Origin of the sequence: Thiothrix fructosivorans (assembly GCF_017349355.1) — a bacterium.
Lineage (GTDB): Bacteria > Pseudomonadota > Gammaproteobacteria > Thiotrichales > Thiotrichaceae > Thiothrix > Thiothrix fructosivorans.
Genome location: NZ_JAFMPM010000006.1, coordinates 1,656,780 through 1,713,620 on the forward strand (window position 1 = coordinate 1,656,780; position 56,841 = coordinate 1,713,620).

Annotated in this window: 59 protein-coding genes and 2 pseudogenes (2 of these 61 running past the window's edge); 45 read left to right on the forward strand and 16 right to left on the reverse strand. The window is 51.5% G+C overall.

Annotated features, from left to right (window positions below; genetic code table 11):
- Positions 1-422: the start of a chromosome segregation protein SMC gene (gene smc, locus J1836_RS11440; RefSeq protein WP_207251209.1), read on the reverse strand. It extends 3,157 nt beyond the left edge of the window; the window shows 422 of its 3,579 coding nt (coding positions 1-422); it begins with the start codon at positions 420-422; its stop codon lies beyond the left edge, outside the window.
- A 194-nt stretch (positions 423-616) separates the two neighbouring features.
- Between smc and J1836_RS11445 the strand changes: the two genes are divergently transcribed.
- The 9 genes and pseudogenes from J1836_RS11445 to dcm all read left to right on the forward strand — a co-directional run bounded on the left by J1836_RS11445 (position 617) and on the right by dcm (position 10,604).
- A complete protein-coding gene (locus tag J1836_RS11445) occupies positions 617-3,763 on the forward strand; it encodes an SdrD B-like domain-containing protein (protein ID WP_207251210.1) in 3,147 nt (1,048 codons plus the stop codon).
- 12 nt (positions 3,764-3,775) lie between these two features.
- Positions 3,776-4,675, forward strand: a complete 900-nt coding sequence (locus J1836_RS11450; protein WP_207251211.1) for a DMT family transporter — start codon at positions 3,776-3,778, stop codon at positions 4,673-4,675.
- Between the two features lie 679 nt (positions 4,676-5,354).
- Positions 5,355-5,477 (forward strand): annotated as a pseudogene (locus J1836_RS22000) (SEC-C metal-binding domain-containing protein); the annotation flags it as partial.
- A 15-nt stretch (positions 5,478-5,492) separates the two neighbouring features.
- Positions 5,493-5,852 (forward strand): diacylglycerol kinase, encoded by a 360-nt coding sequence (locus J1836_RS11460; RefSeq protein ID WP_207251212.1) that lies wholly within the window; start codon positions 5,493-5,495, stop codon positions 5,850-5,852.
- A gap of 154 nt (positions 5,853-6,006) precedes the next feature.
- Positions 6,007-7,451, forward strand: a pseudogene (ccoN, locus tag J1836_RS11465) (cytochrome-c oxidase, cbb3-type subunit I).
- 17 nt (positions 7,452-7,468) lie between these two features.
- Positions 7,469-8,227, forward strand: a complete 759-nt coding sequence (ccoO, locus tag J1836_RS11470) for a cytochrome-c oxidase, cbb3-type subunit II (RefSeq protein WP_207251213.1) — start codon at positions 7,469-7,471, stop codon at positions 8,225-8,227.
- Between the two features lie 48 nt (positions 8,228-8,275).
- Positions 8,276-8,500: a cbb3-type cytochrome oxidase subunit 3 gene (locus J1836_RS11475; RefSeq protein ID WP_207251214.1), complete on the forward strand. Its 225-nt coding sequence runs from the start codon at positions 8,276-8,278 to the stop codon at positions 8,498-8,500.
- Between the two features lie 2 nt (positions 8,501-8,502).
- Positions 8,503-9,453: a cytochrome-c oxidase, cbb3-type subunit III gene (gene ccoP / locus J1836_RS11480; protein ID WP_207251215.1), complete on the forward strand. Its 951-nt coding sequence runs from the start codon at positions 8,503-8,505 to the stop codon at positions 9,451-9,453.
- 80 nt (positions 9,454-9,533) lie between these two features.
- Positions 9,534-10,604, forward strand: coding sequence for a DNA (cytosine-5-)-methyltransferase (gene dcm / locus J1836_RS11485; RefSeq protein WP_207251216.1), 1,071 nt, complete (start codon positions 9,534-9,536; stop codon positions 10,602-10,604).
- On the opposite strand, the gene J1836_RS11490 is transcribed toward dcm, so the two are convergent.
- Complete coding sequence (locus tag J1836_RS11490) at positions 10,513-11,757, reverse strand: ISL3 family transposase (protein ID WP_207249679.1); 1,245 nt, start codon at positions 11,755-11,757, stop codon at positions 10,513-10,515. The two genes, dcm and J1836_RS11490, sit on opposite strands and share 92 nt — an antisense overlap.
- Positions 11,758-11,843: 86 nt before the next feature.
- Between J1836_RS11490 and J1836_RS11495 the strand changes: the two genes are divergently transcribed.
- A complete protein-coding gene (locus J1836_RS11495; RefSeq protein ID WP_207251217.1) occupies positions 11,844-12,293 on the forward strand; it encodes a DNA cytosine methyltransferase in 450 nt (149 codons plus the stop codon).
- A 47-nt stretch (positions 12,294-12,340) separates the two neighbouring features.
- Here J1836_RS11495 and J1836_RS11500 read toward each other — a convergent pair whose 3' ends face one another.
- Positions 12,341-12,865, reverse strand: a complete 525-nt coding sequence (locus J1836_RS11500; protein ID WP_207251218.1) for an NgoBV family restriction endonuclease — start codon at positions 12,863-12,865, stop codon at positions 12,341-12,343.
- Between the two features lie 107 nt (positions 12,866-12,972).
- Here J1836_RS11500 and murB point away from each other — a divergent pair, with 107 nt between their 5' ends.
- Positions 12,973-13,980: a UDP-N-acetylmuramate dehydrogenase gene (gene murB, locus J1836_RS11505; protein ID WP_207251219.1), complete on the forward strand. Its 1,008-nt coding sequence runs from the start codon at positions 12,973-12,975 to the stop codon at positions 13,978-13,980.
- Here the strand turns inward: murB and J1836_RS11510 are convergent.
- On the reverse strand, positions 13,949-15,799 hold the full coding sequence (locus J1836_RS11510) for a response regulator (RefSeq protein WP_207251220.1): 1,851 nt from the start codon (positions 15,797-15,799) through the stop codon (positions 13,949-13,951). The genes murB and J1836_RS11510 overlap by 32 nt on opposite strands.
- Positions 15,786-16,928 carry an FIST signal transduction protein gene (locus J1836_RS11515; protein WP_207251221.1) on the reverse strand — a complete coding sequence of 381 codons (1,143 nt, stop codon included), beginning with the start codon at positions 16,926-16,928 and terminating at the stop codon, positions 15,786-15,788. Before J1836_RS11515 ends, J1836_RS11510 begins: the two co-directional genes overlap by 14 nt.
- Before the next feature lie 178 nt (positions 16,929-17,106).
- On the opposite strand from J1836_RS11515, the gene J1836_RS11520 reads away from it, so the two are divergent.
- The 7 genes from J1836_RS11520 to J1836_RS11550 all read left to right on the forward strand — a co-directional run bounded on the left by J1836_RS11520 (position 17,107) and on the right by J1836_RS11550 (position 24,072).
- Complete coding sequence (locus J1836_RS11520) at positions 17,107-18,099, forward strand: PhoH family protein (protein ID WP_372447675.1); 993 nt, start codon at positions 17,107-17,109, stop codon at positions 18,097-18,099.
- On the forward strand, positions 18,096-18,560 hold the full coding sequence (gene ybeY / locus J1836_RS11525) for an rRNA maturation RNase YbeY (protein WP_207251222.1): 465 nt from the start codon (positions 18,096-18,098) through the stop codon (positions 18,558-18,560). The genes J1836_RS11520 and ybeY overlap by 4 nt, the downstream gene beginning before the upstream one ends.
- A gap of 104 nt (positions 18,561-18,664) precedes the next feature.
- Entirely contained in the window at positions 18,665-19,441 is a 777-nt protein-coding gene (locus J1836_RS11530; RefSeq protein ID WP_242632800.1) for a transporter associated domain-containing protein, read from the forward strand.
- 35 nt (positions 19,442-19,476) lie between these two features.
- Complete coding sequence (lnt, locus tag J1836_RS11535; RefSeq protein WP_207251224.1) at positions 19,477-21,024, forward strand: apolipoprotein N-acyltransferase; 1,548 nt, start codon at positions 19,477-19,479, stop codon at positions 21,022-21,024.
- A gap of 9 nt (positions 21,025-21,033) precedes the next feature.
- The gene (locus J1836_RS11540; RefSeq protein ID WP_207251225.1) at positions 21,034-22,062 is read left to right on the forward strand and encodes an amino acid ABC transporter substrate-binding protein; all 1,029 of its coding nucleotides are present in this window, start codon (positions 21,034-21,036) and stop codon (positions 22,060-22,062) included.
- Positions 22,020-23,024, forward strand: coding sequence for an amino acid ABC transporter permease (locus tag J1836_RS11545; RefSeq protein WP_242632801.1), 1,005 nt, complete (start codon positions 22,020-22,022; stop codon positions 23,022-23,024). Before J1836_RS11540 ends, J1836_RS11545 begins: the two co-directional genes overlap by 43 nt.
- A gap of 1 nt (position 23,025) precedes the next feature.
- Positions 23,026-24,072: an amino acid ABC transporter permease gene (locus tag J1836_RS11550; RefSeq protein ID WP_207251226.1), complete on the forward strand. Its 1,047-nt coding sequence runs from the start codon at positions 23,026-23,028 to the stop codon at positions 24,070-24,072.
- A 4-nt stretch (positions 24,073-24,076) separates the two neighbouring features.
- On the opposite strand, the gene J1836_RS11555 is transcribed toward J1836_RS11550, so the two are convergent.
- The 3 genes from J1836_RS11555 to nadB all read right to left on the reverse strand — a co-directional run bounded on the left by J1836_RS11555 (position 24,077) and on the right by nadB (position 29,969).
- The gene (locus J1836_RS11555; protein WP_207251227.1) at positions 24,077-27,157 is read right to left on the reverse strand and encodes an efflux RND transporter permease subunit; all 3,081 of its coding nucleotides are present in this window, start codon (positions 27,155-27,157) and stop codon (positions 24,077-24,079) included.
- A 2-nt stretch (positions 27,158-27,159) separates the two neighbouring features.
- Complete coding sequence (locus tag J1836_RS11560; protein ID WP_207251228.1) at positions 27,160-28,278, reverse strand: efflux RND transporter periplasmic adaptor subunit; 1,119 nt, start codon at positions 28,276-28,278, stop codon at positions 27,160-27,162.
- Positions 28,279-28,370: 92 nt separating this feature from the next.
- Positions 28,371-29,969, reverse strand: coding sequence for an L-aspartate oxidase (nadB, locus tag J1836_RS11565; protein WP_207251524.1), 1,599 nt, complete (start codon positions 29,967-29,969; stop codon positions 28,371-28,373).
- A gap of 112 nt (positions 29,970-30,081) precedes the next feature.
- Between nadB and rpoE the strand changes: the two genes are divergently transcribed.
- From rpoE to J1836_RS11640, 15 genes are all read left to right on the forward strand, one after another.
- On the forward strand, positions 30,082-30,657 hold the full coding sequence (rpoE, locus tag J1836_RS11570) for an RNA polymerase sigma factor RpoE (RefSeq protein WP_207251229.1): 576 nt from the start codon (positions 30,082-30,084) through the stop codon (positions 30,655-30,657).
- A gap of 35 nt (positions 30,658-30,692) precedes the next feature.
- The gene (locus J1836_RS11575; protein WP_207251230.1) at positions 30,693-31,322 is read left to right on the forward strand and encodes a sigma-E factor negative regulatory protein; all 630 of its coding nucleotides are present in this window, start codon (positions 30,693-30,695) and stop codon (positions 31,320-31,322) included.
- Positions 31,309-32,193: a MucB/RseB C-terminal domain-containing protein gene (locus tag J1836_RS11580; protein WP_207251231.1), complete on the forward strand. Its 885-nt coding sequence runs from the start codon at positions 31,309-31,311 to the stop codon at positions 32,191-32,193. The genes J1836_RS11575 and J1836_RS11580 overlap by 14 nt, the downstream gene beginning before the upstream one ends.
- A complete protein-coding gene (locus tag J1836_RS11585; RefSeq protein WP_207251232.1) occupies positions 32,183-32,761 on the forward strand; it encodes a SoxR reducing system RseC family protein in 579 nt (192 codons plus the stop codon). The genes J1836_RS11580 and J1836_RS11585 overlap by 11 nt, the downstream gene beginning before the upstream one ends.
- A 37-nt stretch (positions 32,762-32,798) precedes the next feature.
- Positions 32,799-33,905 carry a Do family serine endopeptidase gene (locus J1836_RS11590; RefSeq protein WP_242632802.1) on the forward strand — a complete coding sequence of 369 codons (1,107 nt, stop codon included), beginning with the start codon at positions 32,799-32,801 and terminating at the stop codon, positions 33,903-33,905.
- Positions 33,892-34,149, forward strand: coding sequence for a glutaredoxin family protein (locus J1836_RS11595; RefSeq protein WP_207251233.1), 258 nt, complete (start codon positions 33,892-33,894; stop codon positions 34,147-34,149). The genes J1836_RS11590 and J1836_RS11595 overlap by 14 nt, the downstream gene beginning before the upstream one ends.
- Positions 34,142-35,947: a translation elongation factor 4 gene (gene lepA, locus J1836_RS11600; RefSeq protein WP_207251234.1), complete on the forward strand. Its 1,806-nt coding sequence runs from the start codon at positions 34,142-34,144 to the stop codon at positions 35,945-35,947. Before J1836_RS11595 ends, lepA begins: the two co-directional genes overlap by 8 nt.
- Before the next feature lie 19 nt (positions 35,948-35,966).
- The gene (lepB, locus tag J1836_RS11605) at positions 35,967-36,725 is read left to right on the forward strand and encodes a signal peptidase I (RefSeq protein ID WP_207251235.1); all 759 of its coding nucleotides are present in this window, start codon (positions 35,967-35,969) and stop codon (positions 36,723-36,725) included.
- 60 nt (positions 36,726-36,785) lie between these two features.
- The gene (locus tag J1836_RS11610) at positions 36,786-37,166 is read left to right on the forward strand and encodes a DUF4845 domain-containing protein (RefSeq protein ID WP_207251236.1); all 381 of its coding nucleotides are present in this window, start codon (positions 36,786-36,788) and stop codon (positions 37,164-37,166) included.
- Positions 37,163-37,828, forward strand: coding sequence for a ribonuclease III (gene rnc, locus J1836_RS11615; RefSeq protein WP_207251237.1), 666 nt, complete (start codon positions 37,163-37,165; stop codon positions 37,826-37,828). The genes J1836_RS11610 and rnc overlap by 4 nt, the downstream gene beginning before the upstream one ends.
- A complete protein-coding gene (era, locus tag J1836_RS11620; protein ID WP_207251238.1) occupies positions 37,825-38,730 on the forward strand; it encodes a GTPase Era in 906 nt (301 codons plus the stop codon). Before rnc ends, era begins: the two co-directional genes overlap by 4 nt.
- A complete protein-coding gene (recO, locus tag J1836_RS11625) occupies positions 38,682-39,419 on the forward strand; it encodes a DNA repair protein RecO (RefSeq protein WP_207251239.1) in 738 nt (245 codons plus the stop codon). The genes era and recO overlap by 49 nt, the downstream gene beginning before the upstream one ends.
- Entirely contained in the window at positions 39,412-40,146 is a 735-nt protein-coding gene (pdxJ, locus tag J1836_RS11630) for a pyridoxine 5'-phosphate synthase (RefSeq protein ID WP_207251240.1), read from the forward strand. Before recO ends, pdxJ begins: the two co-directional genes overlap by 8 nt.
- A complete protein-coding gene (acpS, locus tag J1836_RS11635; protein WP_207251241.1) occupies positions 40,143-40,523 on the forward strand; it encodes a holo-ACP synthase in 381 nt (126 codons plus the stop codon). Before pdxJ ends, acpS begins: the two co-directional genes overlap by 4 nt.
- Before the next feature lie 65 nt (positions 40,524-40,588).
- Positions 40,589-41,248 (forward strand): class I SAM-dependent methyltransferase, encoded by a 660-nt coding sequence (locus J1836_RS11640; protein ID WP_207251242.1) that lies wholly within the window; start codon positions 40,589-40,591, stop codon positions 41,246-41,248.
- Here J1836_RS11640 and J1836_RS11645 read toward each other — a convergent pair.
- A complete protein-coding gene (locus tag J1836_RS11645) occupies positions 41,225-43,048 on the reverse strand; it encodes an ATP-binding protein (protein ID WP_207251243.1) in 1,824 nt (607 codons plus the stop codon). The two genes, J1836_RS11640 and J1836_RS11645, sit on opposite strands and share 24 nt — an antisense overlap.
- A gap of 142 nt (positions 43,049-43,190) precedes the next feature.
- Here J1836_RS11645 and cysM point away from each other — a divergent pair, with 142 nt between their 5' ends.
- The gene (gene cysM, locus J1836_RS11650) at positions 43,191-44,084 is read left to right on the forward strand and encodes a cysteine synthase CysM (RefSeq protein ID WP_207251244.1); all 894 of its coding nucleotides are present in this window, start codon (positions 43,191-43,193) and stop codon (positions 44,082-44,084) included.
- Positions 44,085-44,136: 52 nt separating this feature from the next.
- Here cysM and tnpC read toward each other — a convergent pair whose 3' ends face one another.
- Positions 44,137-45,714 (reverse strand): IS66 family transposase, encoded by a 1,578-nt coding sequence (tnpC, locus tag J1836_RS11655; RefSeq protein WP_242632653.1) that lies wholly within the window; start codon positions 45,712-45,714, stop codon positions 44,137-44,139.
- Between the two features lie 61 nt (positions 45,715-45,775).
- On the opposite strand from tnpC, the gene J1836_RS11660 reads away from it, so the two are divergent.
- A complete protein-coding gene (locus J1836_RS11660) occupies positions 45,776-46,384 on the forward strand; it encodes a 2OG-Fe(II) oxygenase (protein ID WP_207251245.1) in 609 nt (202 codons plus the stop codon).
- Here the strand turns inward: J1836_RS11660 and J1836_RS11665 are convergent.
- Positions 46,377-46,694 carry a hypothetical protein gene (locus tag J1836_RS11665; protein WP_207251246.1) on the reverse strand — a complete coding sequence of 106 codons (318 nt, stop codon included), beginning with the start codon at positions 46,692-46,694 and terminating at the stop codon, positions 46,377-46,379. The two genes, J1836_RS11660 and J1836_RS11665, sit on opposite strands and share 8 nt — an antisense overlap.
- A 65-nt stretch (positions 46,695-46,759) precedes the next feature.
- Between J1836_RS11665 and J1836_RS11670 the strand changes: the two genes are divergently transcribed.
- Together J1836_RS11670 and J1836_RS11675 are read left to right on the forward strand one after the other, a co-directional pair.
- Complete coding sequence (locus J1836_RS11670) at positions 46,760-47,428, forward strand: Fe2+-dependent dioxygenase (RefSeq protein ID WP_207251247.1); 669 nt, start codon at positions 46,760-46,762, stop codon at positions 47,426-47,428.
- Between the two features lie 125 nt (positions 47,429-47,553).
- Positions 47,554-48,468, forward strand: a complete 915-nt coding sequence (locus J1836_RS11675) for a hypothetical protein (protein ID WP_207251248.1) — start codon at positions 47,554-47,556, stop codon at positions 48,466-48,468.
- A gap of 72 nt (positions 48,469-48,540) precedes the next feature.
- On the opposite strand, the gene J1836_RS11680 is transcribed toward J1836_RS11675, so the two are convergent.
- The 5 genes from J1836_RS11680 to J1836_RS11700 all read right to left on the reverse strand — a co-directional run bounded on the left by J1836_RS11680 (position 48,541) and on the right by J1836_RS11700 (position 51,069).
- On the reverse strand, positions 48,541-48,732 hold the full coding sequence (locus tag J1836_RS11680) for a hypothetical protein (protein ID WP_207251249.1): 192 nt from the start codon (positions 48,730-48,732) through the stop codon (positions 48,541-48,543).
- A gap of 88 nt (positions 48,733-48,820) precedes the next feature.
- On the reverse strand, positions 48,821-49,165 hold the full coding sequence (locus tag J1836_RS11685; protein WP_207251250.1) for a TusE/DsrC/DsvC family sulfur relay protein: 345 nt from the start codon (positions 49,163-49,165) through the stop codon (positions 48,821-48,823).
- Between the two features lie 118 nt (positions 49,166-49,283).
- Positions 49,284-49,910, reverse strand: a complete 627-nt coding sequence (locus J1836_RS11690; protein WP_242632803.1) for a type I-MYXAN CRISPR-associated protein Cas6/Cmx6 — start codon at positions 49,908-49,910, stop codon at positions 49,284-49,286.
- 68 nt (positions 49,911-49,978) lie between these two features.
- Complete coding sequence (locus J1836_RS11695; RefSeq protein ID WP_093069482.1) at positions 49,979-50,176, reverse strand: hypothetical protein; 198 nt, start codon at positions 50,174-50,176, stop codon at positions 49,979-49,981.
- A complete protein-coding gene (locus tag J1836_RS11700) occupies positions 50,164-51,069 on the reverse strand; it encodes a TauD/TfdA family dioxygenase (protein WP_207251251.1) in 906 nt (301 codons plus the stop codon). Before J1836_RS11700 ends, J1836_RS11695 begins: the two co-directional genes overlap by 13 nt.
- A 321-nt stretch (positions 51,070-51,390) precedes the next feature.
- Between J1836_RS11700 and dsrA the strand changes: the two genes are divergently transcribed.
- From dsrA to dsrK, 8 genes are all read left to right on the forward strand, one after another.
- Complete coding sequence (gene dsrA, locus J1836_RS11705) at positions 51,391-52,692, forward strand: dissimilatory-type sulfite reductase subunit alpha (RefSeq protein WP_207251252.1); 1,302 nt, start codon at positions 51,391-51,393, stop codon at positions 52,690-52,692.
- A gap of 83 nt (positions 52,693-52,775) precedes the next feature.
- Positions 52,776-53,852 (forward strand): dissimilatory-type sulfite reductase subunit beta, encoded by a 1,077-nt coding sequence (gene dsrB, locus J1836_RS11710; protein ID WP_207251253.1) that lies wholly within the window; start codon positions 52,776-52,778, stop codon positions 53,850-53,852.
- A gap of 28 nt (positions 53,853-53,880) precedes the next feature.
- Entirely contained in the window at positions 53,881-54,273 is a 393-nt protein-coding gene (gene tusD / locus J1836_RS11715; protein WP_202717958.1) for a sulfurtransferase complex subunit TusD, read from the forward strand.
- Between the two features lie 13 nt (positions 54,274-54,286).
- Positions 54,287-54,691: a sulfurtransferase complex subunit TusC gene (gene tusC / locus J1836_RS11720; protein ID WP_207251254.1), complete on the forward strand. Its 405-nt coding sequence runs from the start codon at positions 54,287-54,289 to the stop codon at positions 54,689-54,691.
- Positions 54,692-54,707: 16 nt separating this feature from the next.
- On the forward strand, positions 54,708-55,013 hold the full coding sequence (gene tusB, locus J1836_RS11725) for a sulfurtransferase complex subunit TusB (protein WP_207251255.1): 306 nt from the start codon (positions 54,708-54,710) through the stop codon (positions 55,011-55,013).
- Positions 55,014-55,044: 31 nt separating this feature from the next.
- Positions 55,045-55,380 (forward strand): TusE/DsrC/DsvC family sulfur relay protein, encoded by a 336-nt coding sequence (locus J1836_RS11730; RefSeq protein ID WP_202717955.1) that lies wholly within the window; start codon positions 55,045-55,047, stop codon positions 55,378-55,380.
- Positions 55,381-55,500: 120 nt separating this feature from the next.
- Positions 55,501-56,268 (forward strand): respiratory nitrate reductase subunit gamma, encoded by a 768-nt coding sequence (locus J1836_RS11735; RefSeq protein WP_207251256.1) that lies wholly within the window; start codon positions 55,501-55,503, stop codon positions 56,266-56,268.
- A gap of 12 nt (positions 56,269-56,280) precedes the next feature.
- Positions 56,281-56,841, forward strand: the start of a protein-coding gene (gene dsrK, locus J1836_RS11740; RefSeq protein ID WP_207251257.1) for a sulfate reduction electron transfer complex DsrMKJOP subunit DsrK. Its footprint extends 996 nt past the window's final position; only the first 561 of its 1,557 coding nucleotides appear in the window; its start codon is at positions 56,281-56,283; its stop codon lies beyond the right edge, outside the window.

The following is a 56,841-nucleotide window of genomic DNA, read 5'->3' on the forward strand; positions in this document are numbered from 1 at the left end:
TAGCTGCGCGGCCCCAAGCCTGTGCCGAGGAAAATGTCGGTAATGTCGCGGCGGCGGCATTTCGCGCCGTTGAGGAAATAGCGGGAATCGCCGTCGCGGCTGACTTGGCGTTTGACGGAGATTTCGGCGTATTGGGCATATGCGCCGCCGAGCGTGCCGTCGCTGTTGTCGAACACGAGTTCGACCGAGGCTAGCCCGATGGGTTTGCGGGAGGATGAGCCGTTGAAAATCACGTCTTCCATCGACGCGCCGCGCAGGTGTTTGGCGGAGGATTCGCCCATGACCCAGCGCACAGCATCAATGGTGTTGGACTTGCCACACCCGTTGGGACCGAGGATGCCGGTGAGGTTGCTGCGTAAATCCAGCGTCACGGGGTCGACGAAACTTTTGAATCCGGCAATGCGGATTTTACTTAGACGCACGGGGTGAGGCTTACCTGTTGCTTGGGGTAGGGGATTTTACGGGAGTGCGTGGGGTAAAGGCTAGCGGTCAATGCGTGGATTCGTGCGGGGGAGTATTTTTTGATGTTGCCATAAATATATTTGTGCTCGACATCTATTCGCGATAGAATTTACTTATTCAAATTCTTCTAAAAAATACACCAGCAGGCTTGCTCATGCAGAATAATAATAATCGCCCCATGAGGGTGAACGCCGCCTTGTGGCTTGTCGTCTGCGTACTTTTGCTTTGTTTCACACCATTGACTTACGCAGCAGGGGCGGATTTATTAGTGGTCAAGCAAGTCAGCACCACGACACCTGCCGCTGGCGAAACCTTTACTTATACCCTCCGCTACCGTTGCGCGAGTATTACCGCGTTGTATTGCGCCGCTCCCACGATTACCGACACCCTTCCTGCACCGCTAAAACTTGTCAGTTACACGCCAATGGGTGGCAGTGTGGCGGATGCCACTCTGGTCGGTAAAACCTTAACGTGGCGTTTGGCAACACCGCCGGATGGCTTGCCGGAAGGCGTTCCTGCTGACGGTTTAGCTGCCGGATCGACAGGCATTCTCAAGGTGCAGGTGAAGTTTCCGACCTGTAACAGTGCCGCCCCGCCTGTGAGTGTGAGCAATGTAGCAATTGCTGAAACGGGCGGTATTGCTAGTACCTCAACTGCGCCGGATGTCATTGTTCCCGTTGGCATTGATGCTGCGTGTCCAACGCCACCCCCTGCGCCTAGCGTTGGTTTTGCCAAAACAGGCAGCGCTGATTTCGTGCAACCAGGGGGCATGGAACGCTGGAGCGTGAGCCTACCCAGCAGCGCCACGGCCTACACGGTGATCGAACACGTTCCGGCAGGAATGCAGGTGTACGTTGCCGCCGCTACCAATACCCCGAAACTGATGAACTACCCTGAAGTGGATTGCACGGCGGATGGCGTGGATGATTTTCACCCCTTGAGTTTGCCTATCCTCAACTGGGCGGTGTCGGAACAAGCGGCGGGGCGTAGCAGTAATTTGCACGATGCCAACGGCAACCCGACAGGGTGTGTGGCAACGGCGTTGCCGTCGGGCGCAACCGTAGTGAGCATCAAGCGTTTACGCTGGGCCGTGGCAGCAAATCTTGCCAAACAAACGCTGGATTTACGTTTTGTGGTAGATGGCAATTACGTGGGTGACGGTATCCGCAACTGCACTGAGTCTTCACAGCACGGCACGAGTTGTGCGCCCATAATTCCGGTGTTAGGGCAGGGCGAACCTATTTTAAGTCTCAGCAAAATTACACCGACTGGTGGCGTGGTATCGCCGGATGCATCGACTATCGTCTATACCGTGCCTTCGTGGAAACCGTTGGTTGCGCCTGCCCCTTTCAGCAATGACCATGTATACCGCGTGTCGTTGGGGGTGGATGAGTTATCGGGAACGGGGACGCAATACCCGATCCTCGAAGATGTGTTGCCCGCTGGCTTGGATTATGTGACAGGGCAGGGTGGCAACTGGTGGCGGGTGGCTGTGCCTAGCAGCGGGGTGGCGACCGATCAGGTGGCGTGTTTGTTCCCGCGTTTTAGCCGGGTGGTGCAAGCGGATGGACGCGTGAAGTTACGTTGGGAATTTCCCGGCTGTCAGTTGCCCGTGGGCAGGTCTGACAATGGCGTGGCGGTGTATTTCAGTGCGCGGATTCGCCCCGGCATTCCCGCCACCACGCTTATTACCAATGTGGCGCAGTATGCCACGGGGGATCATCCTTTGGTGACGTGCGTGAATGGCGCGGATGCGGGAAAAACGGCGCAAGCGTTTTGCCGCTCCTCTAACGCTAATTTCAATGTGCCGGAGTTGACGACGCTCGATAGTGTGAAATGGGTCAAGGGCGCATTGGACAATGCTTTTAGCCGCACGCCAAATACGGGCAAAACCGATTTGAGCGGGGCGGGAACGTATGTGCTGGAAATCCGCAATACCGGCAATGTGACGGATACGCGGCTGGAGGTGCAGGATGTGTTGCCTGCATTGGGCGATACGGCACAGGTCACGGGCGTTGCGCGGGGTTCGCAATGGAGTGTGGAACGTAGTGGGGATATTGTTCTGCAACGCGTCGCGGCGGATGGCAGTGTGAGTGCTGTGCCTGCCAGTGAAGTGCAAGATTCAACCAATGGTGCGCAATCCTTCCAGTTCACGTGGTTGCCAGCGGGTGGCTTGTTGCCGGGGGAAAAGCTGCGGATTACTGTGCCCGTGCGGCAGTTAGCAGGTGAAGCAACGCCTGCCAATTTGAGTGTGGCGTGGAATAGCTTTACCTATACCGCCAGTTATGACGACACGACGACGCATACGACGGAAACATTGCTGACGACCGAGCCGCCAAAGGTGGGGCTGATGATGGTGGACACGGCGGCGGTGGCGGGTTTAGGGGATTACGTGTGGTTTGACCGCAATGGTGATGGGCGGCAGGATGCGAGTGAACCGCCGCTGGAAGGGGTGACGGTGCGCGTGTATGACGGCACAACCTTGGTGGCGGAAACGTTGACGGATGGGGCAGGACATTACGCTTTTTGGGGCTTGCTGCCTAACCATGCCTACAGCGTGAAACTGGATAAGCCGGATGATTATTTGGCGGGCAATCCGCTGGGTGGGATGCCGCCGCAAGGTATTGACGTTGCCTCCACGGGGGCAGCAGGAAGTTTTGCGGCGGATTATGACATGGGGTTGACGTTGCCCGCTGCTCTCGGTGATCGGGTGTGGTTGGATGCGAACGGTGACGGGGCGCAAGATGCGGATGAAGGGGGTGTTGCTGGCGTGACGGTGACGCTGAAAACGGCGGCGGGGGTGAGTGCGGCGGTAACGCAAACCAATGCAGCGGGGGCGTATGGGTTTGCTAATGTGCAGCCGGGGACATATTTCCTTGAGTTTAGCGATTTGCCAGCGGGGTATGTGCCAACGGCTCGCGGCATGACAGGTGATCGCCAAACCGATAGCGATGTGGATGCGGCTGGCAAGACGGGCCTGATGACGCTGGAGGCAGGTGTGCAGGATTTTTCGTGGGATTTGGGTCTGTCACTGCCGCGTAGTGTTGATCTGAGTATCAGCAAAAGCGTGGATAAGCCGCAGGTGAAACGTGGCGAAGCGGTGGTTTATACGCTGATGGTGAGTAATACGGGGTCGGATGATGCGTCGGGTGTGCAGGTGCACGATGTATTGCCGGGGTCGTTACAGTTTCAACGGGCAAGTCCAGTCGGTGAATATGATTCGCTGACGGGGGTGTGGAGGGTCGGCTGGTTGGCTGCTTCGGCGCAGCGGCAGTTGCAGATTACTGCGCAAGTACGGTGATATACTGCGGCGATGCAATATTCATTTCTTGACCGATTTTCCCCTTACTTGCTGCTGGTGCTGACGATTCTGTTCTGGGCAGGTAATTTTAATTTGGCGCGGGCTATCCATGTCGATGTGCCGCCGTTGGGCTTGTCGTTTTGGCGCTGGGCGGTGGCGGCGTTGATTTTGTTGCCGTTTGCGTGGTCGGCGATGCGGGGGGCGTTGCCGTTGGCACAAACGCATTGGCGATTGGTGTTGGCGTTGGCGGTGTTGGGTATCGCGGGGTTTAACAGTTTGGTGTATGTCGGTTTGCAAACCACGACGGCGACGAATGGGGTGTTGCTGCAATCGGTCACGCCGATCACGATGATTTTGCTGGCAAGTTGGGTATTGCATGAGAAAAGCCATGCTTGGCAATGGCTGGGGATCGGGGTGTCGTTGCTGGGGGTATTGGTGATTATTACGCGGGCGGATGTCAGCGTGTTACAGCAGTTGGCATTCAATCGCGGCGATGTGTGGATTGTGGCAGCAACCTTGGATTGGTCGTTGTATACGGTATTGTTGCGCAAGCTCCCAGAGGGGTTGAAGGGCTTGCCGATTTTGGGATTTACGGTGAGTCTGGGGGCGTTGGCGATTTTGCCGCTGTATGTGTATGAAAGCGTGACGTTTCAGATCATGCCGTTCACGGCGCTGAGCGTGGCGAGCATTGCGTATGTGGCGGTGTTTCCGTCGTTGTTGTCGTATATGTTTTGGAATCATGCCACGCAACGGTTGGGTGTGAGTCGCACGGGGCAGTTTAGCCATTTGATGCCGGTGTTTGGGATTTTGTTGGCGACGCTGTTGCTGGGGGAACGCTTGCAGTTTTACCATGCAATCGGGATGATATTGGTAGCTGCTGGGATTTTGCTGGCAAACAAGAAAAGGATTTGATGTGGATAAGCAACGCATTCTGAAGATTTTAGCGGTATTGGGTGAGCCAACTGATAACCGTCCGTGGCGCGATTATTCCGCTTATGGGTTGACGGCGGCGGATGCACCGACGCTGGTGGAATTGGTGGCGGATAATAGTTTTGTGGAAAGCGAGGGTGCGGATTATTGGGTGCCGCTGCATTCGTGGCGGGCATTGCTGCATTTGATGCCTGCTGGTTTACCTGAGTTGATCGGCATTTTTGACGTGGTGGCGGAAGACGATTGGGCGCACGATGAAATTCCGCTGGTGGTCGCAGCGGCGGGCGAAGCGGCACTCGATCCGCTACTGGATTATGTGCTGGATAAGCGTAACGATGAATTTGCGATTCCACTGGCGTTGCAGTGTTTGGTGGAAATCGGTAATCGGCATCGCAAGTTGCGTAAACCCGTGATTGAGCGCTTGGTATATGGCTTGAAGCATACGGCAGTGCGGGATTATGGTTTGCGCGGGTTGATTGTGGCGGAGTTGGTGTCATTGCGTGCGGTGGAAGCAATGCCTGCGATTCGAGCGGCGTTTGCAGAGGATCAAGTGGATTGGACGGTCAGCGGTGACTTGGAAGACGTGGAGCTGGGCATGGGTTTGCGTACAAAACGCGATACGCCCCGCCCTAGTTATAAAGCAGTTCAAGAGGATGCCGCTGACGAGGATGACGATAATGAGCCGCTGGTGGAACAGGTGATTCGTGCCGAACCGAAGATTGGGCGCAATGAGCCTTGCCCGTGTGGCAGTGGCAAGAAATACAAAAAATGTTGTATGCCGTAAAGGAGTTAAGTACAGATGGCATACAGCGGTAACAAAGGGCTAACGCGTCTTATTAAGGCAGGGTGCTATTCGTGGGCAGGCGCAAAAGCGGCTTACCAGAACGAGGAGGCTTTTCGGCAAGAGGTTTGGGTATTGCTACTAGCTGTGCCTCTGGCGCTGTGGTTGGGTGAGGACGGCGTAGAAAAATCGCTGTTAATCGGGAGTCTTTTGCTGTTGTTAATGGTGGAGCTGTTGAATTCCGCTATTGAGGCGGTAGTGGATCGCATCGGTACAGAACAGCATCCGTTGTCAGGGCGAGCGAAAGATATGGGATCAGCCGCCGTGACAGTGGCGGTTGTGAATGTCATTAGCGTTTGGTTATTCGTGCTTTCTTGATTTAGGTCAAAATGGGGTACGGTAAGGCGTTCGCCTCTCTTCTGCTGTGTGGTTTCACACAGTATTAACGTTTTCTTATCCGGTTTTTTACTGTATCCTTACGCCGTTTCACAGCTTCTTTTAATTTTCAATTTTGTTAACCAGAGGGCAAACGATGGCTCATAGTGCTGCACTCTCCTCGGAGCAATACAACTATGATATCGTGAAGAAATTCGCGATAGTCTCAATCATCTGGGGTATCCTTGGCATGACTGCCGGGGTTTATATCGCGTCAGAATTGGCTTGGCCATTCCTGAACTTCGATGTTGCCCAGATCACTTTCGGGCGCTTGCGTCCGCTACACACCAGTGGTGTTATCTTCGGTTTCGGTGGTAATGCTCTGTTCGCGACATCCTACTATGTAGTGCAACGTACTTGCCAAACCCGTTTGGCGGGTGGTACCTTCTGGCCTAATTTCACCTTATGGGGTTGGAACTTGTCGGTTCTGATTGCTGGTTTGCTTTATTTGCAAGGCTTCACGCAAGCGCGTGAGTATGCAGAGCCGGTTTGGTTTGTCGATCTTGCCATTACTGTTGTTTGGGTGTTTACTTCCTGATCTTCACGGTCACGCTGGTTAAACGTAATCAACCGCATATTTATGTTGCCAACTGGTTCTATATGTCGTTCATTTTGGCGACGGCGTTACTGCACATTTTCAACAACTTGGCGATGCCGATTAGTTGGAACTCACCTGTGTCATACAGCTTGTTCTCCGGTGCGCAAGATGCGATGACGCAATGGTGGTATGGTCACAACGCGGTAGGCTTCTTCCTGACAGCGGCGTTCTTGGGGATGATGTATTACTTCGTACCTAAGCAAGCGGGTCGTCCGGTTTACTCTTACCGTTTGTCTATCATCCACTTCTGGGCATTGAGCTTCATGTACATGTGGGTAGGTACTCACCATCTGCATTGGACGGCGATCCCTGACTGGACATCGACACTGGCAGCAACCTTCTCCATCATGCTGTTGATGCCATCTTGGGGTGGTATGATCAACGGTATCATGACGCTTTCTGGCGCATGGGACAAACTGCGTACTGACCCAATCATGATGTTCATGATTACCGCACTGTCATTCTACGGTATGTCCACGTTTGAAGGTCCGATGATGTCGTTGAAGAGCGTTAATGCTCTGTCACATTATACTGACTGGACGGTGGGTCACGTTCACTCCGGCGCTCTGGGCTGGGTGGCAATGATTACGTTCGCTTCCTTCTACCACATGATTCCGCGTTTGTGGAATACCACGCTGTACAGTATGCAACTGGTTTACACACATTTCTTCTTGGCAACCATCGGTACTATCTTGTACATCACAGCATTGTGGGTATCGGGTATCGGTCAAGGTTTGATGTTGCGGGCTTTCGACGAATACGGCAACTTGGCGTACACCTTCGTTGAAACGGTTGCGTTCATGCATGGTCCACTGGTGGCGCGTGCGGTTGGTGGCTTGTTCTTCTTGTCTGGCATGTTGCTCATGGCTTACAACATTTACATGACTGTTTCGCGTGCACGTCAGGAATCCAGTGTTCCGGCGACTGCTGCTGCTAAAGCGTAATCAGGGAGAGTTGAGATATGTTTAAACACGAAAGTATCGAAACCAACTCCGGGATGTTGATTGTCCTGACGTTAGTCGCGATTAGTATCGGTGGTCTGGTTGAAATTGTGCCGTTGCACTACATCAATGAAACCGTGGAAGATGTGAAAGACCCAGTAACAGGTCTGGATGCAGTACGTCCTTACACGCCGTTAGAACAACGGGGTCGTGACATTTACACGCGTGAAGGCTGCTACCTGTGTCACTCCCAAATGATTCGTCCGTTCCGTGATGAAGACTTGCGTTACGGTCACTACTCTCTGGCGGCTGAATCTAAGTACGACCACCCATTCCAATGGGGTTCTAAGCGTACTGGTCCTGATCTGGCGCGAGTGGGGGGTAAGTATTCCAACGAATGGCAAGTCCAGCATTTGATTGCACCGCGTTCGGTTGTGCCTGAGTCCATCATGCCTAACTACCCGTGGTTGAAGGAAACGGATTTGGATCTGTCTGATCTGGAAGATCGTATGGTGGCATTGAAGCGGGTAGGCGTGCCTTACTCACAAACCAAGGTCGAATACGAAGCGAACGTGAAGAAATTCGGTGAAGAGGTTGCTAAAAAGCTCGACATCAACCAAGCAGAAGTCAACTTGTTGGCGCAAGCACAAGCAGGCAACTATGACGCTAATCCAACGAACGTGAGTGAGATGGATGCGCTGGTCGCCTACCTGCAAGTGCTGGGTACGATGGTTGACTTCAAAAAGTTCGATGAAGATTACTTCATTCAATTCCGTTAATTTTCTGTGCTACTGGATAGTGGCCTGTGCTGACAAGGTGATGATCAAATGCTAACAGACTTCTGGACATGGATCCTGGATCTAGGTAACAGCAAGACGGTAGCGCTGCTGATCTTCTTCACAACGTTTATGGGCATTGTTATTTACGTTTATTCCAGCCGCAAACGTGGCGAGAGGCTTGAGTCCTATCGCTACATGCCGCTGATGGACGAAGACGAAGCCGACAAACGGGTCAAGGCAGCAGAGGCTTCCCAAGCTAAAGGTGATAAATAGTTATGGCTACTCCTGTAAAAGATCCATTGACCGGCGCAGAAACTACCGGTCACGTGTGGGATGAGACGCTGCAAGAGTTCAACAACCCGCTACCGCGTTGGTGGTTGTGGACGTTCTACGGCACTATCCTGTTTACCATTACCTACTGGATCATGTACCCATCATGGCCGATAGGTAGTTCCTACCTGAAAGGGATGTTCAACGACATCACTTATAAGACCGATGCGGGTGAAGAGAAATCAACGCACTGGAACATGCGTGCGTTATTAGCGCATGACATGCAAAACAGCGAAGAAGCACTCAAGCAACAGGAATACCTCGCTAAAGTTGGCGCGGCATCCTATGAGCAGATTGCCCAAGATGCTGATATGTCTTCTTTCGTGCGTTCTTATGGCGTTGGTATGTTTGGCGACAATTGTGCCGCTTGTCACCAAGCCGGTGGTCAAGGTGTCGTGGGTCAGTTCCCGAACTTAGTCGATGATGACTGGTTGTGGGGTGGTGATACCACTGCGATGGAAACCACTATCCGTGGTGGTCGTTTGGGTTATATGCCTGCTTACAACACGACATTTGACACAACCCAAATGAACCAAGTGGCTAACTACGTGCTGACCCTTTCCGGTGAAGCGCCTGTGGATGCTGCCGCTGCTGCTGAAGGTCAAAAAATCTTCCAAGGTGAGACAGGTGGTTGCTACATGTGCCACACCAAGGAAGGCAAAGGGATGCACGCGCAAGGTTCAGCCAACCTGACTGACAAAGTTTGGACGATTGCGAACGTATCTGCGGCAGAAACGCCTGAAGCCAAGTTGGATGCTGTTAAAGCAGTCATCACCAAGGGTGTGAAGCGTCAAATGCCTGTTTTCGGTAAAGAGGGTCGTAACCTGTCTGATACTGAAATCAAAGTACTGGTCGCTTATCTGCAACAAATGTCTGCGGGTGCTGGTGCAAAGTAACCTAACCTGTTTTCAGGTATGATGGAGGCCGGACTTGTTCCGGCCTTTTTTATTTAGTCGGTAAAAGGAAGACACTAGCCATGACATCCACAAAAACACTTCGATTCATTGACCTGTTTGCTGGCATGGGTGGGTTTCGACTAGGTTTTGAAAATGCTTGTAAAGTCTTGAATATTGGCTCGGAGTGCGTATTTACTTCTGAAATAAAACCTCATGCGATAACGGTTTATACGGATAATTTTCCTGATAGCCTCATTCATGGCGATATTACACAGATTCCAGCCGCTGATATTCCTGATTTTGACGTTATGCTGGCGGGTTTTCCTTGCCAAGCCTTTAGTTGTGCGGGCAAGCGCTATGGTTTTGCGGATACGCGCGGCACATTGTTTTTTGAAGTCGAACGTATTTTGGAAGCTAAGCGTCCTGCGGCTTTTATCTTAGAAAATGTTGAAGGTTTAGTGGGGCATGATAAAGAAAATAATACTGATGCGATTGGGCGAACACTCAGTGTTATTTTAGAAAAACTCCAATTATTGGATTATCACGTTACATGGCAAGTGTTGGATGCTAAGCATTTTGGATTAGCACAAACACGCAAACGTATTTTTATTGTTGGCACAAAAACACAAGTTGTTAATTTGACAGAGTTTCCTCAAAAAAGAGTTACTCTGAACGATGTCCTCGAAACAGACAAGCCCTGTATGGATACCAAATTGACTAAGTTATTGCTCTCACATTTCAAATTAAATGAACTACACGGAAAATCTATCAAAGATAAACGTGGCGGTAAAGAGAATATTCATAGCTGGGATATTGGTTTGAAAGGGGAAGTTAGTGCTGAACAAAAAGAATTGCTCAATTTAATCTTATTGTATCGCCGTAACAAAAAATGGGCTGAAGCCAAAGGTATTACATGGATGGATGGAATGCCCCTAACGGCTGCTGAAATCAGAACATTTTACCAACATTCGCATTTGCAAACCTTGCTAAATGATTTAGTACAAAAAAATTATGGCTCTTTGGGAATTCCCGTGGAAGCCACCAGATGTAGTGTTAGCCTCATGCTGGTTGCTTCCTTGAAAATGCCAGATCCACCTGAATGTGTTGGAAGAAACGCTTCACATCCAACAACCCATAGCAGCGGCGCTTGATGACTTTCAGCTTGTTGTTCATGCCTTCGACAAAACCGGAGGTGTTGCGATCTTCAAAGTAGTTGGTGATGCCATCCTGCCATGTTTCCAGCAAGTTGAGGAATTTGTCAAAACAGGCCAGCCCTGATGCTTTAACCTTGGCCTTCCAGTCTTGTAGTTGTTGTTGGGCTTGTGCCTTGGTTTGTTCCTGTTCAAATAGCAGGTTCAGTTCATGACGCAGTAGCCAAGCATCTTTCAACTCAGGGGCGAGTAGCAGAAATTCTTCCAGTTGCCCACGCTGTTCTGCGGTCAATGACCAGTAGTGGTGACGGAACAGCCAGAGTGTCCCCTTACAGGTAGCGTAGGTATCTGCCGAAAGTGTTTGTTTGAGTTCCTGCAAGGTCTGCTTACGGAAATTGTCCACCTCCCGGTTGTAGTATTGTGCGACATGGAAACGGTCTACCACGATAGCGACCTTGGGCAAGGTTTCCCGGACGGCATTGGCAAAACCCTCGTTCATGTCACAACATGCCCCGCACACGGTGGTTTGCAGGTGTTCAGGAATGCTGCGCAGGAAGGCAGCTACCGTTTCTTTGAGACGGTCAGGCAACACAGCCAACACCTGCGGACGGTCATGATCATCCAGTGAGCTGATAATCGCGGCATAGTGCTTATGGCCTTTTTTCAGGGCGATTTCATCAATGCCCAAGGTGCGTAATTGCTTAAAACCAGACCAATCCACTTGGGTGCTGACACGACGTTTCAGCACCCCTTCCACCTCACCATAGCTGACACCACAGCGGCGGCTGACATCCATGACGGTGGAATTGCCCAACATCTTCAACAGCCAGTCCTCAAAAGCACGGGTATGCGGGCTGCGTGGGTCATACCATTCCAGCGTCTGGGTAGTGGTCGGGTCACCTTCGCAATGGCGGCAGCGGTAACGTTTGGGGCGGATTTCAATCCAGACATCACGCCCCAGAATCGGCAAATGGCGCAAACGGATCGGTCGGTCGTAGCCATGGAATTCGGTAATCTTGTGCCCACAGCAACGACACTTCGTGAATGAAAGGCTACTTTCCACTTCCAGAATGAAATTGCCCTGTGCGTCATGGGAACTCGACTGTAAACGGACGTTGGGGAGATCAAGCGGGATTTGCAGGCTACTGTTCATGGGGGATCCTCGCTAGGGGTGCTCGGTTTTCCTCATGATACTACATGTTGTGGCTTCCACGGGAATTCCCAAAGAGCCAAAATTATTTGAAATACGAACATCCGAAAGACATTGTAACAGTGACAGACAATGGCATAACTAAGAAAGTACGTTTACCCCGCGCAGATGTTGAAAAAGGTTATAATATCGTGGCAGGTAAATTAAGCTATGAAATCAATAAAATACTTGATCCTAAAACGACCACGCCAACCTTGGTCGCGACCGATCTTGATAGAATAGTGGTGCCAGATTCACAAGGTTTACGTAAATTAACGTTAGTCGAGCAATGCCGTTTGTTTGGTTTTCCCGATTATTTCCAATTCAATGTCACCGACCCTTTAGCACATGATTTGTTTGGTAATACCGTACCTGTAGCTACCGTTGAAGCAGTTGCTGAGCGCGTTATTCTAGAAGGTATTTTGGGCAAAACAAGCACTAAGGTTATTGTGGAAGCACCCAAAAATCAGTCCTATTATCAATTAGCGCTGATAGCATAAGTCTATATTTTACAAGATGTTCCCCGTCATTTTTTGGTATCCATGCGCTATTTGATTGAACCACTGCGAGTGCGCCAATCTTTAGGACGAATATTGACGGGAACACCTTGTTTTACCTGAAGGTTGAGGATATTAACCGCAGATACTCCTGCCATTTCCCAAATTTTCTTAACCCAAAAATCCACTATCCGAACTGAATCACCCTCTAGGGCATAGCCAAATACCAAATGATCCGCATCGAGTCTTTCGGGATGTAGGAGTAAGGAGCGGGTGTAGGCATCAAAATTCGCTAAATCAAATCCGGGGTTAGCAGAAAAGTTGAAGGCTTTTACTTCTAAGTGCCCTCCATCCGCAAGGTAAAAATCAGGTGGTTCTTGTGTATTCGTCGGTTTTGAAAAGCTGATCTTATTCTGATTCATCCAATTTTCAAACCATTCTTGCAATACGCTACCCATAATGTCTTTCGACAGTACAGGAAAATCGATACCCGCTAATGTGAACTTCACTTGACCCTGACAGCCCTTGATGTTTTGTTTGTGGAGTAAGCTGATGATTTCATCCATTGCCGACATGTATTTCTTCCGTTTAATTATCAAACACTATGCTACCGCTACACTAGACATTTGCTAAGGATTAGTTTCTAGTAGGCACACTTAAATTCATCAAAACGCTGCTATTCATGAAAATCCGCGAAAACCATTCCCTCAAAGCCCTGAATACGTTTGGGCTGGATGCCAAAGCCCGTTATTTTTGCACGTTACACACACTCGGTGGGGTACGCACCCTGATGACTTGGCAGCAGGAACACCCTGATTTACCGGTATTATTTCTAGGCGGCGGCAGCAATATGTTGTTCGTCAACGATTACCCCGGACTCGTGGTGCAGGTACGGCTGGAAACCCTCGAAGTATTAGGTCAGGACGCGAACTACGATTACCTGCGTGCTGGGGCAGGCAATAACTGGCATGATTTTGTACGCTGGACGTTGGAGCAAGGTTTCGCTGGGCTAGAAAATTTATCCTTGATTCCGGGGACGGTAGGGGCAGCACCCATGCAGAATATTGGTGCTTACGGAGTTGAGCTGAAGGATCATGTCTATGAAGTACAAGCCTTGGATTGGCGTACAGCGGAACTGCGTGATTTTAGTGTGGATGAGTGCTGCTTTGCGTACCGTGATAGCTATTTTAAATCGGTCGAACCGGATCGCTGGTTGATTGTCGCGGTGGTATTTCGCTTGCCGCGTCAACCGCAGTGGAAGATTGATTACGCAGGCGTAAAAGAGCCGTTAGCAGGCAAAGACTTAAACGCCCGTATGATCAGCGATGCCATTATCAATATCCGCCAAAGTAAATTGCCCAATCCTGCCGAGATAGGTAATGCAGGCAGTTTTTTCAAGAACCCACTGATTTCGTTAGCGCAATGGGCAACACTGCAAGCGCAATTCCCCGACATGCCCGGTTGGATGCAAGCCGATCAGGTGAAAACCTCAGCAGGCTGGCTAATTGACCAATGCGGCTGGAAAGGCAAACGCGACGGTGATGCAGGCACTTACGCTAATCACGCGCTGGTATTGGTGAACCACGGCAATGCCACGGGTGCGGAATTGTGGCAATTTGCTCAAAGCATTATTGCATCGGTGCAGGACAAGTTCGGAATTACGCTTGAGCCTGAGCCACGGGTTCTTTGAGCCATTGCCCGACCAGTCGCAGTAATTCATCTTGCTTGACGGGTTTTGCCAGATAGTCATCCATCCCCATTTTTAGGCAACGTTCGCGGTCGCCTTTCAGAGCATTGGCGGTCATGGCAATGACTGGGGTGCGATGTTTTAGCACACCTTCTTTTTCCCATTTGCGCACGTAACGGGTGGCGGTATAGCCATCCATTTCTGGCATATTAATATCCATCAGCACCAGTTTGTAGGGGCGGGTGCGCATGGATTTGAGCGCCAGTTTGCCAGTAGTGACGTGATCAACCTGCATATTGAGCTTTTCTAACATGGTAATGGCAATGAGCGCGTTTACCGGATTGTCTTCCGCGAGCAAGATTGCTGGTGCTATTGCTGTTGCGGCGGGTTTTAACACCAGTTCAGGGAAGGATAACGAGGCTTTAACAGCAGCAGGTGTTGTGGTGGTCTGCGTACTGCGATGTCGCCGCAAAGTATCGGTGAGTACATCCCGTAAGGTGATGGAGCGCACGGGTTTCGTGACCGCCGCTTGTACTCCTGCTTGTTGTTGCTTTTCCTGCGAAATGCCGTAAGAGGTCAGCATGACAATGGGTGTCTGGTCGTGGCGTGCATCGCTACGGATGGTTCTTGCCAAGGTAAGCCCATCCATTTGCGGCATGAACCAGTCGAGCAGCAGCAAATCAATGGGACGTTGCTGCATGATCGACTCTTCCAGCTTATGCAGGGCATCGTGCCCATTGCTGACGATAATGGCTTCGGCATTCCATGCGTGCAGGTAGTTTTCCAGAATACGGCGGTTGGTTTCGTTGTCGTCAACTACCATAATGCGGCGACCTTCGAGGTGCTCCGTGTGGTGTGCGTGGTGTTGATGTTCGGTGATGGGGGCGGTGATTTCAAACCAGAAGGTACTGCCTTGATTGGGGGTGCTATCCAAGCCAATGCGTCCGCCCATCATTTCAGCAAATTCGCGCACGATGGTTAAACCCAGTCCCGTTCCACCGTAGCGGCGGTTGATGGAGGCATCCACTTGCACAAAGGATTCAAAGATACTTTTCTGCATGGCGGGTGGAATGCCGATGCCAGTATCACGCACTTCAAAGCGTAATACCGCTGCATCACCGCGAATTTCACGCAATTCTAACGCCGTATACACTTCGCCGCGTTCAGTAAATTTGACAGCATTGCCGACCAAATTCATGAGCATTTGGCGGAGGCGGGCGGGGTCGCCTTTGACGCGGGCAGGAATATTCTCAGGGATGTAACACTGCACTTCGAGGTTTTTTTCCTGAGCCATCGTCGACATAATGCCGCTGATGCTTTCCACCAGTTCACGCGGTGAGAATTCGATGACCTCTAATTCAATCCCGCCTGCTCTCAGTTTGGAAAAGTCGAGGATATTATTGATGACATCCAGCATGACTTCGCACGACGCGTAAGCCGTTTCCACGAAGAGTTTTTGCCGCGCATCCAAATCCGTGTCTTTGACGATTTCCAGCGAGCCGAGAATGCCGTGGATGGGGGTGCGCAATTCATGGCTCATATTCGCCATGAAGCGGGTTTTTTGTTCCGATTTGTGGAGCGCGTCGATGCGCTGCTCCGTCTCCGCTTTGAGATCGTCGTAGAGCTTGCGCATTTCTTGCGACGACACTTCCAAGGAACGCTCTAGCAAGTATTGCGCATCACTCGTGCCGTTGTAAGACAGGTCGATCTGATGCAGAAAATGCTGCCATTGGCTTAAATCATCTGGTAAGCCATGTTGAATCAGACCGCTGCGTTTGAGCTGTTTCTGCAAACGGCGATGGAGTGGTTTAACTTCCTTCATACATTACCGTCAATGTCATGGTTTCATTGTGTAAGCCGCATTGCCCACCGAATGCAATGGGTGCTAATTCCCCAAAGGAATAGAACCCGAATTGCTGGCTACCTTTGGGAAACGTGCTTAGCGTGGCTTCTAGTTCTTGATCGGCATCTTCTGACATCACCAGCTTGCGCCCAGAACAACTGATGGTAAGTGCTAATACGGGTTGATTCGGTGGTAGGGTATTGGCTAAGTTACGGGCAGCTAGTTCTGCCCCATCCAGCAGATTGTCAAAACTGCCGTACATTAATTGCGTGTGATAACCTGTCGGAATATCAGCAACAAAGCTCAGGCTGTTCGTGCTTTCATCCATGCCCACGACGGTGCGTACTACGTAATGATCTTTGGCTTCATTCCAGATGGCGAGGGGGAAATGCAGCGCCATCTTGGGGAGGTTATTGGCATGATCACCCAGATATTCTTTATAAAGTTGCAGGGCGGGGTGACCATCAATTTCGTACAGCACGTTCTTTTCCGCACGCGTGATTAAACGTTCTGGGCCAAACGGCTTGAAACCGTCTTGGGCGTGGCTCGCAAACACCAGCTTTTCGCTGTAAAATCCAATGCCTAAGGCACGGTGCGTCGTCGGTTTGCCATTGCTCCACACCCACGTATGCGCAAATTCCATCTTGTCGCTGGCTAAGCCGCCCACAATGGTGACTTTACGTTGATTGATGACGGATGCCATGCCGCGCAATAACTCGCTACCTTGCGTATTCAGCCCGTCACTCAGAATCAAAATACCTTTTAAATCCGGTGCATTCAGTTGCGTGGCGATGTGTTTTCCTGCTAACAACGAGTCTTGATCGTGACGCAATTCGGCACGCGTTAGCATTAAACGGGTGGCATGAAATTGGATAACCCCAACGACTAAAGCGTTTTCCAGTAAATGTTCGTTGAAAATACTGGCGACGGTCGAACAACCGGCGATGATGGCTTGCGGGTATTTTTGCTGTAATTCATTCAGAGCATGTTGGTAAGGCGTACTATTGGGTTCACTGAACACCAAGACCAGTGTTTGCGGTGAGTCTGTATCCGGTAGCGGTTTATGCCAACCTGTCGCTTGCGTGAAAAAGTTTAAGGTGACTTGCATTGGCTAGTGTTCCCTGTTGCATGGTTGGCAACGTTGTATGGTTTTCATTATGATTAATTTGATTAAAATAATAACATAAGGTGGCAAGGCGTTGAATACCATTGGTCGGAACGGTTGAACCTAGTTCATGCTGTAGCTATACTTTTACCATTATCTTTATACGGACACTGCCGCGTTCTTGACTACTAAACCCACTGCTGCAACGGAAAGTGACAGGCACACCGTTCAGTTTGAACTCGAACCTGCGGATACCGAGCGCTTGATGAACCTGTGCGGTCAATTCGACCAGCATCTCCGTCAAATCGAAAATCGCCTCGGCATTGAACTCAGCAATCGCGGCAACTTGTTCCAGGTTACTGGAACAGCGCTTGCCGTACCGTTAACGATCAATCTCTTACAAGATTTGTACCGCGAAACGACGGAAACGGTACTGACCCCCGAAAGCATCCACCTGTTTCTACAAGAAGCCAATCTCGACAAAGTACAAGCCAATACGGGCGATGATGTACGCATCCGCACCAAGCGCGGTTACATCAAGCCCAAAGGCTTGGTGCAAAGCCAATACATCCAAAACATTCGCACTCATGATGTCACCTTCGGTATTGGCCCTGCCGGTACGGGGAAAACGTGGCTGGCGGTGGCGTGTGCGGTGGAAGCGCTGGAGCGTGATGAAGTGCGTCGTTTAGTCTTGGTGCGCCCAGCGGTAGAAGCAGGCGAACGCCTTGGATTCTTGCCCGGTGATCTTTCCCAGAAAATCGATCCCTATTTGCGTCCGATGTATGACGCGTTGTACGAAATGATCGGCGTGGAAAAAGTCAATAAGCTGATCGAACGCAATGTCATTGAAGTTGCTCCGTTGGCTTACATGCGCGGGCGTACCTTGAATGATGCGTTTATTTTGCTGGATGAAGCACAAAATACCACCACCGAACAGATGAAAATGTTCCTGACGCGCTTAGGGTTTGGCTCATCGGCGGTGATTACGGGGGACATTACCCAGATTGACTTGCCACGCCATCAAACCTCTGGTCTGCGCCAAGCCGCTGACATTTTGGAGGGCGTGAAAGGCATTAGCTTCAATTGGTTCAGTGGACGCGATGTCGTGCGCCACAAACTGGTACAAAAGATTGTCGCTGCCTACGAAGATTATGATCGGGAGCGCTCCGTATGAGTTTGGAACTGGATATTCAAAACCCTGAAGATTACACCAGCATTCCCGCCGAAGCTGATTTGATGCGCTGGGCGCAAGCCGCTTGGCATGAAAACGCCGATGCGGGTGTGGTGGTACGCATTGTTAACGCAGCCGAAAGTCAGGAACTGAACCGCGCTTATCGGGACAAAGATTACCCGACGAACGTCTTGTCGTTTCCTTACGATGCGCCACCGATTCCGCTGGAAGAGGATGAAACTGAATACCTCGGTGATCTCGTCATCTGCTTGCCGGTGGTGGAGCGTGAAGCGGCGGAACAGGGCAAAACCGTTACCCAACATTGGGCACATTTACTGATACATGGCTTATTGCATTTGCAAGGTTACGACCATATAACGGATGCCGAAGCGGAGGAAATGGAGGGCTTAGAAACCGCCATGCTTGCAAAACTCGGCTTTCCAGACCCTTATCAATCACCCTAAGAGGAAAAATGAAAACTGACATAGGTGACTCGCGACCTCGACCGCGATGGAAACAATGGCTAATAAAACAACTCGACCTCACTTCCCATTGTACGGAAGATTTGATGGCAGATTTACAACGGGCGAATGACAATAATCTACTGCCGGGAGAAACGGTGGGGATGCTGCAAGGGGTGCTGGAATTTGGTGCGCTGCAAGTGCGTGACATTATGGTGCCCCGTTCACAAATCAACTTCATTTACCATGAAGACACGTTTACCCAAATTCTTGCCCGTATTGCCGAAACTGAGCATTCTCGCTATCCCGTGGTGGATGAGGATCGGGATGATTTGGTTGGTGTCTTGCTGGCGAAAGATTTGCTTAAATACACGGGGCATGAAGGCGATTTCCATATTGATGATATTATTCGTCCCGCTTTGATTGTTCCCGAAAGCCAGCGTTTGAACCGCTTACTCACTGAATTTCGCCGCACCCGCAATCACATGGCAGTGGTCATTGACGAATATTCGGGTATTTCTGGGTTGGTAACGTTTGAAGATGTGTTGGAACAAATCGTCGGCGAAATCGACGATGAACATGATGACGAAGAAGACGTGTCCACTAACGTTGTGCCGCAAGGCGATGGACGCTTTTTGGTGGCGGCAATGACCCCGATTGATGAATTCAATGCGATTGTGGGTACAGGTTTTGCGACGGATGAGTTCGATACCATTGCGGGTATTGTGATCAATCATTTGGGTAAAATTCCGCGTCAAGGTGAAGAAGTGACGCTTTCAGGTTGGTTATTCCGCATCGTGAACAGCGATTCGCGGCGTATTTTGCAGATGGAAGTCTTACCTGTCACGGAAAATTCCTATTCAGCGGAAGTACCTGCGTTATAATCCCGCCACATTTTGCTGTGCTGGATAGAAATATAATGCTGTCTTTTCGTGAACCTTTATCGAAATTCGATTACCTGCTGGCGTTGTTGGCAGGTGCGTCTATGGCGCTGGCGTTTGCGCCGTTGGAATGGCGCGTCTTCGCTTGGCTTGCCCCTGCGGTATTCTTTTGGCTCAACTTGAAACCCATGCCCTTGAAACAACGCTTGCGCTTGTCGTGGGTGTTTGGGGTGGGTTTGTTTGCCGGGGGGGCGCATTGGATTTACGTCAGTATCCACTTTTTTGGTGGGGCAAATGCCCTAATTGCGGCGTTAATGGTGGCTATTTTCGTAGTCATTATGGCGTTATTGCTGATGGTGTTTGGCTGGCTTGCGTCGTATACCGCATCTGTGTCCTTAGCGCTGCGCTTGCTGGCGGTATTCCCCGCTATTTGGGTGCTGACCGAATGGTTTCGCGGTTGGTTTCTGACCGGATTTCCGTGGTTGCAACTGGGCAGTACGCAGATTGATACATGGTTGGCAGCTTATGCACCTGTGACAGGGGTATTAGGCGTAAGCTGGTTAGTGGCGCTAGGGGCTGGCGCGGGAGTGTTAGTGCTGATGGGGACGTTACGTGAACGTGTCATAGCACTGGTTTTGGTGGGCGTAACCGTTGCAGGCGGTTTTGGTTTAGGGCAAATCCGTTGGACACAGCCTGCGGGTGAACCGCTGTTCGTCAGCATGTTGCAAGGTAATGTGGATCAGCTTACCAAGTGGTCACCGGAATTCCGTAACGAAAACATTCAAGCGTATTTGGATTTGATGGATGGCGACAAAAATCCCAACGTCGAATCCTCACATTTGGTGATTTGGCCAGAAACTGCGTTGGCAGACTTTTTCCCGCAAGCGCTGGATGTGATGTTGCCCTTGCAAGACTGGGCGCGTGAAGCCAAAGCCGATGTGTTGGTCGGTGGTTTTCACGTCAACCGCGATACAGAAGCGGTTTATAACGCGGTCATGGCAGTGGGGGGCGAGCGTGACGTGGAAAAGTCCATCGAAACGGGCGAAAACGTCTATGCCAAGCAGCATCTTGTGCCGTTTAGCGAATACATTCCCTTGTTGAAATATTTGGATTTTCTGAAAAGTATCATCAAGTTGCCGTATGATAATGTGACGGCGTGGGATGGCGGTACGAATTTAACCGTGGCAGGTCAGCCGATGCGGATTTCAGTCTGCTACGAAGATGCGTATGCGGAGGAAATGATAGCGGGTTTACCCGCCGCAACTATGCTCGTGAATGTGAGTAACGATGGTTGGTTTACCGGCTCGATTGAGCCAGCACAACACGCGGAAATTGCGCGGATGCGGGCGTTGGAAACGGGACGGTATTTGTTGCGAGCGACCAATAACGGGGTAAGCGCGATTATCGACGACAAGGGCAAAGTAACCGCAACGGCTGCACCGCAAATGGCGACAGTGATTAGCGGTTATGCGACACCGATGCAGGGCGAAACGCCGTACATGCGCGTCGGTAATTGGTTGGTGATTTCACTGATGCTGGTGTTATTAGGCGTGTCGCTGTTAGGGTGGCGTGGTAAATTCTTGTGAGGTGCTTTTATGTTGAACAATACACGAATTCGTCAACTGGCTGGGGTCGCTTTGTGCCTCACGGCGGTGGCATTGCCTGCGCACGCGGGTAAAACACTGGATACGATCAAATCACGCGGTGAGCTGGTTTGCGGGGTGAACGTGGCGCTGGCAGGTTTCTCTGCGGCAGATAGCGAAGGCAAGTGGAGCGGCTTGGATGTGGATTACTGCAAAGCCTTAGCCGCTGCGATTCTGAGCGATGCCAACAAGGTGAAATACGTGCCGCTGAATGCACAACAGCGTTTCACGGCGCTGCAATCGGGTGAGATCGACATTTTGTCACGCAATACGACATGGACGTTGACCCGTGATGCGTCGCTGGGGGCAAATTTCGTTGGCACGATTTATTACGATGGGCAGGGCTTTATGGTGAAGAAAGAACTGAAAATTGCCAGTGCTAAAGAACTCAATGGTGCGACAGTATGCACGCAGTCTGGCACGACCACCGAAAAGAATCTGACGGATTATGCGCGTGCTAATAAGCTCGATATTAAACCGCTGGTGTTTGAAAAAAATGAAGCCGCTACGGGCGCGTATCACAGCGGGCGTTGCGAAGCGTATACCACCGATGCGTCGGGTTTGGCGGCTGAGCGTACCATCGCGAAAAATCCTGATGAACACCTGATTTTGCCAGAAATCATTTCCAAAGAACCGTTGGGGCCGTTGGTGCGCCGTGGTGATGACGAGTTTTTTGCGATCAGCAAATGGGTGTTGAATGCGCTGATTGAGGGTGAAGAATACGGGCTTACCCAAGCCAATTTGGATGAGAAGAAAACCAGCGATGATCCGAATATCCAGCGCATTCTCGGCACGGCTGAAGACATGGGCACGTTGCTGGGGCTGGATAAGGAGTGGGCGTACCGTGCGTTGAAAGCGACGGGCAATTACGGCGAAATCTTTGAGCGCAATGTTGGTAAGAATTCTCCCCTGAAACTGGAACGCGGCTTGAATAAGCTGTGGAATCAGGGTGGGATTTTGTACGCGCCACCGATTCGTTAACGGTGCTGATGACCTTCTGGCGTAACCAAAAAATACGCGGCTGGCTATACCAGTTCGCCGCGTTATTGCTGGTGGCGTTATGCGTCGCCGTGCTGGCGGACAATACGCTGGAAAACATGCGTACCCGTGGCATTCAAAGCGGCTTCGGCTTCCTGTCGCAGCCTGCGGGCTTTGATATTAGCGAAAGCCTGTTCGGGTTTGAATCCACTCAACCTTATTGGCAAGCCTTCCTCACGGGTTTGGGCAATACCCTGAAAGTGGCGCTCATCGGCATTATCCTCACCACTATCCTCGGCGTATTGCTGGGGGTAGGGCGCTTTTCCCAGAATATTTTGATTCGTGGCTTGTGCCTGACGTATGTGGAAATCTTCCGCAATATCCCGCTGTTGCTGCAATTGCTGATGTGGTATTTGGTGTGTGTGGAATGGTTGCCGACGGCACGGGAGGCTGAACCGTTTCTGGGCATTTACTTGACCAAAGCGGGTTTGGCATTGCCGTGGTTTGGCGATGTTCCCGTGAAAGCGGGCTTTGGGATTAAGGGCGGCGTGACCTTATCGCCGGAGTTCTTTGCGTTGCTGCTGGGGCTGACGATTTACACTGCGTCATATATTGCGGAAATTGTACGTAGTGGCATTGCGTCTGTGCCGCGTGGGCAACTGGAGGCGGCGTTGTCACTGGGCTTGAGCCGTGCGCAAACCATGCGCTTGATTCAATTGCCGCAAGCCTTGCGGGTGATTATTCCACCGTTGACCAACCAATATTTGAACTTGACCAAGAATTCTTCTCTGGCGGTGGCGGTGGGCTATCCTGAACTGGTGTCGATTGCGAATACGTCGATTAATCAGACGGGTAGAGCGGTGGAGTGTATCGCGGTGATCATGGCGGTTTATCTCACGTTGTCCTTGCTCACCTCGGTATTGATGAACGCTTATAACCGCCGTGCGGCGATTAAGGAGCGTTAAAATGCTGACGTGGGTACGCGCCAATCTGTTCAATAACATTTTCAACAGTGCGTTGACCCTGCTGCTGGGAACGTTATTGCTCTACGCTTTCACCCACGCGTGGGGTTGGGGCATCAGCTACGCGGTGTGGAGTGCGGATGTTGAGCAATGTAATGCGGCGCGAGGTACGGGCGCGTGTTGGGGCGTGGTAGCGGAAAAATACCGTCCGATCATCTTCGGGCGTTACCCGTTTGCTGAGCAATGGCGACCGTTTGCGGCGACGCTGTTGTTGATGGCGTTACTGCTGGTCAGTTGCGTGCGTGTATTCTGGCAACGCTGGTTAGTGGCGTTGTGGTTGGGTGTATTAGCGGTGTTCTTCGTGCTGATGCACGGCGGCGTTTTCGGGCTGACGCAGGTGGATACCGATCAGTGGGGCGGCTTGCCGTTGACGATTGCGCTGGCATCGTTGTCGGTGGTGGGCGCATTTCCGTTAGCCGTGTTCCTCGCTTTGGGGCGTGTCTCCGCCCTGCCGGTGATTCGGACATTGAGTACGGTTTACGTGGAATTGATTCGCGGTGTGCCGCTGATTTCGGTACTGTTCATGGCATCGTTTCTGTTTCCGCTGTTCATGCCGGAAGGGATGTCGATTGATGTGCTGCTACGTGTGTTGGTGGCGATGATTCTGTTTGCGGCAGCGTATTTGGCGGAAGTGATGCGCGGTGGTTTGCAAGCCATTCCGCGTGGGCAATACGAAGCCGCCGCCTCACTAGGGCTGACGTATTGGCAGACGCAGCGCAAGATTATCCTGCCGCAAGCCTTGGCAACGGTCGTACCGGGGATCATGAATAACTTTATTTCGACCTTCAAGGACACGTCATTGGTGACGATTGTGAGCCTGTATGAACTCACGGGGTCGTTGGATATTGCGGTGAACAGTGATCCGAATTGGATGCCGTATAAGTTGGAAGGCTATCTGTTTATCGCGGCAATTTACTTCGTCTTTTGTTTCAGCCTGTCGCGCTACAGCCAGTGGGTAGAGCGACAGGTGAATCGTGGCAAAGTGCATTAAGGGTTTAGGCGTGTTTTAACTTGCCTTTGACCTTTCTGAAACCCACCAAAATATCATCAATAAACGTAAATACCGCCGGAACAACCAGCAAGCTCAGGAACGTCGAGGCAATCAAGCCACCGATTACCACAATCGCCATTGGTTGACGGAAGCTGGGGTCAGCCGCCAGACCTAATGCCGTTGGCATCATCCCCGCACCCATTGCAATCGTGGTCATCACAATCGGACGTGCCCGTTTATGGCAAGCGTCAATCAGCGCTTCAATGCGACCGCATTGATCCCGTTCCCGCGCCATGACGGCGTAATCCACCAGCAAAATCGAGTTCTTGGTCACGATCCCCATCAGCATCAGTAAGCCAATGACCGCAGGCATCGAGAAACTCATTCCCGTGATTAACAGCGCTGCAAATGCCCCGCCGACCGACAACGGCAATGCCGTTAAAATCGTAATCGGCTGCAAGAAATCGTGGAACAGCAGCACCAAGACGATATAAATCAGCAATACACCGATGAGCATTGCCCCGCCGAAGCCGCCGAACAGTTCCGCCATGCGTTCCGCATCACCCGATGCTTGCTTGATTACTCCGGGGGGCAAGGTTTGCATCGACGGTAATTTATCAACTTGCGTCGTCAATTGTCCGACGGGTAAGCCGTTCAATTCCACATCAATGCTAATATTACGCATCCGGTCATAGCGAGCAAGCTGAGAGGGGCCGCTGCCCATTTCCACCGTGGCAACAGCCGACAACGGCACTGAACCATTGCGCCCCGGAATGCGTAATTGCCGAATCGTTTCCAAGTTTTCGCGCACTGACCGTTCCAGCTCGACGCGAATCGGGATTTGGCGTTGCGGTAAATTCAGTTTTGGCAAACGTGTGGAAAAATCGCCACTAGTCGCCACACGTACCACTGCACCCAAGGCTTCCGTGGTTACACCCAGCTCGGCGGCACGGGTGAAATTCGGAGTAATGTGGATTTCAGGGCGTTGCAAACTTGCGCCAGACACCACATTGCCAATGCCTTGCAAGGTACGCAAATCGCGTTCGGCGGCTTGGGCAGCGGTCAACAGCAAGTTGCCGTCATCGCTTGCCAACACCACCTGCATCTTATCGCCCGAACCGCCCGAACCAACCGTGAATCGCACTCCCGGCAAAGGTTTTAAGCGCGTGCGGATTTCGTTTTCCACTTCAGTTTGTTTGCGGGAACGTTCTTCGCGCGTCGTCAATTGCAAGGTTAGGGTGGCTTTGCGCACATCTGCCGCACTGCTTTCCTGCATGGGGCCAGAGCTGACACCGCCGCCGCCACCGCCTGCCAGTGTGAAGACTTTTTTCACATCCGGCATCGGCGCAAGCAATTGACGCGCTTGTTCCGCGATAGCCATCGACTCTTCCAAGGTGCTGCCCGGTTGCAATTCCAGGGCAACCGATGTCAGCGCCGTATCCGCAGGCGGCACGAACCCTTTCGGCAGCAATTGCGCGAGCATCAACGAGCCAATGAACATGGCAATCGCCAAGCCGACGGTGATGAAGCGGTGTTTCAAGCACCAACCCACCGTTTTGAGGTAAGTACGCATGATCCAGCCATCACCTTGGTCGGTTTTGGCGCTAGGTTTGTGCGGCTTGAGCATATACGCCGCCATCATTGGCGTGAGTAGCCGCGCCACCAAGAGTGAAAACACCACGGATACTGCGGCGGTGATGCCGAAAGATTCAAAGAACTTCCCCGGAATGCCGCCCATAAACGCCGTCGGCAGGAAGACCGCGACTAGCGTAAACGTGGTGGCAATAACCGCCAGCCCAATTTCATCAGCGGCTTCCATCGCGGCTTGATACGGGGTTTTGCCCATGCGCAAGTGGCGTTCAATGTTTTCCACTTCCACGATGGCATCGTCGACCAAGACCCCGACCACCAAGGCGAGGGCAAGCAAAGTGAGGATATTCAGGGAAAAACCGAAGTAGTGCATCGCGGCAAACGTGGGAATAATTGCCAGCGGTAATGCCGCAGCGGATACAAACGTTGCCCGCCAGTCACGCAGAAACAGCAACACCACCAGAATGGCGAGGGCTGCGCCTTCGTACAACAAGTGCATTGAGCCAGTGTAGTTGGCTTGGATGCGTTCGACGGCATTGTAGGCTTCGTCGATGTTAACTTGCGGGTGGGCTGTACCGAAGGTTGCCAGTGCTTTACGGACTTCCTCCACGACCGCTAATTCGCTCGCGCCGCGTGTGCGGGTGATCTGGAAACCGACCACTTCCTTGCCATTAAACAGGGCATGGGTGGAACGTTCTGCAATGGTGTCTTCGATACGGGCAATTTGGTCGAGGCGCACATGCCGCCCGTTGGACAACGGGATTTCGATGCTTGCCAATTCTTCAGCGGTTTTGACACGTCCTAAGGTACGCACGGATTGGGTACTGCCGCCGACATCGCCGCGTCCACCGGGGGCATCTTGTTGCATTTGCCCTAAACGACTGGAGACATCGGCAGAGGTAACGCCCATGCCAGCCATCAACGCGGGGTCAAGCGAAATGCGTACTTCGCGGTTGACACCGCCGACTCGCGATACTTTGCCAACGCCTTTGATTGACATGAGCGTGCGGGTAATGTCGTTATCCACGAACCATGACAACGCTTCCTCGTCCATGTTCGGAGAGGCGACGGTGAACGTGACTAACGCTCCGCCAGCGGTGGTGACTTTGGAAACAATCGGGTCGTTCATCTGCTGTGGCAAATTGGCACGAATGGTATCCACGGCATTGCGCACTTCGTTGAGGGCGATTTCAGTGTCTTTGGCAATGTCGAATTCGGCAGCAATACTCGCGGAACTGTCGGTCAGCGTGGTGCGGATGTGTTTCAGACCCGCAATCGTGGCAAGTTGATTTTCGATCTTACGGGCCACTTCGCTTTCAAGCTGTTCAGGGTCAGCGCCTTCCAGCGTGGCATTGACGGTAATGGTCGGCAAGTCAATGTCGGGGAAGTTTTGGATGCCAAGGGCTTTGAAGCCTTTGACACCAAGGAAGGTCAGCAGCGCGAAGAGCAGAATCGCGGGAACGGGGTTTCGGATCGACCAAGCAGATACATTCATGGTTATGGTTTATCCCGATTGCTGGCATTCGCGGCGGCTTTATCGACGATTTGCACCGTGTCGCCGTCATTAAGGAATGCCCCACCGGTCGCTACGATGCGGGCGGCGGGGGTAATGCCCTCGAGGATTTCGACTTTGCCATCCGCTTGTCGTCCGGTTTTCACTAAACGTTGCTGGACGCGGTTGTCCGTGCCGACTTCAAAGACGTAGCGGTTGCCGTCACGCAGGATGACAGCAGCTTGCGGAACGCCCATGGCTTTGTTTGAGCCAGTGAGAATTTCACCTTCCGCAAACATGCCTGCTTTGGCGGGGCTGTCCGGTGGCAGGCTAATGTAAACCGTGGCGTTGCGAGTATTGGCATCGAGGGTGGGGGAAACCACGCGCACTTCGCCCGTTACGCTTTCGCCAGTGGGCAGGGTGAGGTGCGCTAATTGACCTTTTTGGAGGGTGGTGGCATCGCGCCCTGCGACTTCGGCACGCCATTCGATTTTGTTTTGGCGCACGAGGCGGAATAATTCTGTGCCGGTTTGCACGACTGCGCCGAGGGTGGCAGTACGGGCGGAGACGATACCATCATCGGGGGCAATAATGCGCGTTTGGCTGAGGCGGATTTTTTGCGCTTGCAACGCCGCTTCTTGCGCGGTGAGGTTGGCTTTGGCGGTGGCTTCACCCGTCAAATATTGGTCGATCTGTTGGGCAGGCAATGCGCCGGAGGATTTGAGGGTACGAGCACGTCCGGCATTGGTTTTGGCTTCGTCGAGGCTGGCTTGGGCTTGGGCAACGCGTGCTTCGGCTTGGGCAACATCGGCTTGCACGGCTTCAGGGGCGAGGATGGCGAGTGGCTGACCTTGCTTGACTTGATCGCCGATGTCGACCAGTAATTTGGCAATGCGTTGCCCGCTGATTTCGGAGGCAACAATGGCTTCTTGCCACGGGCTGAGGGTGCCGCTGGCGGTAATGCCGCTGTTCCAATCTGCCGCGCTGGGGTTGGTCACGGTGACGGCGAGCGCGGCTTTCGCAGCGGGGGCGGGTGCATCGGCGGCGTAAGCAAGATGGGTGAGGCTGGTGGCGAGCAACAGGGTAAGCCCCAAACGGGGAGCACGTGCGAAAATGTGTTTCATATAATGACTGCCGGTCAATTGATTGGGACGAATCTTAAATGACCGACAGTCAGTTGTCGAGATTCAATTAGTGGAAGTGGGGTTTGCGGTCGTTAATGCGCATGGTAAGTCGTCATTGGGTCTAAAATTGTCGGAATTCCCTCCAACTTAACATTTGTCTTCGGATAATCCAGCGTGTAATGCAAGCCACGGCTTTCGGGGCGATTCATCGCTGAGCGGATAATCAGCCACGCGACCAGCGCAAGGTTACGCAATTCGATCAGATCACTGGTAACGCGGAAGTTGGCATAGTATTCGTCGATCTCGTGCAGCAATAATTCAATACGATTCCGCGCACGTTGCAGCCGTTTGGTGGTACGCACAATGCCCACGTAGTCCCACATAAAGCGGCGAATTTCATCCCAGTTATGCGTAATCACCACACGTTCATCTGAATCCGTCACGCGGCTTTCATCCCAGTTGGGAATAGGCAAATCGAGCGCAGGTTCTTGCAAGCGCTGCATAATGTCTTGTGCTGCTGATTTGCCATACACCAAACATTCCAACAAGGAATTACTCGCTAGCCGATTCGCACCATGCAGCCCCGTGTAGGAGGCTTCACCAATGCAATATAGCGCATCTACGTCCGTATGCCCGTTGTGATCAACCATCACCCCGCCGCAGGTGTAATGTGCCGCAGGCACAACCGGCACGGGTTGTTTGCTCATGTCATAGCCAAATTGTACGCAAGTGGCATACACATTCGGAAAGTGGCTGAGGATGAATTCACGCGGTTTGTGGCTAATATCGAGGTAAACGCAATCCAGCCCCAGCCGCTTCATTTCGTGGTCAATCGCTCGCGCTACGATGTCACGCGGGGCAAGTTCAGCACGCGGGTCAAAACGGGGCATAAAACGGCTACCATCCGGCAATAATAAACGCCCACCTTCGCCGCGTACCGCTTCGGTAATCAAGCTAGATTTGGCTTGCGGGTGATACAAGCATGTTGGGTGAAATTGCATGAATTCCATATTGGCAACACGGCAACCGGCACGCCATGCCATTGCAATGCCATCACCACTCGCGCCATCGGGGTTGCTGGTGTACAGGTAAACTTTGCTTGCACCACCCGTCGCTAATACGGTGAAACGTGCTTGCAGGGTTTGAATGCGCTTGGCTTTGCGATTGAGAACATACGCGCCAATACAGCGGTTGCTACGATGCCCTAATTTGCGGGAAGTGATTAAATCGACCGCAATGTGATGCTCTAATAAGGTGATATTGCTACGTTGGCGCACTTGCCCCACGAGGGTGTGTTCAATCGCAGCACCACTGGCATCGGCGGCGTGCGCAATGCGGCGGTGGCTGTGTCCGCCTTCGCGGGTTAGGTGTAGGCGATTGGCATCATTTTCTTCACGGGTGAAGGGGACACCTGCATCCAACAGCCATTTGATCGAACTTGCGCCATTTTCCACCGTAAAACGCACGGCGGCTTCGTCGCATAAACCTGCGCCTGCGTTGAGGGTGTCTTCAATGTGCGAGTCCACGCTGTCGGTGGCATCCAATACGGCTGAAATACCGCCTTGGGCGTAGACAGTGCTGCCTTCGGTGAGGACATCCTTGCTCAACACCGCAATCTTGCAGTCGTCGGGCAGGCTGAGTGCTAGGGTCAGACCAGCCGCACCACTACCGATGATTAATACATCATACATATTCATCTCACTTATTCCTGTGCGGAATTGATCAAGTTTAACTATTCTCATATTGCTGTACGGCATGTAGCATATAGTCTCAGTAAGATAATAACCAAGGAGTAAGGCCCTGATGGGCATGAGCCTAACCGACCTCGAACTGGTGCAACGCATTCAGTCGGGGGATAAACGATCATTCGACGTACTGGTTTTGAAGTATCAGCACAAGGTTATCAGCCTTGTACTGCGCTATGTTCACGACCATGACACCGCTCAGGATGTGGCGCAAGAAGCCTTTATCAAAGCCTATAAAGGCTTGAAAAATTTTCGCGGCGAGAGCGCTTTTTATACATGGTTGTACCGCATTGCGATTAATACCGCGAAAAATTATTTAGTGTCGCAAAACCGCCGTTTGCCAGATACCGATATTGATGCACACGATGCGGAACAATTTGAGGGTGAATCTGCTCTAAAGGAATATGCCACTCCCGAACGTGAATTGTTGACAGCAGAGATTCAGACAGCAGTGGCGGGGGCGATTGATAATTTGCCTGAAGATTTGCGTACCGCAATCATGTTGCGGGAGCTGGAAGGCATGAGTTACGAAGAAATTGCAGTGACAATGGATTGTCCAATAGGTACTGTACGCTCGCGGATTTTCCGGGCGCGTGAGTCGATTGACAAAATATTGAGACCCTTACTTGGCTAAACCCCCGAGAGTAGTGTCTCAGGTGCAGGTGAAATATGAATACGATAAAAGAAGAACTCTTGTCGGCTTTCTTGGACGACGAGAGTGGTGACTTTGAGCGACGTCGTTTGCTCGATGAATTGAAAAAAGACGATGAATTAGGGCAAACGTTGTCACGTTATGCTTTTATGGGTGAGGCGATGCGTGCAGGTAAAGGTCAGTCAATGGGAACAGGCGTTTCATTGCTGTCGCGCATTCAGGCGGAACTGGAAGATGAACCCGCGTACACAGCGGATAACGTAGTGCCAATGCCCACCCGCGTAACGGCGGCAGCACCTGCGGCTAATGCAGCGAATGCTGGGGCTGTTACCAAGCTGCATTCTTACCGCTGGTTGGGGATGGGCATGGCAGCAACCGTTGCCGCAGTAGCAGTTGGCGCAATGTTGTTTGTGTCCCAACCGGAAGCCCCGACTGCGCAACTGGCAGCAGCCTTGCCAGCAACCCCCAGCAAAACCGCGACAGTCGTGGCAGATGCGGGTAATACGGATGCACGTATCCAGCAAGTGGGGCGGATTGATCCCCAAACGCGTGACATCCTCAAGCAATACGTTTCACAGCATGTTAAATACGCATCCACCACGGTGATTGCACCTTCCATTCGGGCGGTTTCTTATGCCAATGATTAAGCACAGCGTATCCGTCGCGGTATTAGCTGCCGTACTGGGATGGTCAGCGCCGAGCATGGCGAATGAAGCGGGTGATTTGCTGGCTAAAATGCGCAGTGCGGTGCATACCCTGAATTATTCCGGCACGTTGGTGTATTCGCAGGGCAATGATCTGTCCAATTACCAGATTAGCCATACCGTGGAAAATGGGGCTGAAAAAGAAAGCGTGGTGCATTTAGCACAGGGTTCAGGAATGGAGGGCGATACCGCCGAAAGTTTTTCCTTAGCGAAACTGCAACAAGTGCAACCACAGATGGAAGAGGTCTATGCGCTGGATTTGGGCGGCAAGGATTTTGTCGCCAATCGCAACTGTCAAATCGTGGTAGCACGCCCGCGTGACAAGATGCGTTATTTGCAACGTTACTGTATTGAGCCAGAAAGCGGCATGTTGCTGAAATATTCCTTGGTGGATCGTTCACACCGTTCGGTCGAGCAGTTAATGTTTACGGCGTTGGAACTGGCAGCGGTAGCACCCGCCGATCCAGCGGCTACCCCTGCTCCTGTCGTACCCGCCGTCGCCGCGATGCCGCCTAGCACCGATTGGGTGTTTTCGACGTTGCCTGCGGGTTTCCAACAAGTGCAAGATTTGCAGCAAGCCGGTGTCAATGGGCAAGCTCCCGTGCGGCAAATTATTTTATCGGATGGCATGACTTCGGTATCGGTTTTCATTGCACCCCCCGGTGCACCCGGCATTTTGGAAAGCATTGGCTTATCGGCAGGCGCAATGAAAATTTACGCAACTGAAGTGGCACAGCACCAAGTGACTTTGGTGGGGGAAGTACCCGTAGCAACGTTACAAAGCATCGGTGCTGGATTGCAATATGTCCATTGAGCAAGAATCCGACTTGATTAAGTTTCGGGCAAGCCCACATCATTATACTGTGCATAAAACAGCAGATAATGAGGGCAAACAGATGATCGAGCAAACAGCAACGGTTGTCAGCGTTGAATCGGGTTACGCGTGGGTAATGCCACAACAAACGGTCAGTGGTTGTGGCGGATGTGCATCGAAAACGTCGTGTACGTCTACGGCTTCTCCCTTTAGTTTTATGCGCAAAGAACCGCAGAAAATGCGGGTGTTAAACCCATCTTATGCACGACCGGGTGATGTCGTGGTGGTGGGTGTGCAAGGTGAGGCACTGGTGATGTATTCGTTATTGGCTTATATGCTGCCTTTGCTGGGCATGTTGGTGATGGCGATCATGGGGCGGGAATTAGCGGCTTTTGGTGGTATAACCAGTGAAATCGTTACCGTGTTCAGTGGGCTGCTCGGTTTGGTGGGCGGCTTACGTTTGGCTAATGTGATTGGGGCGCGTTCACTGAAGTCGCATGAATTCCAGCCGGTGATTTTACGTGGCGTTGGTCAGCCATTATTTGCTGATATGGCACATATTGCGTAAGGTACACGGCTTCTATTTTTAAAGTGAGAGCTGTTCCATGTTGATGCGGTGGCTGCGGGCAATGGCGCTTGCCGGTGTTCCTTTATCAGCAGGAACGGCTTTTGCGCATAACCTGCCTCAATTTACCGAACTGGTTAAAAGAAATAGCCCAGCCGTGGTGAATATCAGTACCAAACAAAGTATTTCCCCACGGGAGATGCTACTTGAATCCCTGCAATCCCCTGAAACTGATGAAGTATTCGATGCGCTGATGAGGCGTTTTCTGGAGCGTGATGGCGCTGGCAATGGTGGTCAACCCTTCGATTTCGACAGCAAATCGCGTGGTTCAGGCTTCATCTATTCCGATGATGGCTACATCGTCACCAATCACCATGTCGTACTCGGCGCAACCGACATCAAGGTGGCGTTAAATGATGGGCGTGAATTGCCCGCGCAATTGATTGGCAGCGACGAGCGTACCGATGTTGCTGTCTTGAAAGTCATCGCCAATGATTTACCCGTTTTGAAAATGGGGGAGTCCGACAAGCTGGAAGTGGGCGAATGGGTGTTGGCGATTGGTTCGCCGTTCGGGTTTGATCATAGCGCCACCGCTGGGATCGTTAGCGCGAAAGGGCGTAGCTTGCCGGATGAGAACTACGTGCCGTTTATCCAAACCGATGTGGCGATTAACCCCGGCAATTCTGGGGGGCCGCTGTTCAACTTAGCGGGTGAAGTGGTCGGTATTAACTCACAGATCTACAGCCGTTCCGGTGGTTTCATGGGCGTTTCCTTTGCGATTCCAATTGACGTTGCACAAGGCGTGATCGAGCAATTGAAGCGCAAAGGCTCGGTATCACGCGGTTGGCTGGGCGTTTACGTACAAGCAATCGACACGAAGTTGGCACAATCTTTCAATATGGCTAAGCCCGAAGGCGCATTAGTGGCAGAGGTTATGCCTGATGGCCCCGCCGCTGGCATGTTGAATCAAGGTGATGTGATCCTACGCTTTGATGATAAGCCCGTTGAAAATTCCGCTGCCTTGCCGTTGCTTGTCGGCAGTACCGCTATTGGTAAAACGGTGGAATTGGCGGTTTTACGCGCTGGCAAATACAAAGCCGTGTCGCTGACATTGACAGAATTACCTAGCCCAAATGCAAGAGAGTGAAGCAAAAACCCATCTGACCGTGTATTATCGCGTGGGCTGTCATCTCTGTGATGAGATGATAGCCCTTTTGTGTGAGTTTCAGGATGAGTTGAAATTCACCTTCGGGCTGGTAGACATCGACGCGGATGCAGAATTGAAAGTGCGTTTTAATGCGGATGTCCCAGTAGTGGCGTGGGGAGAGCGGATTTTGTTCTGGCATTTCCTCGATGAAGCGATTTTGAGGCAAGCATTACAGCATGGGTGAGGCGAACAAAAATATCCGCAACTTTTCGATCATTGCGCATATTGACCACGGTAAATCGACATTATCTGACCGTTTTATCCAATATTGCGGCGGTTTGGAACAGCGGGAAATGGAAGCACAAGTGCTGGATTCGATGGATCTGGAACGTGAGCGCGGCATTACCATCAAGGCGCAAAGCGTCTCGCTGGATTACAAAGCGCGTAATGGCGAAACCTACCATTTAAACTTCATCGACACACCGGGGCATGTGGACTTTTCCTATGAAGTCTCGCGTTCCCTCTCCGCTTGTGATGGCGCATTGCTGGTAGTGGATGCGTCGCAAGGTGTTGAAGCGCAAAGTGTTGCTAACTGCTACACCGCGATTGACCTGAATCTGGAAGTTGTCCCCGTCCTCAATAAAATTGACCTGCCAGCGGCTGACCCTGATCGCGTGTGCCAGGAAATTGAAGACATTATCGGCATTGATGCGTCGGAAGCGATTCACGTCAGTGCCAAGAGCGGTATTGGGATTGAAGACCTGCTCGAACAATTGGTGCAACGCATTCCGCCACCCGTGGGTGACCCTGATGCACCGTTGAAAGCCTTAATCATCGACTCATGGTTCGACAATTACCTCGGTGTGGTGGTGTTAGTGCGGGTAATTGATGGTGAAATCCGCAAGAAAATGAAAATCCGCTTCATGTCCAGCGGGCGTGATTTCCAAGTCGAACGTGTCGGCGTATATACCCCGAAAATGAAAGATTTGGACGTGTTGCGAGCGGGTGAAGTGGGCTTTATGATTTCCGGCATCAAGGAAATCGCCGTCGCAAAAGTGGGCGATACGCTTACGGATGCGCAACGTCCTGCTACAGTTCCGTTGCAAGGCTTTAAGGAAATCCAGCCGCGTGTTTTCGCCGGTTTATTCCCGATTGAATCGGATCAGTACGAAAACTTGCGTGACGCGCTGTCCAAGTTGAAATTGAACGATTCCGCACTGTTCTATGAGCCAGAAACCTCGCAAGCCTTGGGCTTCGGTTTCCGTTGCGGCTTCTTGGGCATGTTGCACATGGAAATTGTGCAAGAGCGTTTAGAACGCGAATACAACCTCGATCTAATTTCCACCGCGCCCACGGTTATTTACGAAGTTGTCTTGACCAATGGCGAGAAAAGTTTCATCCACAGCCCGTCTGAATTGCCACCGATTAATAAGTTGGCGGAAATCCGTGAGCCGATCATTGTGGGGACGATTCTCGTGCCGCAAGAGTACGTGGGCAACGTGATTACCTTGTGCATGGAAAAGCGCGGGATGCAGAAAAACATGCAGTACATGGGCAACCAAGTATCGCTGACGTTTGAATTGCCGCTGGCAGAAGTGGTGATGGACTTTTTTGACCGCCTGAAATCGTGCAGCCGTGGTTACGCCTCGTTTGACTACGCGATGGATCGTTTTGAGCCTGCACCGATGGTACGCGTCGATGTGTTGGTGAATGGTGAAAAAGTGGATGCACTGGCACTGATGATTCACCGCGACTTCGCGCAGTCACGCGGGCGCATGTTAGTGGAAAAGATGAAAGACCTGATTCCGCGTCAGATGTACGAAGTGGCGATTCAGGCAGCTATCGGCAGCAATATTATTGCCCGCAGCACGGTAAAAGCGATGCGCAAAGACGTGACCGCGAAATGCTACGGCGGTGACGTGAGCCGTAAGCGCAAGTTGCTGGAAAAGCAAAAAGAAGGCAAAAAACGCATGAAGCAAGTTGGTAGTGTGGAAATTCCACAAGAAGCCTTCCTTGCTGTGCTAAAAGTTAGCGACAAGTAAAACGTATAAGGACAGGGACATGGATTTTGATCTGGAATTTTGGCTAGTCATCGCCACAGCGATAACTGGCGTCATTTGGTTGCTGTATACCCTGATAACGGGTAAAAAAGCCGAGGGCGAAGAGCCAATGTTGGTGGAATATGCACGTTCGTTTTTCCCTGTGTTATTAGCGGTATTGTTCTTGCGCTCATTTGTGGCTGAGCCGTTCCGTATTCCCTCCGGTTCGATGTTGCCGACGCTGGAAATTGGCGATTTTATTTTGGTGAATAAGTTTGCCTACGGGCTGCGTTTGCCGGTGCTACATAGCAAAGTGCTGGAAATTGGCGATCCGCAACGTGGCGATGTGGTGGTTTTCCGTTTCCCTGATAACCCAGAAATTGATTACATTAAGCGGCTGATTGGTGTGCCGGGTGATGTGGTGAGCTGGAATGATAAAACCTTGACCGTGAATGGGGTGGAATTAAACCGTACTTTGGTTGGTGATTATGTACGCCCTGATCAGAAAACCCCACCCTCAATTCGTCTGAAAGAGGATTTGCTGGGTGTGCCGCATGATATATTGGTGACGCAAGGACGCATGGGACCCACTGGCTCAGTGACCGTACCGCAAGGTCATTATTTCATGATGGGTGATAACCGTGACAACAGTAACGATGGGCGTATGTGGGGTTTAGTTCCCGAAGCGAACGTGGTTGGCAAAGCGACGTTGGTGTGGATGCACATGAACTTTGGCGGTGATGGCTTCAATTTCTCGCGGATCGGTAACAAAATGCAGTAGGTTTCGGCTACGCTTAGCCAACAACTGAATTAAGTAATCAATAACAATAAAGGTGATGTGATGCGTAAGCAGCAAGGTGCGACGTTTTTAACGTGGGTCGCAGGCGCGGGTGTGGTGATTTTTGTGTTCATCAGCGCCATAAAAATCTTTCCCGTGTACCTAGAGTTTTACACGGTGCGCTCCTTGGTTGACCGTGTGGCGCAAGAGTCTGCGGCGAATACCACGACGCAACAAATTCGCCGGAAGGTGGATGATTTTATGATTGTAAACAGTCTGGATTCCTTTTCAGCCAATGACTTTAAAGTGGTGCAGGTGGAAGGCAAGAACAATGTTCGCGCCCTTGAGATATACTACGAGGTGCGTAAGCATTGGGTTGCCAATATTGATTTTCTGATGACCTTTAACTATTCCAAAGAGCTGGGAGCGGCTAGCGATACTTGAACAAATTGACCAAGCTACTGGGTAGCGAATTGATGGCGACGGATACGTTTGTTCGCGCCATCACCCACCGCAGTGCGGAAGGGAAGCATAATGAGCGCATGGAGTTTCTTGGTGATAGCGTGCTTGGGCTAATTATCACCACGGAGCTTTATCAGCGAATGCCACGCGCCAGCGAAGGCTATTTAAGCCGTTTGCGTGCTTCACTGGTGAATGAAAATGCGCTTGCCGGGATTGCGGTGGAACTCACCATTGGTGATTTTTTGCGCTTAGGGTCGGGCGAGCTGAAGAGCGGTGGTTTCCGGCGCAAATCCATTATTGCGGATGCGTTTGAAGCAATTGTCGGCTGCATTTACTTGGAGCAGGGCATGGAGGTCGCGAAAAAGTTTGTGCTGACAGCCTACGGCGACCGCTTGGATAATTTGCCTGCGGAAGACACGCTCAAAGACCCTAAAAGCCGCTTGCAAGAATTCCTGCAATCACGCGGGCATGAGTTGCCTGACTACACCCTGATTGATACGCAAGGCGAAGCGCATCGCCAAACCTTCACGGCAGAATGCGTTATCCCCAAACTCAATATCCGCACCACCGGCACTTCTGGTAGCCGCCGCAAGGCAGAGCAAGAAGCCGCCGGACTCGCATTTCAACAGGTAACAGCCCAATGACCGACGCTACCCCTTCTACCCAACGTTGCGGCTATGTCGCCATTGTTGGTCGCCCGAACGTGGGCAAATCCACGCTGATGAACTTGTTGATTGGCTTCAAAGTGTCCGCCACGGCGAATAAGCCGCAAACCACGCGCCACAGCATTCGTGGCATCCTGACCGAAGATGATTACCAGATTATTTTCGTGGATACGCCGGGGATTCACCGCACTTCCAAGAGTTTGCTGAATAAAACGATCAACCTCGAAGCCGTTGCCGCGTTGGAAGGCGTGGATGCGGTGGTGATGATGGTGGAATCGCTGAAGTGGCAAGATGAGGATGACTTGGTATTGCAACGCCTTGGGCATGTCACTTGCCCGGTCTATTTGGTCGCCAATAAAGTCGATCGCTTAGAGAAAAAAGAACGTCTGCTGACGTGGTTGCCGGAAGTATTGAAGAAATACCCATTCACCGAAGTTTTCCCGCTGTCTGCCACCAAAGGTACAAACACGCAACAGCTTAAAGCGGCACTGGTGAAAGTCATGCCGCATCAAGATTGGGTGTATGCCGAAGATGATGTGACTGACCAATCCACGCGTTTCATTTGCGGTGAGCTGATTCGCGAACAATTGATGACGTATTTGTATCAGGAAATGCCGTATTCCACCGCGATTGAAATCGAAACCTTTGAAGAAAAGCCGAAACTCACCGAAATTAACGCGGTGATTTGGGTGAGCCGTGAAAATCAGAAAGGCATCGTCATCGGGCATAGGGGTGAAGCGCTCAAACGCATCGGCAGCTCGGCACGCATTGCACTGGAAGCATTCCTTGAACGCAAAGTCATGCTGAAGTTGTGGGTGCGGGTCGAAGAAAATTGGGAAAACAGCCCACGTCACCTGCAAAGTTTGGGGATTTCAACCTGAGTGTTGCGGCACTTTCGCCCACCTTTATCCTGCGGCGTAACCCCTACCGCGATACCAGCTTATTGCTGGATATGTTTACCCGCGATGCGGGCAAAATAACTTGCGTGGCCAAATTCGGTCAAGGCAAGGGGACGCGTTCCAAAGGAATGCTCGAACCTTTCCGCCAACTCGAAGCCAGTTGGACGGGTAGGGGCGAAGTGTTTACCCTGTTCAATGCCGAAGAAAAACGCCGTTTTCCGCTGAAAGCTGCCGGATTGATTAGGGCTGTGTATGCCAACGAATTGCTGCTGCGGGCATTGTGGCAACACCAGCCGCAGCCGGAATTATTCACCCAATACCAGCAAACGCTATTTCGCCTCGAAAATTCCGCCGACATATTGGCATTGCCGTTGTTTGAACTGGACGTGCTGGCAGGTGCAGGCTATGTTCTGAACCTATGGCACGATGATGCGGAGGGGCATGACATTGACCCTGTGATGCGTTACCGTTTCCGCCCCGACCACGGTTTGTGTGCGGATGCGGGAGAAGGCAAAGGTGTACCGATTTCCGGTAACTTGCTCATCGCGTTGCGCGAACCCGAAGTGATGAATCCCGACCAGCGGTTGGAATTGCGCCATACCCTTGATTACTTGATCCAGATGTTGCTGAAAGGCAAAACCTTGAATGCGAGAAAATTGTTCCATGAATAAGATCGAACTCGGTGTCAATATTGACCACATCGCCACCTTGCGCCAAGCGCGTGGTACGGCTTACCCTGATTTGCTGGAAGCGGTGCGTCTTGTGGAAGACGCTGGCGCACACGCCATCACCATCCATTTGCGCGAAGATCGCCGCCATATTCAGGACGCGGATGTCTACGCGATTCGCCAAATGTGTACCCGCCGTTTGAATCTGGAACTGGCAGCTACCGATGAAATGGTCGGCATTGCTTGTGACGTATTGCCGAATGATGCGTGTGTCGTCCCCGAAAAGCGCGAAGAGCTGACCACTGAAGGTGGTTTGGATATTATCGGGCAGTTTGAGCGCGTGCGCAGCGTAACCCAGCGCTTGAATGCGGCGAATATCCGCGTATCGCTGTTTATTGAGCCGGATATTGAGCAAATTCGCCGCGTGCCGGACATTGGCGCACCGGTGATTGAATTGCACACGGGTACGTATGCGAATGCCACGGGCGAAGCGAAACAGCGTGAACTGAACCGCATTCGTGAAGCGACCGATTTCGCACACAGCCTTGGCATTCAGGTCAACGCAGGGCATGGGTTGGATTATCACAATACCCAAGCCATTGCGGCGATTGCCAATATCCGCGAACTTAATATCGGGCATTCGATGGTGGCGCGGGCGGTGTTTGTCGGTATCCGTCAAGCGACTGTGGAAATGTTGGCGTTAATGCAAGCAGCCAGAGCGGGTGCATGACGATCCTCGGCATTGGCACAGACATCGTGGAAATCGCCCGCCTTGCAGCCACCCTGCAACGCCACCCTGAACGTTTTCCCGAACGCATCCTACACCCCAACGAACGCGCACGTTTCGCCAACCAAGCCAACCCCGCCGCATGGCTGGCGAAACGCTTCGCCACCAAAGAAGCCCTTGCTAAAGCCCTCGGCACAGGCATTGGCAAAGAAGTGCGCTTGCAAGAAATCGAAACCACCCACGACCCACGCGGCAAACCGCTGCTGCAATTGCACGGCGTGACACTGGCAACAGCGACAGCAATGGGCGTAACCTCGTGCCAGCTTTCCGTCGCTGACGAGCGCACCCACGCTCTTGCGTTTGTGATCGTGTCGAATTAAACCCAACCTTACGAGCCAAATCCCTATACCCTGTCAGTCTTACTTGTTGTTGGTTGATAGATAAAATGCCATTGCCACTGCGCGTGCGTTACCAAACCGTTGAGTTTGGTAAGACCGATATTCACCTCTGTACACTCCGTGACCGGCAAGAGTTTAGCGACCCCGACCAAGTAGCTCACGACCTCGGTATTTTTTCTGCCCAGTGGTCGCTGTTTGGGGTGGTGTGGCCTTCCAGCTTGGTGTTGGCGCATCACGTTTGCGATTACCAAACTGACGGCAAGCGCATTTTGGAAATTGGCTGTGGCATGGCGTTATCCAGCCTATTGCTCAATCACCAACACGCTGATATTACCGCCACGGATTATCACCCTGAGGTAGCGTTTTTTCTGCAACGCAATACGCTGCTGAATCATGGCGCGGTGATTCCGTTTGAACGGGCGGATTGGGCGGCAGAAACCAATACGCTGGGGCAATTTGATTTGATCATTGGCAGTGACCTTTTGTACGAAGATCAACACATCAAGCAGTTGGCGGGATTTATTGAGAAGTGCGCGAAACCGACGTGTGAAGTGATTATTATCGACCCAGGGCGCGGGCGTAAAAATAAACTTAGCCTACAAATGGATCAGTATGGCTTTTCCAATACCCAACGTAAGCCCATCCATACCGACTACCTTGAGCAGCCGTTCAAGGGGTATATTCTAACGTTTCGGCGCGATGCTTGACGGTTTTGCACACCACTTGTGCAATTCTGCCGCTAAGGTGGGCGTATCCAGCGGCTTACCCAGATGCCCGTTCATGCCTGCTTTCAAGCATTCGGCAATGTCGGTAGACATCGTGTTGGCGGTTAAGGCAATGACCGGAATTAACGGGTTGCGTACTGCTGCCATATTGGCGTGAACGCTGCTCCTGCGTATATGGCGGCAGGCTTCCAGACCGTCACATTCAGGCATTTGCACATCCATTAGCACTAGCGCGTAGTCAGCATCAATCAAGTGTTGGATCGCTTGCTTGCCATTTTCGACCAAATCCACCTGGTTTAGCCCCAAGGTTTCCAGCATGGCTTGCGCGATTATCTGGTTGATGGGGTTGTCTTCCGCCAGTAAGATGCGGCAATTAGAGTCAAGCAGTGCATCATCCGCTGGCAGGGCTTCGGTAGGGATGCTAGGGGGTGTGGGTGTCGCTACTTGATAAGGAATTTCAAACCAGAAACACGAACCGTGTCCCTCTTCACTGTGCATCCCAATGTCACCCTGCATCAGGCTGACCAACTGCTTAGAAATCGCCAAGCCTAGCCCTGTGCCGCCGTATTTGCGCGCAGTAGACGATTCCATTTGTTGGAAGCTGTTGAACAACAAGGGCTGTTTGTCCACTGGAATGCCAATGCCCGTATCGTTAATTTCAAAGCGTAACCGTTCACTGTCCTCGGTGAGCTTAATCGTCAGCGTAATTTCGCCTGCTGGGGTAAATTTGATGGCATTGCCGATTAAATTGAGTAACACCTGTTGCGTGCGGATCTCATCACCGAGCAAATAAGGCGCGATGTCTGCACTAATGTTGATGGTGAATGCCAGCTCCTTTTCCTTGGCGCGGATCTCTAGCAAATGCTGTAAATGCGCCACCATGTCGTGCAGTGGATAGCTGGTCAGTTCCAGCGCCATCTTGCCTGCTTCAATCTTGGAAAAATCCAGCAGATCATTCAATAGCGCCAGTAGCGTTTTGCCACTGCGGCAAATCAGGGAAACATATTGCTGCTGTTCCACCGTATTCACCAATGGGGTGAGCAATTCGCTTGCGCCCAGAATGCCATTCATCGGTGTGCGCAATTCATGGCTCATGTTCGCTAGAAATTGGCTTTTGGCTTGGTTGGCGATTTCAGCGGCTTCTTTGGCGTGTGCCAGTTTGGCGGCTTGCTGTTCCAGCAAATCATTCTTGTACAGGAGCTGGTAGTAGTCACGATGGAGGCTCTTGCCAAAGGTTTGGGTGACAATGCTGAACAAGAGTAACGATAGGGCGACGGTATAGGTGCTGGTCGTACCCATGTGTAAGAGCACAGCGATCTGCGGCACAATCATGATATTGACGTAGGTGATAAACAGCGGGTTGTGGGGTGCAAGGCTGGTGGTTGTGCCAACACACAGCATTAACAAGGGCAGCAGTATGATTGTTCCTTGTTCGTCTAGCCCAATATGCACGAGTCCCCAAGCGGTGAATAGTGTCCAGACACTGGCGGAGATTATCAGGTTGATGCCGAGCAGAAATCGCGCCCTATCGGGCTGCGCCTTGTAGTGGGTAGGAAACTGTTTCAACAATAATAAGCGTATGCTGCCTAGAATCAGCATTAACAGGCCAATACCGTAAACGAGGGTGGGGTTGTGCTGAACAATATCCGTGCCCAACACCACTACGCCCCAACTAATCATGTAAGGGAACACACCATTGATCGAGCGGCCGCTCAGGTCATAGTCGCTTTGGACACGCATGGCAGCAGAGACGGGGACGTTTCCTACGGATACAGAATTCACGCGACTTCCGGTTATTTTTATGATGAGTGGTATGACGTTACCGCATTGCTGCTTAACGTCAAGTCAAATCCGCCAGTAGGTAGCGAATCCGTGGGATGGCTGGTAAGCTCTTCGTATCGACACACAATAAAGAGCGCCAGACATGCATTACCCCACCATCGAAGATTTCATCGGCAATACCCCGCTAGTCCGTTTACAACGCCTGCTCGGTGATACCACCAATACGCTTCTGGTCAAACTGGAAGGCAATAACCCCGCCGGATCAGTGAAGGATCGTCCCGCTTTGTCGATGATTCAACGTGCTGAAGAGCGCGGCGACATCAAACCGGGTGACACCCTGATCGAAGCTACCAGCGGCAATACTGGCATCGCGCTGGCAATGGCAGCAGCGATCAAGGGTTACAAAATGGTGCTGATCATGCCCGAAACCATGAGTGCCGAACGTCGCGCTTCCATGAAAGCTTACGGTGCAGAGCTGATCCTCGTCAGCAAAGCGGCGAGCATGGAGGGAGCGCGTGATCTTGCCATGCAGATGGAGCGTGACGGCAAAGGTAAGTTACTGAATCAATTTGCCAATGAAGATAATCCTTATGCTCATTTTCATTCCACTGGCCCAGAAATTTGGCGTGATACGCACGGGCAAGTCACACATTTCGTGAGCAGTATGGGTACGACAGGCACGATCATGGGCACAGGGCGTTTCCTCAAATCCAAGAATCCTGAGGTGCAAATCGTGGGTGTACAGCCTGCAACACAAACCGACCAGATTCCGGGGATTCGGCGCTGGACACCGGAGTATTTGCCGGAAATTTTTCACCGTGATGAAGTCGACCGTGAAATGGATATGAGCCAGCCGGAAGCAGAAGACACCATGCGGCGATTGGCATCGGAAGAGGGCATCTTCTGTGGGGTGTCATCGGGCGGAGCAGTGGCGGCGGCATTGCGGCTTTCCAAAGAAGTCGAGAATGCGACCATTGTGGCGATTATTTGTGATCGTGGGGATCGTTATATTTCTACTGGCGTGTTTCCTGCCTAAGCAAGTTCCCAACACTAACATATGTATCTACAGGTAAATAATCAGTAATTGATCACATCCCCACCCCTTGCGGTAAAGCGGGCAGGGCAAAGCCAGCGCGGGCAGCGGTAATAACACTGGCAAGATAAGCCAAGGCAGACTGTCCACGTTTGCGGCAAGTACCGATGATGCTGGCCAGCATGGCAAACGCACGGCTCCCCGTAGCACTCTTTGTGCCATGGTTGGTTTTGCGCAGGATCACCCAATGGCGCAACGCCCGCTCAGCCTCATTATTGGTCAAGGGAAGCCACGGGTGGTCAAGGATTCGGAAAATGGCATCCCAATCATTGATGAACTCTTTCGCCAGTGCCGCCGTCTTGTCATGGGCAGATACGGCATGGATCAAGCATAATGCCCTGAATTCCAGGAGTTTTGCCTGATGGCGTTGACGGATCACGTCGGTTTGCGTCCCCACCGTGCCGCCTGCTGCCCGCCAAGCGTAAATGTCGTCCTGTAATACCCTCAGCCAAGCGAGGGTGAAGTTGCCAAACGTCCGCCCGTCTTTGTCCAGTGATTCTGCCAGCCCACGGGCTTTGCGGATCAGGTGCGCCCAGCAACGCAAGCGTTTGGGGTGGTGGCGGTAAGCGGCATAGCCATCACTCATCAGCCAGCCCCCAAAGTGGGGGCTAATCACGTTGTCGAGCATTTCAATGGTGCGCTGCCCTACGTAGAAACAAACGCTGAGGGTGGTGACGAATGTCCATAGCCACAGGGCTTCGCCACGCTCTTTCCAAGAGGTTTCATCAATATACAGCACCCCGCCGTCAGCGGTGGCTTCTGCCAACAGCCCTTCCACCAAGGCATCTTCCAATGGAGAAGCACTCGCGGCTGCTTCCTCAAAACATTGCTGCAACACCCCGACACTTAGGGGAATGCCCAACACCTCCCGCAACAGTTCTTGTGTGCCACGCAGTGACAAGCGTGAGCGCAGCCGTAGGTGGACAATAAGTGCCGCCAGATTGCCCCCAATCAGCCGCCACTCGCCCACATCAACCTCCGGGTATAACGGGTCGGGAGCTTGGCGATGCGGGATATGGCGGCTCACATGACCGCAGGTGCATACGCTATCGTGAAGGTGGTGGCGGGTGGTGATGACGGTCAGTCCGGGGTTCCCATCCGTGCCAAACTGGATGTCCACACTGTCATAGGCGGTATAAATACGGGAGACAGCCGCATCCAGGGACCTGCCACAGGCTTCACATCGGCTGGGGTAATGGTGTTCGTCTGCATTGATGGGCGGATGCCATACCCGACCATAACCCGGTGCGCCGGGTTGTTTACCCGCTTTGCGTTTGGCTGGTTGGGCTGGCTTTGTGCCCGCCACAGCTTCTGGTTCCGGGGTTGGCTTTCCTCTGGCTGCACCCACCCCTTCTGTTTCGGGCAAAGCCACCGTTTTGGGTGACGTTTCCCACGGGAAACCGCTGCTGGGTGGTTTGGAGGAGTTGTTGGAGTTTTGGTTGATCTGTTCCCGCGCTTCTTTCAGGTCATGCAACAACTTGGTCGACAGGTGCAGCAGTTCCTCCGGCGTGAGCTTGGCAAGGTACTGGCTGTTAAGCTGTTTGAGGCTGTGGTCTTTCAGTTGTTGGGTCATCGGGGGAGTGTCGCAAATTTAGTGCGTTTGGGTAAGGGGGGACTGTTCAGTTACAATAATCATGGCTGACATCCGTCCCGCATTGCAAAGTTTGCGTGAACTTGCCCCGAATTCTTTCATTTTTGAGAAGAGTGATGCGCTACCGGGCTTTTTGTGTGACAACATGGTGGCTCGTTTCGAGCAAAATCGTGCGGATCAATACGCAGGACGCATCGGGCAAGACATGGGTAGCAACCAAAGTGTGAAGAAAACCACGGATATTTTTGTCAGTGGTGATGACAAATCGCATTGGAAGGATGTGGATAATAATCTACACCGTTCCCTTGCTCTCGCGTTACGTGAATTCCGTGAAGTTTTTCCGTATTTTAATGGTCCATTCAAAGACATGGGTTATAACCTGCAACGCTACCAAGCGGGTGAGTATTACCACTGGCATATTGATGGTGGTAGCCATCAATTTGCCATGCGCCAACTGGTGGCATTGTGGTATTTGAATGATGTGCCGGTTGAAGCGGGTGGTTCTACCGATTTCTTATTCCAGAATATCAGCGTGCAGCCCGAAAAAGGCAAGTTGGTCTTGTTCCCGCCGTTTTGGACACATGAACACCGCGCTGGTTTGATGAAGTCTGGCGTGAAGTACATTGCCACCACTTGGGTCGTGTTTAGCTGAAATCATGTCCCGTCATATCGCCTTCGGTATTGAGGTGAACTTCACGTATTTGCGGCATCCGCTTCAGGATGTAAGCTGCCATCAAGGTGCCGCTTTTCTGGTTGCCGTTCGACAGCGCCGTCAAGATTTTATCGGCGACGATCTGGCAACGCTGTTCCCGATCGGGTTTAGCTACCCATGTCCGGCTCATTTGGTAGCCTTTGTCCATGTCTTGATCCATCTGCGCGAAAAAGTCCTCGCCTTCTACCACCATAAAATCCGGTACGTCAATATCGCGGGTGGTGTCGTTGATTTGTATCCGTAATTGCATCACTCTTTAACCTATTGCCTATCTCGTGGGCAGATTACCCGATTCCATCCCTGAAAGGAAATGCCATGCTATTACTGATTAAAAACGTGCTCGATCCTCAACGCATCAAGGAAGTACAGGAATTACTAGCCACGGGTGAATTCGTCGATGGGCGATTTTCGGCAGGTGGGGAAGCGGCTAAAGTGAAATACAATCAGGAGCTTTCCCCCAATAGCCCGTTGCAACGCCGTTTGAATGCCATGGTGATGTCACCGCTAGTGCAACACCCTGAATATCAAGCGGCGGTCTTACCGTTGCGGGTGGCTACGGCGTTTTATGCGCGTTATTTGCCGGGGATGACTTATGGTTTTCACGTGGATGATCCGGTGATGGGGCCTATGTCAGGGCGGTATCGCACCGATGTTTCCACCACGGTCTTTCTCAACGATGACTACGAAGGCGGTGAAATTGTCATCCGTACCGTTTATGGGGAAGAAAAAATACGCGGGGAAGCGGGCGACGCGGTTGTGTATGATTCCGGTAGTTGGCACAAAGTGGCTGAAGTGACCAAAGGTTTCCGGTTGGTAGCGGTAACGTGGGCGCAGAGCTTGGTGAAAGACCCGCAGCAGCGTGAATTACTCTACCAATTGGCAAAAGCCCGTGAGGGCGTGATGGAAAAGCTGCCACAGTCCGTAGAGGCTGCCAGCATTAGTACTGTGCACATTAATTTGTTGCGGATGTGGAGCGAAGTGTAACGCTCAGTGAAATACACCACTGAGCCGAAAAATCTTATTCTTCGTCCAAGATAGGCTTGGTAATCGCTTGATTTGAGTGCAAAACAGAGGGGGATGTATGTAAGTGCAGCTACAAGGAGTTTTGCATGGCGCAACTGCTGGTAAAAAAATCGTCTTGGTGGGAATTTAATGCGAAGCAAGCCATTATTTGGTTGCCTGTTGCTGCGGTGCAAGCCAGTACGTTGGCGGGGCTAGGGTATTTCTATCACCGCCTGAATGCGCTGGAGGCGCTGCCCGCTGTTCCGCCGCAGCCTTTGCTGGCAAATACCTTGCAAGATGTTGCGCCACCTACCCCTACAGTACGCACCAGTCGTATTCCACCACCCTTGCCGCCGATGCCAGCTCCAATCCCCGTGGCGTTGCAGGTAACGCTGGCAAGCTCTGCAACACAGGATGTGATGCGAGTGGGACAAGATTTTTCGACAGCCGAGAAGCCCGCCGTTACCAAGCTGCCCAAACCCGCCGTTAAAAACAAAACAACCGATGCGAGCAAAGAGCGCGTTAGTAAAAAGAACGTGCAGGATGCCGTTATGGAAACCACGTTCGTCAGCCTAGACCCTACTGCCGAGGCTAACCTTGCGGCATTACCTGCTCCGGCTGATCTTGAAACTGCTGCCAATGCCGATATGGCGGCAGTCGTTATTGAGCCTGTGCCTGATGCTACCATTGCCGTAGATTCAGAAATTGTGCCCCATCGCACTGCGCCTGTGGGCGTATCGAAATGGGTGTATTTAGGCGAGTTGCGGGATTACGGTTGGCATGGGCAGAAACTGCGTATTCCATCGGATAGCGGTTTGCCGGAAGAGGGCGGTACATACCACACCCAGCAAATTCACGGTTTATACGATGAACCGCACGGTCGTCGCGTGATGGGCGGTTTTCAGTTGGGCGATACCGTCACGGTGCAAAAAGTGCGTCAGGAAGATAATGGCGGTGTTTGGGCTGAAGTGCGCAAAGTGCGTTCGGTAGGCAAGCCCGGCTGCGTAACGTGTACTCAGTAGAACGCTGAAGCCATGATCGCCATTAAAAAAAGCCGCTCTACAGCGGCTTTTTAGTATCTGAAGCTTTGCAGCTTATTTCCAGAAATTCGCTTCTTTAGAAGCCATTTCGCGGACTTCGTTAGCCAGTTCCTGATAACGTTCACGGTAAGATTTCCACTCACCAACGTAGTACTCCTCAGCACTGAATGCGCCTGATTGCTCATAAGCAGTGAATTTTGCCTGCATTTCAATCATTTCGCTGATCAGCTCTTGCTTAGTGCTCATGTCCGATGCCTCTTTAAAATTAACCAAATCCTGACAACAGGATAAACGGATTCCGGTAAAAGGGGGAATACCCCCTTTCGGGTAGAAATCAATAGCCGCCTTTACGGTTAGTGGCTGGCAGGCCAGCGACTTTCAGACCTTGCTTGCTGGGTGCACGTGGGAACAGGGTGTACATGTCTTTACTTGTCAGCTTTTTGTCGCCCCACTGATCAGCCATTGCTTTCTGGATGATGCGTTCCATTGGCTGCGTGCCGCCGTTGTTGATGTATTGATCGCGCAAATAGTTGATCACATCCCAATGACGCTCGCTCAATTCGCCAATGCCTTCTTCAACAGCAATAACTTTAGCAACTTCTTCGTTCCAATCGTTGAGGTCTACCAGATAACCTGCTTCGGTGGTTTCGATGGTTGTGCCGTTTACTTCGTAAGCCATGTTTAATTCCTCATGCAAAAGTGAATGTAGCCATTCGATGAAATTCTTGACCGCAAAATTATACGAAAAAGCAGTACGCCTCCCATTCCTCAAAAGGGATAGGGGGAAAGGTGCGTGACTATTCCGTTGGTTTCAGGGTTTTAATGCCTTTGTGCGGCATAAACAGCCCGCAACCCAGCTTACGCCCATCGCCTAAGCCGTATTGCTGCAAGCGAATAGACGGGTCACTGTCCAAATCCGCCAACATCAAGTGACGGGTGTGTAACACACCTTGCGGGGTACGCAGTGCGTGACTTTTGCCGCATAGCATCTTTTTCACCTTGAAATCCGCTACCCGTTTTACTTCTGCTGCCATGCGTTGCAGGAAGCTGTTTTCGTCTTCCGCCTCATCTGATAATACGTAACGCGCAAAAATCACCGAGGTGTGTACGAAAGGCTTTTCCTTCATGTCCCGCAAGCCGACCGCGTAGCCGTTCACATCCAGCGTTGTGCCAGACAGTGCTTGTGTTTCAGGGATTCGTGATTTGGGAATGCGTAAAAACATCCGCGTGCGCCGTGACGGCAACAGGAATTGGTTGCTCGCATCATCGGGGCGTTCCCAGCCATTACCGCTTTCGGCAACGTGGATGGGGTGGACTCCAGTAACGATTTCATCGGCAAACCAAGGCAGGGCTTGCTGGATGGCTTGTGCCAGATCCCACGCATGATCCAGCGGCAATTGCTTGCACGAAATGGCGAAACTCACGTCCAGCACGTCATCGGGTGCTTGATAGGGGAGGGTTTTATCCTCGTCTTCCTGCCAAAATATCGTGCTTACCTCGCCGACGAAAAAGTGATTTCCAACTGGTCGTACCAGTCTTCCGGGCGGTCTTTGTAGCCGGGGGGCTCAATATCAATCTGGAAAAAGATCGAGCCAGTTTCCAACGCGCGTTGTTGCACGATTTGCTTTAGCTCCTCGAAATTGCTGATCTTGTCGCCGTCTACCATCAAAATTTGGCTTAAACTGAGCATATTGTCTCCTTAGGTTCTTTAACCCGATCAAAATAACGTCCACGGTATAGTAGGCGGGTTTGTGTCGGGTCGTCGCTGTCTTTAAATGCGGTGCGGTTGTGCAGCACGTTGTTGCACAACAAGCCTTCGCCTGCCTGTAATGTGTACCTTATTTTGTAAGGTGAGTCCTGTTGCCATAAATTCAATAGGAAATCGGCGGCTTCGCGTGTCATGGGGTCATCACGCCAGATCACATTGCGCTGGCGGGCAGAATAGCGCATGTGCAAATGACCCGCAGTGGTGACGCTAAACACGGGGCCGGATTGTTCGGGGCGAATGATTTCCCCGTTCAATATGTTGGCAGGAATCGTGAAGGCATTCGGGTGCATCAAAGCGTGGATATAATCGGGGTTAGCATCACGCAATAAAATGTAGGCAATTTCATGATCCATCAACCAGCTTTCACCGCCTTCGAGTGCGGGTTGGGCGCAATGCAACAACATGCCGTGAATTTGCTCTTCGGGCAGGTTGTAATAGCCGTCGGTATGCCAGCTTAGCGGTTTATTGGTGTAGGGAATGTAATCGTGCTGCCCCGCGTGCGAAGTAACGTGCAAAGAAGTGAGGCTATCTTCATCCGCGCACAAATTGCTATCCAACCGAAACAAGCCCACTTTGTGTCCTAAACGGTGTACGTGACGCTTGCTGCGCACGTCGCCTTGCGCAAAATGGTACAGCGCGAGATTGTGTTCGCGGCAAATCTGTTGAAGTTGCGCTATTTCGGTGTCGCTGGGGTTTTCTGGGTCTTCAATCGTGACGAACAAGAATTCTGGCAGTAAAGGGTAAGCCGATAATTTTTTGTTGCGCCATGCTTGATAGGTATTTAACTCATTGAGATTAAAAGGAGAGTTGTACATCTTATAGACCTCGACAAAGACCGATAATCACTATAGCTATTTGCAATATTAAAAAATCCGAATATGCTATTGTACTGCTGCAAGTGGACTATTTTTGATTATGTTGAGGGTCTATCCCCTTCGAGATATGCCCCGGTTTCAAGCAACACCCCATGGGTGAGATTCTTTGTTAGGGATATGACGCATACACTTAGCCCACTCGCAAATAGAGCGAAACTACGTTACGCGACCCGTTTTTGATTTGACATTCCCCTTGGCTTTTAGGTTGTAGAGCTGGTCAAGAGGAAACGCCATTGCAATCGTTTTACTGAGGAGGCAGGTATGGCAACGAACAATTATCCAACGCCGATGCTGGATGTACTGGAAGAAGGCCCATGGCCTAGCTTCATCAGCGGTTTCAAGAAACTGCGTGATGAGCATCCAGATGAGCGCATCCGCAACGTTATCAACGGCCTGATGGGTCAGTTGGAGCATTCTTACGAAACCAAAATGGGCTACTGGAAAGGTGGTACTATTTCTGTCTTCGGTTACGGCGGCGGCATCATCCCGCGCTTCTCTGAAGTCGGTCACATGTTCCCGGAATCCAAAGAATTCCACACCCTGCGTGTACAGCCACCGGCTGGTAACTACTACACCACCGACATGCTGCGCCAATTGGCGGATAGCTGGGAAAAATGGGGTTCCGGCCTGCAAACGTTCCACGGTCAAACCGGCAACATCATGTTTATCGGTGCGAACAGCGTCAACTTCCAACACTTCTTTGATGAAATCAACGAATACGGTTGGGACTTGGGTGGTGCAGGCCCTTGCGTGCGTACCGGTATGTCTTGCGTTGGTGCAGCACGTTGCGAAATGTCCAACTGTAACGAACACGCGATCCATCGCCGTCTGATGAATAACTTCACGGATGACGTGCATCGCCCGGCTCTGCCTTACAAGTTCAAATTCAAAATTTCTGGCTGCCCGAACGACTGCCAGAACGCGATTGAACGTGCGGACTTCGCCGTTATCGGTACTTGGCGTGATGACATGAAAGTCAACCAAGAAGCCGTTAAAGAAATGATCATGAAGAAAGCCAAAGAAATTGGCAAAGAAGGTGATCGTTCTGCGGGTCGTCAATACATGTTCGACAACGTAATCAGCCGCTGCCCAACGCAAGCGATCAAGCTGAACGATGATGACACCATTACGGTTGATAACAGCAACTGTGTACGTTGTATGCACTGCCTGAACGTTATGCCCAAAGCGCTGCAAGTCGGTGATGACAAAGGCGTAACTGTTTTGATCGGTGGTAAGCGTACTCTGAAAATCGGCGACTTGATGGGTATCGTCACGATCCCATTCATGAAGCTGGATACTGAAGAAGATTACGAGCGCATCGTTGAATTGGCTGCTTCCATCATCGACTTCTGGGCTGAAAATGGTCTGGAACACGAACGTTGCGGCGAAATGATTGAGCGTATCGGTCTGGTGAACTTCCTCGAAGGTATCGGTATCGACCCAGATCCAAACATGATCAAGCAACCACGTAACGTTTCTTACGTGCGTACTGACGGTTGGGACGAAGCTGCTGAAGCTTGGTTTAACCGTAAGCGCGAAGAGAAAATGGCTGCTGCTGCCTAAGACGGCACTTCGCAACAGGGCAGTGTTTAACCCTGCCTTGTTGCCCAGATTATTGATAAATTTGAGTTTGACGGAGGCTTCACATGGCCGCACCAGAAATGCGCGATCCTATTGAATCTGGATGCCCGGATGGTTTCCAGTACATGCACCCAGTTATGCGCCGTAACTTCGGCCTGTGGGCATATCACGAAGACCCACGCCCAGGCGTTTTGGTTCACGTTTCCAAAACTGGCGAAAAAGTTTGGACAGTTCGTGCCGGTACTCAACGTATCCTCGACGTGTTCACCCTGCGTAAGCTGATGGACATCGGCGATACTTATGGCGAAGGTTATGTTCACTTCACCATTCGTTCTAATATCGAATTCCAAGTAGCGGATGGCGCGAAAGTCGAACCACTGGTAAAAGCATTGGAAGATGCTGGTTTCCCAGTCGGTGGTACACGTAACTCTGTTACTTCACTGTCTCATACTCAAGGTTGGTTGCACTGCGACATTCCGGGTACTGACGCATCCGGCGTTGTGAAAGCGATGATGGATGAGTTGCTGCCTGAGTTTAAAGCATGGAACATGCCTAACCGCGTACATATCACCACTTCTTGCTGCCAGATCAACTGCGGCGGTCAAGGTGACATCGCGATCAACGTTCAACACACCAAGCCACCCAAAATCAACCACGCGCTGGTTGGTAATGTGTGCGAACGTCCAACAGTTGTAGCTCGTTGCCCGGTAGCGGCGATTCGCCCTGCAATGGTTGACGGCAAGCCTTCCTTGGAAGTTGATGAGAAGAAGTGCATTTGCTGTGGTGCTTGCTACCCGCCATGCCCGCCAATGCAAATCAACGACCACGAAGCTACCCAGTTGGCTGTTTGGATCGGTGGTAATCACTCCAACGCACGTGGCAAGCCTACTTTCCAACGTTTGGTTGCAGCGGGTATCCCGAACAACCCACCACGTTGGCCTGAAGCGACTGCGATCGTTAAGAAAATTCTGGAATGCTACAAAGCTGGCGCGAAAGATTGGGAGCGTATCAACGAGTGGGTTGAACGTATCGGCTGGCCGCGTTTCTTTGAAGTCACTGGTTTGCCATTCACGAAGTACCACATCGACAACTGGCGTGGTGCGCGTGCGAACCTGAACTCTTCAACGCACATCCGCTTCTGATCGACAACGGTACGAGGAATAGCACGGAATGAAATACACAATTATGGTTAACGAAGGCCCGTATCAGCACCAGTCTGCTGATACTGCCTTGCAGTTCACCCGTGCCGCGCTGGAGAAGGGACACGAGATTTTCCGTGTTTTCTTCTACCACGACGGCGTAAACAACGGCACACGTCTGAGTGTGCCACCGGCTGATGACCGTCTGATCCAGAAATCTTGGTCAGAACTGGCTGAAAAGCACGGCTTGGACTTGGTTATCTGTATCGCAGCGGCACAACGTCGCGGCTTGATGGATGCCGATGAAGCGAAACGTCAAGGTTTGGATGCTAACAACATTGCCCCCGGTTTCCGTATTTCGGGCTTGGGTCAGTTGGTTGAAGGCGGTATCCAGTCTGATCGTTTAGTCGTGTTTGGCGATTAAGGAGCTGAAGAAAATGTCTACAAAGAATTTTTTGTTTGTCAATCGTAAAGCTCCTTACGGCACAGTCTATGCACTGGAAGCCTTGGAAGTCGTACTGATTTCCGCAGCGTTTGAGCAAAATGTTAGTTTGGCATTCATCGACGACGGTGTTTACCAAATTACCAAAGGCCAAAACAGCAAAGCAACTGGCATGAAGAATTTCTCGCCGACGTTCCGTGCGCTGGGCGACTACGACATTACCAAGTTGTACGTTTCCATTGAGTCTTTGGCAGAGCGTGGCCTGACGGTTGATGACCTGATGGAACTCACTTACGAAGATGCTGACGACGATTACGCTGAAAAGCCTTCCATCATTTTGGTCAACCGCGAGGAAATGGCTGCCATGATGACAGAGCAAGAAGTAATCTTAAGTTTCTAAGCGGAGGATTTTGAAAATGGCTATGTTACATATTGTCAACAAGTCCCCGTTTGAACGTGTGGCTTTTGATAGCTGCCTTGCTCATGCAAGTGCAGGCGACTCGATTTTGATGATTGAAGATGCGGTAGTCGGAGCAGTCGATGGGTCAAGCTTTTCTGGTAAAGTAAAGGCTGCGATGTCCGATAAGACAGTGTATGTGTTAGGTGCAGACCTAGCCGCACGCGGTTTGGAAGGCAAAGCAATGGATGGGATTGTGAGCGTGGATTACGCAGGTTTTGTAGACCTGACGGCAAATAACGACACCACCCAAAGCTGGCTGTAAGTTTTAACATTTTTTGACAGGAGGCCACACAATGGCATCAATTAACGTTGGCGGCAAAGACATCGCGCTGGACGAAGAAGGCTATCTGGAAAACCTGAACGACTGGACTCCAGAAGTTGCAGAAGTTCTGGCTAAAGGCGAAGACGTAACTCTGACTTCTGAACACTGGGAAATCCTGAATTTCCTGCGTGAATACTACGAAGAATATCAAATCGCTCCAGCGGTTCGCGTTCTGACTAAAGCAGTTGGTAAGCGTTTGGGTGCTGATAAAGGTAACTCCAAGTACCTGTACAGCCTGTTCCCATACGGCCCTGGCAAACAAGCTTGTAAATACGGCGGTCTGCCTAAACCAACTGGTTGCGTATAATTATTACGTCACTAGTTAGGTCGTAAGACGCGAAGATTGCTCCGGTTCGCCGGAGCCTCTTCTTAAGCCCTGTTGTTGACAGGTTTTCAGAAGAGAGACTAATGACTTCAGGAGTACGCAGTGACATTCGTAAGTATCCTTTACGGACTGTTGTTTTGGGCGGCAACGTTGATTTTGATTGGCGGTGTGGCTGTAAAAGTCCGTCAATATTGGAACACCCCAGCCCCATTGAAGATTCCGACTACACCCGCGCCCATTACGCAGGGCGGTGTTGTATGGCGTATGTTCCGTGAAGTGGTGTTTTTCCAGAGCTTGTTTCGTTCAAATAAAACCTTGTGGTTGTTTGCGTTCCTGTTCCACATCTCTTTGTGGTTGGTATTGATTCGCCATAGCCGTTATTTCGTGGGCATGAATGATTTGTTGGTGTTCTTGCAGCCGTTTGGTCGTTATGCAGGTTTCACAATGGTATTGGGTTTGGCTGGCTTGTGGGCGCGTCGTTTCCTTGTGGATCGTGTGCGTTACATTTCTGCGCCGTCTGACCATTTGATGCTGGCGCTGCTGATTGCCATCGGTATGAGCGGTTTGATGATGAGTTTTGTGACGCACACTGATGTGACACAAGTGAAAGCATTTTTTGGTGGCATGTTAACCTTCGGGTTCTTTGGTGAAGCCGGTCTGCCTGCCGAACCGATTGTATTGGTGCATTTGTTGTTGGTGGCATTGCTGATGATCATTTTCCCGATCAGTAAGTTAATGCACGCTCCGGGTATCTTTTTCAGCCCGACTCGTAACCAAGTGGATAACCCGCGTGAAAAACGCCATGTATCCGGCTGGGCATTGGAACTGGAACGTCAAGGTAAAAACTACCTCGACGAACTGAAGAAATAAGAGGTAAGCACCGTGGCTGATTACGAAGTTCCAAAGTTGACGGGTGAAGGGTACTGCGATGTTCCGGCAGTACGTGATGATGTGATGAAGGGCAAAGGTCCGTACATTGCGAAACCCGACTTTCAGACAGCATTGCATTTTCCGGCAGATTTCGACGCAGCAGGCTCGTTAGTTCCTAACTGGAAAGAACGCGCACTCGACAAAATGGCGGATTTGAAAGGCCGTTACCGTTCGCTGCAAGTGTTCTTGGATATTTGCGTCAAATGTGGCGCGTGTACCGACAAGTGCCATTACTTCATTGGTACGTCTGACGCTAAAAATATGCCCGTGGCACGTCAGGATTTGTTGCGTAAAGTTTATCGCCGTTACTTCACGTTTGCGGGTAAATATTTCCCCAAACTGGTCGGTGCAACCGACCTGACCGAAGAAGTGTTGGCTGACTGGTATAACTATTATCACCAGTGCTCACAGTGCCGTCGTTGTTCCGTGTTCTGTCCTTATGGCATTGATACGGCTGAAATTTCAATGGCAGCGCGTGAAATTCTTGACCACGTTGGTTACGGTCAGAAGTAT

Coding starts and splice junctions, on each gene's coding strand:
- J1836_RS11665 (WP_207251246.1), bottom strand. CDS start 46,694: ATGCAATTACGGATACAAATCAACGACACCACCCGCGATATTGACGTA.
- J1836_RS11680 (WP_207251249.1), bottom strand. CDS start 48,732: ATGAGCACTAAGCAAGAGCTGATCAGCGAAATGATTGAAATGCAGGCA.
- dcm (WP_207251216.1), top strand. CDS start 9,534: ATGACATCCACAAAAACACTTCGATTCATTGACCTGTTTGCTGGCATG.
- J1836_RS11445 (WP_207251210.1), top strand. CDS start 617: ATGCAGAATAATAATAATCGCCCCATGAGGGTGAACGCCGCCTTGTGG.
- era (WP_207251238.1), top strand. CDS start 37,825: ATGACCGACGCTACCCCTTCTACCCAACGTTGCGGCTATGTCGCCATT.
- J1836_RS11580 (WP_207251231.1), top strand. CDS start 31,309: ATGCCAATGATTAAGCACAGCGTATCCGTCGCGGTATTAGCTGCCGTA.
- J1836_RS11450 (WP_207251211.1), top strand. CDS start 3,776: ATGCAATATTCATTTCTTGACCGATTTTCCCCTTACTTGCTGCTGGTG.
- pdxJ (WP_207251240.1), top strand. CDS start 39,412: ATGAATAAGATCGAACTCGGTGTCAATATTGACCACATCGCCACCTTG.
- tnpC (WP_242632653.1), bottom strand. CDS start 45,714: ATGACCCAACAACTGAAAGACCACAGCCTCAAACAGCTTAACAGCCAG.
- J1836_RS11510 (WP_207251220.1), bottom strand. CDS start 15,799: ATGAAGGAAGTTAAACCACTCCATCGCCGTTTGCAGAAACAGCTCAAA.
- J1836_RS11530 (WP_242632800.1), top strand. CDS start 18,665: ATGGCAGATTTACAACGGGCGAATGACAATAATCTACTGCCGGGAGAA.
- J1836_RS11685 (WP_207251250.1), bottom strand. CDS start 49,165: ATGGCTTACGAAGTAAACGGCACAACCATCGAAACCACCGAAGCAGGT.
- J1836_RS11575 (WP_207251230.1), top strand. CDS start 30,693: ATGAATACGATAAAAGAAGAACTCTTGTCGGCTTTCTTGGACGACGAG.
- dsrB (WP_207251253.1), top strand. CDS start 52,776: ATGGCCGCACCAGAAATGCGCGATCCTATTGAATCTGGATGCCCGGAT.
- tusB (WP_207251255.1), top strand. CDS start 54,708: ATGGCTATGTTACATATTGTCAACAAGTCCCCGTTTGAACGTGTGGCT.
- murB (WP_207251219.1), top strand. CDS start 12,973: ATGAAAATCCGCGAAAACCATTCCCTCAAAGCCCTGAATACGTTTGGG.
- J1836_RS11595 (WP_207251233.1), top strand. CDS start 33,892: ATGCAAGAGAGTGAAGCAAAAACCCATCTGACCGTGTATTATCGCGTG.
- dsrA (WP_207251252.1), top strand. CDS start 51,391: ATGGCAACGAACAATTATCCAACGCCGATGCTGGATGTACTGGAAGAA.
- J1836_RS11460 (WP_207251212.1), top strand. CDS start 5,493: ATGGCATACAGCGGTAACAAAGGGCTAACGCGTCTTATTAAGGCAGGG.
- J1836_RS11540 (WP_207251225.1), top strand. CDS start 21,034: ATGTTGAACAATACACGAATTCGTCAACTGGCTGGGGTCGCTTTGTGC.
- acpS (WP_207251241.1), top strand. CDS start 40,143: ATGACGATCCTCGGCATTGGCACAGACATCGTGGAAATCGCCCGCCTT.
- lepA (WP_207251234.1), top strand. CDS start 34,142: ATGGGTGAGGCGAACAAAAATATCCGCAACTTTTCGATCATTGCGCAT.
- cysM (WP_207251244.1), top strand. CDS start 43,191: ATGCATTACCCCACCATCGAAGATTTCATCGGCAATACCCCGCTAGTC.
- J1836_RS11555 (WP_207251227.1), bottom strand. CDS start 27,157: ATGAATGTATCTGCTTGGTCGATCCGAAACCCCGTTCCCGCGATTCTG.
- J1836_RS11675 (WP_207251248.1), top strand. CDS start 47,554: ATGGCGCAACTGCTGGTAAAAAAATCGTCTTGGTGGGAATTTAATGCG.
- ccoO (WP_207251213.1), top strand. CDS start 7,469: ATGTTTAAACACGAAAGTATCGAAACCAACTCCGGGATGTTGATTGTC.
- J1836_RS11560 (WP_207251228.1), bottom strand. CDS start 28,278: ATGAAACACATTTTCGCACGTGCTCCCCGTTTGGGGCTTACCCTGTTG.
- J1836_RS11500 (WP_207251218.1), bottom strand. CDS start 12,865: ATGTCGGCAATGGATGAAATCATCAGCTTACTCCACAAACAAAACATC.
- ybeY (WP_207251222.1), top strand. CDS start 18,096: ATGAGTTTGGAACTGGATATTCAAAACCCTGAAGATTACACCAGCATT.
- tusC (WP_207251254.1), top strand. CDS start 54,287: ATGTCTACAAAGAATTTTTTGTTTGTCAATCGTAAAGCTCCTTACGGC.
- lepB (WP_207251235.1), top strand. CDS start 35,967: ATGGATTTTGATCTGGAATTTTGGCTAGTCATCGCCACAGCGATAACT.
- J1836_RS11590 (WP_242632802.1), top strand. CDS start 32,799: ATGTTGATGCGGTGGCTGCGGGCAATGGCGCTTGCCGGTGTTCCTTTA.
- J1836_RS11610 (WP_207251236.1), top strand. CDS start 36,786: ATGCGTAAGCAGCAAGGTGCGACGTTTTTAACGTGGGTCGCAGGCGCG.
- J1836_RS11660 (WP_207251245.1), top strand. CDS start 45,776: ATGGCTGACATCCGTCCCGCATTGCAAAGTTTGCGTGAACTTGCCCCG.
- nadB (WP_207251524.1), bottom strand. CDS start 29,969: ATGTATGATGTATTAATCATCGGTAGTGGTGCGGCTGGTCTGACCCTA.
- tusD (WP_202717958.1), top strand. CDS start 53,881: ATGAAATACACAATTATGGTTAACGAAGGCCCGTATCAGCACCAGTCT.
- J1836_RS11700 (WP_207251251.1), bottom strand. CDS start 51,069: ATGTACAACTCTCCTTTTAATCTCAATGAGTTAAATACCTATCAAGCA.
- J1836_RS11490 (WP_207249679.1), bottom strand. CDS start 11,757: ATGAACAGTAGCCTGCAAATCCCGCTTGATCTCCCCAACGTCCGTTTA.
- J1836_RS11695 (WP_093069482.1), bottom strand. CDS start 50,176: ATGCTCAGTTTAAGCCAAATTTTGATGGTAGACGGCGACAAGATCAGC.
- J1836_RS11475 (WP_207251214.1), top strand. CDS start 8,276: ATGCTAACAGACTTCTGGACATGGATCCTGGATCTAGGTAACAGCAAG.
- J1836_RS11730 (WP_202717955.1), top strand. CDS start 55,045: ATGGCATCAATTAACGTTGGCGGCAAAGACATCGCGCTGGACGAAGAA.
- J1836_RS11550 (WP_207251226.1), top strand. CDS start 23,026: ATGCTGACGTGGGTACGCGCCAATCTGTTCAATAACATTTTCAACAGT.
- J1836_RS11670 (WP_207251247.1), top strand. CDS start 46,760: ATGCTATTACTGATTAAAAACGTGCTCGATCCTCAACGCATCAAGGAA.
- J1836_RS11640 (WP_207251242.1), top strand. CDS start 40,589: ATGCCATTGCCACTGCGCGTGCGTTACCAAACCGTTGAGTTTGGTAAG.
- J1836_RS11585 (WP_207251232.1), top strand. CDS start 32,183: ATGTCCATTGAGCAAGAATCCGACTTGATTAAGTTTCGGGCAAGCCCA.
- lnt (WP_207251224.1), top strand. CDS start 19,477: ATGCTGTCTTTTCGTGAACCTTTATCGAAATTCGATTACCTGCTGGCG.
- J1836_RS11515 (WP_207251221.1), bottom strand. CDS start 16,928: ATGCAAGTCACCTTAAACTTTTTCACGCAAGCGACAGGTTGGCATAAA.
- rpoE (WP_207251229.1), top strand. CDS start 30,082: ATGGGCATGAGCCTAACCGACCTCGAACTGGTGCAACGCATTCAGTCG.
- ccoP (WP_207251215.1), top strand. CDS start 8,503: ATGGCTACTCCTGTAAAAGATCCATTGACCGGCGCAGAAACTACCGGT.